Below are 56871 nucleotides of genomic sequence, written 5' to 3' on the forward strand. Positions count from 1 at the left end.
CGTGCTGGATCGCCCGGATGGCTGTAACGACCAGAGCAAGCAGGTACTTCGTGAGCAGTTTGGGCTGTCGCTGCGCGGGTCGAACTCGGCCTGTCGGCGGCGCGCGATCTTCGCGTTCTGCGGCTACGACGAGGCAGCACAAGCCGAGTGGGAGGTAACGAAGGACGCCGCCCATGCGCAGCGTCGCGCCGAAGAGGCCGCCAACGATGCAAAGGCGCAGGCTGGGCGCGCCCTGTATCGCACGCACGACAACGTGGTGATCACGGGCGTGGAGCACGTGGATCGCGCGATTGCCGATGGTTACTCGGAGATTCGCAGCTATCGGCATGGCGCGGCAAAGCGGTACGCGTTGAGCAAGCCCGGTTCGACCGAGGTGCGGTTGGTTCACGCGAAGAACGGGACGTTGGACTATGCCCGATCGCGTCTCACGGCACTCGCCGCTTGATCGAGGTGTGGAACATGCGCTTCGATCGAACTGTGCGTTACGAGGACTACATCTGGACGCGTCGTAAGGAACTGGCTTTCCTCAATCGGCACAAGCGCGTTGCGAAGAAGCTTGAGCGTGACTGCCCGCTCTTCGCGGACCAGCTCGCGCCGGCGCCCGAAACGGACGTCGACGCCGAGAAGGCGTTGCGTATCGAGAGGGCCAGGAAGAGCGAGCAGCGGATGCGCGACCACGACGCGAGTGTATGGCGATCGGGTCGTGCGGCGTACTTCGCGTGCGACCCGGAGATGCGCGCTCGCATCATGGCGGAATGGCGATTTTGGCCGGGGCCAGCGAAGCCGCTGTACTTCGTCTACGTGGTCGAGAAGCACAATGGCGTTGGCGCGGAGCGAACGCGACGGATGCGTGAGCGGGACGCCGAGATCCGCGAGAAGGTCCTTCCGATGTTGAATGTCCAAGGTGATCTGCTTGGGACGTGAGGGGTGGTTCGCCATTCGATATTGAACAACCGGCGCCATGTGCGCCGGTTTTTTTTCGTCGATTCGGAACCGGATCGATTCAAAGCGCGGTGATTTTCTCGATCTTTCCGGCCGACCCGCTGCTTGGCGACACCTACACTGGCTTTACACACCGCGTCACCGACGCATCGAATCCGCCGCAATGCGGCCTTTTCCAGCCCCAGGGGATCACGTCCTGCCGGGCGTTGTTCACGGGGCGACACTTTCGAGGTCACCCGTGAATCAATCTGAAACTTCCACTCCTTTGCCACCTGATGCCGTTTCGATCGTCGAGATCGAGGGGGCCATCAACGTGTGGCGCAATCGCTCGCCGGCGCCGAAAGGCACTGACGAGTTGCTCGTTCTTTGCGCCGAGGCGCGGGTTCTCGCGGACGTCTATGGCGTCATGATCGTGAGCCGCGCAACCAGCGTCCCGCGATCGTCGCTGACGGCGAAGCAGGCCGTGGCGCTGCTCGGTGCACGGGCGTAAGCATCAACTGGCGTTCTAGGACGCATCGACTCGCCGCATCGCGGCATCTTCAATCGCCCCGCAGGGTCACGTCCCTGCCGGGCGCGATCACGCGGGGCTCTTTCATTTCAGGACCCCATGAAACTCTCCCCCGCGCGCCTCACGTCGCTTCTCAGCGTCTATATTCCCCAGCGCCTTCCCGTGCTAATCAGTGGTCGGCCTGGCATTGGCAAGTCCGACATCGTCGAAGCAGCCGCTGCGGCAGCTGAGCACGACCTGCTCATCAGCCACCCGGTTGTTGAAGACCCGACCGATTCGAAGGGACTGCCGTTTCCGTCGCCGGACGGCGCGCATGCGCGATTTCTGCCTTTCGGCGATCTCGAGCGAGCGCTGTCGGCAAGGCGGCCACTGGTCTGGTTCTTCGACGACCTCGGACAGGCTTCGCCTGCGGTGCAGGCGGCCAAGATGCAGCTGTTGCTCGCACGCCGCATTGGTGAGCACAAGCTGCCGGACTGCGTCACGTTCGTCGCGGCTACCAATCGCCGCAGCGACAACGCCGGGGTCACCGGGATCCTCGATCCGCTGATCTCACGCTTTGCAGCCGTCGTCGAACTGGAAGCAAACGTGAACGACTGGACGACCTGGGCTGTTCAGCAGAACGTTCCACCCGAACTGATCGCATTCCTTCGCTTCCGACCGGACTTGCTCTGGGAGGCGCGCAGCAGTCGCGACATTGTTGCGTCGGCAAGCCCCCGGAAATGGGGATTTCTCGCCAAGACGATGTCGGCAGTTCCGGCGGATTTGCTGCCTGACGCGATCAATGCAACGGTCGGTGAAGGCGCCGGTGCCGAGCTGAGCAGCTTCCTCACCATCTACCGCGCGCTGCCGTCGGTCGACGCCATCCTGTTGGACCCGAGTCGGGGCGAAATATCGGACGAGCCGAGCATCCTGTACGCAGTCACGGCTGCGCTCGCATATCAGGCAAGCGATGGCAATTTCGAGCGGGTTCTGCAGTATGCAGAGCGCCTAGTCGACGCCGGGCGTCGCGAGTTCACCGCGTTGCTGGTACGCGATGCAATCGCGCGGCGGCCGGAGCTGCAAGACAACCACGCATTCATTCGTGCGCAAGGTGGAGAGATCGGAAAGATCATCCGCGGCGAGTAATCGCCTTCAAACCCCGTAGTGCCTTTCCTGTTGCCACGGCCGATTCCGGACCGTGGCTTTTTTTCGTCTCGACATTTTCTGTCTATCTGGAGCCATTCATGAACATCACCGATCTGCAGTCCAAGGTCATGCTGTCGTCCGTCACGATTTCCACGTGGGTTGCCCGTCGCTACGACGGGAAGGTCACCGAGGAGGTCGAGAAAAGCCATAGCGCGCGCGGCATCGGGCGCTTCAACAAGCGGCTGCTGCCCGAGCATGCGCCGAGCTATGCCGAAGTGCTGTCGATCGGTAACCGGATCCGCTCGCACTACTACAGCCGGACCCTGAAGTACGACCAGCTGGGGGTGCGTCTGCTGCCGACCATGGTCTACATGGAGCTGGCCGAGCGGCTGCGCGCGATGAAGGACGAGTTCGACCTCGCCGTCTCGATTTTCCTGACGAACTACCTCGACCTGAAGGAGCAGGCGAGGACGGAGATGAACTCCCTGTACAACGAGGCGGACTACCCGAGTCTGGCCGAGCTGAAGGGCAAGTTCGGCGTCAAGCTCTCGGTGCTGCCGTTCCCGGACGCCAGCCAGTTCGGCGTCGATCTGCCGAACGATGTCCTGGCCACGTTGCGCACGGAGATCGACGAGCATGCGATGGCGTCGATCCAGACCGCGAACCACGACCTGGTCGGCCGGCTGTACGAGGCGGTCTCGACGATGGCCTCGCGCCTGTACGCGGACGGCAACGTCCGTCTCGACGTCGCGAACCACGTCCGCGAGTTGTGCGACTTGCTGCCGAAGCTGAATTTCAGCAACGACCCGAAGCTCGCGCACATCCTCACGGAGGCGAAGCAGCACCTCGCCGCGCACAACGGCGCGGATTTGAAAGAGTCGCGTGTGCTCCGGTCCCAGGTTGCCACCAAGGCGACCGAGATCGAGGGGTTGATGGCGGCCTTCATGGGCGGCGCGCCGGCGGTGCCGCTGACTGATCAGATTCCGGATCAGTCGGCGACGCGCTTGTCGTTCCTCGCTGCTGCGTGAGGTCGGAATGGACCCACGTATCGCGAAACAGCGCACGGCGCTGGTACTGGATCACCCGTTCATCGGCGCGTTGGCGCTTCGGCTCAAAGCCCGTGAGGACCCGAGCTGCAAGACGTTCTGGACGGACGGCGAGTCGCTGGGCTACAACCCGGTGTATGCGGCCGGCCTGACGGACCTGCAGATTCGCGGTGTGCTCGCCCACGAGGTGTGGCACGTTGCGAACGGGCATTGTTGGCGGCAAGGTTATCGCGATTCTGACGGCTGGAACGAGGCGTGTGACTACGCCATCAACCCGGTGGTGCTGGATGCCGGTATGCAGCTTCCGCCTGGCGGACTCATCGACGCGCGTTTCAAGGGGATGTCCGCGGAGGAAATCTACGGGACACGCCTGAACGAGCAACGGCAAAAGGCGCCTGTCGATCCGCAAGCGGGAGGCAAGCCGGGCAAGTCGCCGGGCTCGCCCGGCTCGCAGCCGGCGGTTTCAGCGGTTGACCAGGCGGCCGAGCCCGCGCCATCGTGTGGGGAAGTCCGGCAATACGCCGGGCCCGACAAGGCGGCAAAGGAGGCTGAATGGAAGGTGGCGGTGCTGCAGGCGGCCAAGGCGGCACAGGCCTGCGGCAAGCTCGGCGGTGGGCTGCAAGCCGCCGTCGAGCAATCCGTCGCCGCGGTGGTCGACTGGCGGTCGCTCCTGCATCGCTTTGCGCAGGACGCGGCGCCGACCGACTATACGTGGGCGCAGCCGAATCGCCGCTACCTGCACCTCGGAATGTATCTGCCGTCGTTGAACGAGCCGGCGGTGGGTGACGCGGTGTTTGTCCGCGACGCCAGCGGCTCGGTCTGGGATGAAACGCAGGCGCAGTTCGCGGCTGAGATCCTGGCCGTTGCCGAGGCGGTTCGCCCACGACGCTTGATCGTGGTCGATTGCGACGAGCGCGTGACGCAGGTGCAGGTGTTCGAGCGCGGCGAACCGGTCGAACTGGCTCCGCTGAAAGGCGGTGGCGGCACCTCGTTCATCGATCCGTTTCGACGGATCAAGGGCGAGGACATCGACCCGGCGTTTCTCGTGTACCTGACCGACATGGAGGGGACATTTCCGTCCGAAGAGCCGGCTTACCCGGTGCTTTGGGCGTCGACGACACCGCTCAAGCGCGCCCGGCGTGCACCGTTCGGTGAGACGATCGAAGTCGTGTGCTGAACTACCGCAGTGGTAAGTCATTTCCTGAAACACGCCCGGTCTTGTGACCGGGCTTTTTTTTCGTCCCTCGAGAATGCATGCCATTAGGCCGACGGTTTGAAGCGGGAGAAAGCTATACGTTTTTCTGGAGCATTTCGGGTTTGCCCCCTCAACCGGTTGCGCGCGGTTTGGCACACCGACCGCGTCGACGCGCGCTTAACCGGCCGCGCGAAAGCTGTTCAATTTAGCCATTCTTTCGGGCGATTGACGGATGTGCCAGCTTGAACAATAGCTGCATGTCTGAATTTGCCGAAAGTCCCTTCCTGCAGGTCGCGCGACTCGAAGAGAACGCTGAGAAGCTGTTCTTCGAGTCGTTGAAGCTCATCGAGCGCCCGCTGCACGATCCGAATGTCGCCGAAGTCATGATCAACACAGCCGGCAACATCTGGGTCGAGGAGCGGGGCGTAATGCATCGACTAGATGTCGCCTTCAATCCTGCAACGCTGACGGGAGCGATTCACTCGCTCGCCGCCTCGGTGGAGAAATCAGCGCTGCGGGGCACCGCTCAGGGGATCATCAACGCGGGTCGGGCGAACCTGCGGATTGCTGCGGTTATGAAGCCGACGGCGATTGATGGGGACGCGCTCGCTATTCGTCGGCATCGCGAGACCAATTTGTCGATTAGCGACTACACGCGCATGGGCGCGTTCTCACGCGTTCACGCGCGCCGTGAAATGGACCGCCCGATCTTTCCGCCTGACGCAGAAAACGAGGTGCTTGAGAACGCTCTCGTCGCGATGGTGAAGCAGCGAGCCAACGTCCTCGTGGCGGGCGGTACGTCGACCGGCAAGACGACCTTTCTCAACGCGCTCAATGCGCTGATCCCGCCGGACGAACGTGTCATCACCATCGAAGACACGAAGGAATTGCGGCTCACCGTGCCGAATATCGTTCGGCTGCTCTCCAACCCGGACAAGGGCGTGACAACGCAAGTGCTCGTTGCACTCTGCCTGCGCTTTCGCCCCGATCGAATCATCGTGGGCGAAGTGCGCGGTGGGGAGGCATACGACTTCATTCAGGCGCTCAGTACCGGCCACGACGGCGGCATGGGATCGATCCACGCGAACGATGCGCGCATCGCGCTGAGCCGCCTCGAAAGCCTCGCCATGCTCGGCATCCCGCCCGGCAGTCGCTGGGAACTGACCGACATGCGCAAGGCGATCGCCGATTGCTTTCACTACGTCATTCACCTTCGCCGCACGGGCGAACTGCGGCACGTCTCTGAGGTGCTCGCGATCAAGGGTTTCAAAGACTGGGACTACGTCCTCGAACGCGTTTTCTAACCACACGGGGGTTTTTTGTGAAGAAGTTCATCCACGCACTCTGCAATCAGGCACGCGACAAGTTCGTCGAGGCCGGCCGCTATTTGTTCGGCAATGGTCAGCGACGCTCCACCGCAATCGCGTTGGCCCTCACTCTCGCGGCACCGGCCGCGAAGGCAGTTGATCTTTCCGACCTGGGGAACGCGGCCAACTTCATCTGCTTGATCCAGGCGTACGTGAGCGGACCGGTTTTGTTCGGCCTTGGCATCGTGTTGATCATCGTGGGCGCGGTCGCAATCGCAAACTCGGAAAGCAATATCGGGAAGTTGATTTCCTCCGTGATCGTCGGCCTCGGTATCGCCTCGTGTGCGCTGCCGATCGTGAAGAACCAGCTGAAGATCGGCTACACCTGTGCGTAAAGCCAAAAAGGTCAGCCGGTCGCTTTCACTGCCGCGCCAGATGGGCGGCGCGGACCGCGGCCTCGCCATTGCGAACGGGACCCTGACGGCATTGCTCTGCTACAGCAGCATGACGCCGATTTATCTCGTCATCGGCATCGTAGTCCATTGGGTGTTGCGCTGGCTGTCCTCGAACGATCCGTGGTGGAAAGACGTGCTGGTGGTCTACAACCGGTACCCGGATGTGCACGAACCTATGCCGACGTCCCATGTCGCGGCGCGGTTCAAACGGCCTTACGGCTTTGATCAGGAGCTACCGCTGTGAGCGCGAACCCCAAGCGTCGGGCGATTCAGGAAGTCGCGCCGTGGGCGACGATGGTTACCCCCGAAGTCATTCTTGACAAGGACGGGTCGCTATTGACGCTCTACACGTTCGAAGGTGTGGACGCAGATAGTCCGAACGCGGACGAGATTTCGGCGGCCCGCGACAATCTCGATCACGCCTGCAAGAACTTCGACCATCGGATCACCGCCTGGTGGCGCTTGTCGCATCGCCGGGTTCGGGGAGAGATCGGCGGCCGCTTCGCGGCGCCGATGGATCAACGGCTCGATGCGATCAACCAGAAAAGCGTGGGGAGTGGGAAGTACTTCCGGAATACCCACTCGCTTGCACTCGCCTATACGCCCGAGACCGGGATCAACAAGCTGTTCGAGAAGATTGCCTATCACATCACGGTGGGAGGGAAGTCGGTACCGATCGCGTTGCTCGAGACGGTCAAGGATATGGTGCTGGCGCGTAGCGCGTTTGTGTTCGACATGGAGCGGATCACGTCGGACATCAAGCGGTTCGAATCGATCTTGGACGCCTTCAAGGGCGGGGTCGCGCGGCTCAAGTTGAAGCGGCTTCAGTTGCAGAATGCACTGGCGTTCCTGCATCAGACGGCTAACCCCTCCGTTCCGCCGCGGCGCGTGCGCTATCCGGTGACGATGCTCGACACGCATCTGACGGAAAGCTTTGTGACCTATGGCGCTGAGCACATCATGTTCGAGTCCGCCTATGGTACGCGGTACGCGAAGATTATTGCCGTCAAGGAGTGGATGGGGTTTCAGGAGGCGGCGCTCGACGTGCTCGCGGACGTCGATGCCGAATTCGATGTCTGCGTGATGTTTCGCTTTTTGTCGACCAGCAAGGCGCAGGCGTACATCGAGAAGATGCGCAAGTTTTACAAGGTCGCGGCGTTCAGCCCGATGAAGATCTTGAAGAGCTTCTTTTCGAAGGACGAGAAGAAGGAGAACAACGAAAACGAGAAGGGGCGCGAGATCCTTGCCGAAGAGGCCGAAAGTGCGCTCGCGCGATTGATCGCGGACGGCCAGCAGTACGGGTTCGCGAATATTTCGGTAGTCGTTTATGGGGAAACGATCGACGAGTGCGACGACAATGCGCGCGAGATTGTCGGGCGCATTGGTAACGCCGGCTTTGGTGTGCTCATCGAGAAGCGGAATCTGGCCGCGGCGTGGGCCACGACGCTCCCTGGCCGCTGGGACCAACAGAAGCGCCTGCAGTTCGTCGAAACCCCCGTCGTTTCCGACATTGCACCGCTGCGGGGTGTCGCCGAAGGCAGTCAGGTGAATGAATGGCTCACGCAGCAGCTCGGCGAGAAGATTGGCCCGCTCACCCTCTTGCCGACTCGCCATCGAACATTGCAGCGTGTCTCGCTGCACCACCCAGGCGGGAAGTCGCACACGCTGATCATCGGACCGATCGGTGCTGGCAAGACGATCTTCCTCAACTTTCTCGTTTCGCAGACCGGGCGCTTCCTGCCGCGTCGGATCAAGTTCGACAAGAACCGTTCGACCCGCATTCCGACGGTGTTTGCGGACGGCAAGTTTGTCGACGCGACGGGTAAATTCGCCGCCGCAACGCAGGTCAATCCACTTTCTCTCCTCGCCGACAGCCGGCACTACACCTATGTGTCCGACTGGGTTCAGATGGCGATCGAGGGCGAGGACTTTACCTGCAATCCCACCCAACAGCGCACGCTCTATGAGCGCGTCGTCACGCTCGCGCAAGGGTATGGGCCCGAGTACTGGACCCTTTCGTTTTTGACGACGTTGCTGCCGGCCGATCTGCGTGAGCGGCTGCAGATCTGGACCAAGGGCGAGAAAAACGGTCGCTTCTTCGATCACGTCGAAGACGCGTTCTCGCTTTCCGACGACCTGGCGATCGAAATGGGCGAGTTGTTCGAGAGCTATCCGGTCGCGGCGGCACTGTTCATGGATTACGCGTTCTATCGCATCTCGCAGTGGCTGGATGGCAGGCGAGTCACGGTCATCGAGGTCGAAGAATGCGGCTTCTTCTTCCAGTACCCGCGCTTCTATGCGCGGCTTGAGATGTGGGCCGTGACGATCCGCGGTCTGAACGGGACGTTGGTGATGGCGACGCAGTCGCTGGGCCAGCTCGAGCGCATCCCGAACTTCGAGATTCTGAAAGAGAACATCCCGAATTTCTTCTTCCTGCCGAACCGCGATGCGCGTAACAACAAGCGCCTCTATCGAGATGTGTTCGGGCTCACGGACGACCAGATCGACATGATCACCAACGGCGTTCCCAACCGCGACTACCTATGGGTCACGCCTGACCATTCAAGGATGTTGCAGGCCCAGTTCCCGAAGGAAGCGCTCGCAATGTTGCGCGCCGACGGTGCCGCGCAGCGCACGCTCGACAAGCACCTCGCGACCGGCTCGCCGACCTGGCGCGAAGACTATCTGCAGGAAATGGCAACCCTCGACTGAAAGGCCCACGATGAAACTCTTGACGACCCTTCGCGCCGCGGCCTTCGCGGTCTCCCTGTTCGTCGCGCAGCACGCGTCTGCAATGATCGTTTTCGATCCGACAAACTTCGCCCAAAACGTCATCACCGCTGCCAAGGCGGTTCAGGGCGAGATTTACCAGAACACGAACATCATCTACCAATATCAGATGATGGCGAACCAGCTTTTGCAGGCGTCGAACCTCAACCCAACTGCGTGGAAAGCAGCGTACGACCAAATCACTGGTGACATCGGCAAGGTAAAGAATCTGGTAGGGACACTCAACGGCCTTTACGGCGACCTGAAGAAGGGCGGGGAGTGGGTGAACCAGGTGCAGGGGCTGATCAGCCGTTCGGGGAAATCTAACGCGCAGTGGTTCTCGGATATGAACACGCTGTTCGATCAGAACGACAAGGTTGCGCGGAACCTGTTCCAGATGGGCTCGAACATCATGCAGCACACGAACGATCTGGCGCAGCGGCGGCAGGAATTGCAATCGCAGCTGTCGATGTCGCCGACGCAGCAGGCGACGGCTGAGATCACGACCCACTACCTGGACATCGTGACGAGCCAGAACTCCGACATCCTCCAACTGAATGCGGCCAAAGCACAGAAGGACGCCCAGAAGGACGCGCAACAGGCGGAGGAAGACAAGGAAAAGTCCGCCGATGCGGAGAAGTTCATCTCCAAGCAGCAGGCGGAGCGCGCTGCCTACGGGATCACGCCGCAATGAAGAACGGTGTGATACGCGCGTGGTTGCTGTCCGGCGCCGTTCTTTTGGCGCTCACGCTGCCGACGGTAGCGCGAGCGGCCGTGATGGACGGCTTGTCGCAAATGATGTCATCGGGTTGGAGCACGAGCTATGTGAATGGCGAGGTCTCCAAGGGCGCGATGGCGGCTATCGATGAGATCACAAAGATCCTTAAGGATTTGATCGATCTCGCGGTGGAGCTCAGTAAAACGCTCGACAAGGATTCGGACAAGATGGCTGGCGGCCTCGCCGGAATCACGGTGGTCCTCGCCGCCGCCCGATATGCGTCGACCCGCGACTCCGTGACGGCGTGGCAGAGCCTGATCGAAGATCTGGCCATCCTCGGGATATTCGCTTCCGTGTACCTCGCCTACGGACGTTGGGCGCCCGGCTTCTATAAGTGGTTCAACGATATGGCGATCGCCGTTTCGGGGACCAATGCGGATTCGCTGCCGACGGCCATGGTGAAGTCAGCCGGCGCAATCTATGACGCGGTGATTGAAGCGCTGAAGGCCGAGCATTGGTGGAACTACATTGCCGTGTTGATCAATCTTGCACCGCTTCTGTTTTCGTGGCTGTTCCTGATGATCGCAGCGCTCGTCTTTCTCTTCTACGTCTCGCTCGGCACGATCCAGATGGCTGTGGCGATCGTGATGGGAAAGATCGCGTTTGCCCTCGGCATGTCGGAGTTCACTCGAGGGTGGTTCAAGAGCTGGCTTGACTTCACGATCGGCGCCGGCATGTACATGGTTGTCGCGGCGATTCTCCAGCGCTTGATGACGACGACGCTAGCGAAGTCGTTTGGCGACACGATCTCGAAGGGCTTGACCACGCCTTACTCGGGTTCGCTCACGCTGGATATGTCGATCTTCGTGCTGATCCTCGCATTCGAAATTCCGAAGTTCGCGTCGATGTTCGGCGGCGGCGCGAATGCGAGCGGGGCGGCGTTCAAGAGCCTGACGAAGCTTGCAACGAAGGGGATGGCGTGATGGCGGCCGCAAGTCTTTTCGAGGCGGCCGACGCCGGGGAACTGGTGGCGCGTAATGAACGAAGGATCGATCTCATTGCGCAGTGCGCGAATGAGGTGTCACGGGCCGATTTCGATCGGAAATGGATGTCGTTGATCCGCCGCTGTGCGAACTGGTTCTCGTCCGTTCCGTTCAACCCGGAGTTGTATCGCGAGCCGGCCGGTGCTTTCCGCTGGACCGTCGAAACGGCCTTCTACGCGATGCGACTCTCGGGCGGTTTGAAGTTCGGTACGAACCTGCCATCCGAGCGGAGACGTCGCATCGAGCCGCAATACAACTACGGCGTGTTCCTTGCGGCGATCTGCTCAGGCCTGGACGAACCGTATCGGCATTTCGACGTTGAGCGTGCGACGGACCGTCAGGTCTGGAACCCGGCCGTTCACGGTGCAGTTGGGACGTGGCTTGCGGGCTCGAGCTATCGGATGACGCGGCGTGCGACGCCGCTACCGGTCGAACGCATGCGTACGGGCATGTTGGCGCACGCGCTGGTCGGCGCGGAGCTACTCTCCGGGCTCGACTCGGAGGTACAGGCGGAGATATTCGGCGCGATCAACCCGACGCAGAGCCCAATGGGTGTGGAGTCGCTGACGCACAAGGTCGTCCGACAGGCTGTCGCGACGGCAGCCGAATTCGATCGGAAGGCCCAGCGAGCAGTTTTCGAACCTGTGTCGTTTTCGGTGCCCTCTACGATCCACGTAGCCGCCGAGCTTGAGCCAAAGCTCAGCCCGACGGCGGCCGCGCCCACGACCGAGCCGACAACTGAACCCGCACCGGTACCGGAGCAACCGGCGGCTGGTGTCTCAGTGCCGGCGACTGGCGCCGTGGTTGGCGACTCGCAGCTGCCGTCGACAGCGGTTGTTGACGGCGCGGCGCCGCCGGTGCGGGCTGCGGCTGCTCCTGACGGGCCGAACCGTCCGGATGGGAGGCAGATGGCGCTTGAGCTTCCGACGCCGGCCCCGGCGGTCAACCCCGTTGAAATTCGCCGCGAGCCGGCGAGTGCCGCGCCGGCCGCGGATCGATTTGAGGATGTGCTGAAGGGCGCGCCGAGAATGATCTTGGACTTCTTCGCGGCGCTGCAACAGGACGCCGCCGGCGGCAAGGCCAAGGTGCGCTGGACCGACAAGGGTCTTGCGGTGTCGAAGCGCACGATAGGCGGCTACGGGGTTGCGAGCGAAACCCTTATCGAGCACATGCGGCGGCGTAACCTCCTGCTCGCCAACGATCCTACCGAGGTAACGCTGGCACCGCGCATAGGTGAGTTGATTCAGGAGCGCGGGGCGTGAGGGGCTATATCAACCACTTTCGCCCGGTCTACGAGGTCCGGGCCGCGTTTGGCTGGCTGATCGCGATACTGGTTCTGCCGTTCTCGGGCATGCCTTACGGTTGGGCCTTCGCGCTATTCGCGTTGAGTCTATGCGCCTTCCGCGCGGGACAGGTGTGGCGCGCGCTCAAGTTCCGGATGGGCTTGTCGACCAAATGGCTGACGACGCTCGCGGTGCCCGCTTTGCTCGCGATTCAGGCCCGCATGCGTGTTGAGGCCAATGCGATGTACCTCGGCACCGGGTTCGAGTGGACGCAGAAGCATTGTCAGATGGCCCACGACATCCTGCGGATGCCGACCACGGAGATTCCGGGGCTGCCCAAGTGGTTGCCGAAGACGAAGCCCGGGCGCGCGTTCGAGGCGATGATCGAGAATCTCTTTGCGCCGAAGGACAGCATCCGGGACCGAACGCCGCAAGGCGCGTCATGGATTCACGGTCTGGAGGCCAACAAGGGGTATGTGCCGTTCCACTATAAGGCGATGGGCGGCCACACGGCGGTGGGCGGTACCACCGGGTCTGGCAAGACGCGTACGTACGAAGTCATCTCGACGCAGGTCATCCACTGCGGCGACGTACTGATCGACATCGACCCGAAGAACGACAAGGAATGGAAGGCGCGCTCGGAGCGCGAGGCGAAGCGTACCGGGCGCAAGTTCCTCTACTTCAACCAGGCAAAGCCGTCCGAGTCGATTCGCCTTGAGCCGCTCGACAGCTGGTCGCAACCGTCAGAAATCCCGAGCCGCATCGCGCAGCTGATGGAGGAGGGCCCGTTCCGGGATTTCGCCTACCTGTTCATCAGTCGATCGGTGAACGGCGAGCTGTACATCGGCGACAAGCCGAACCTGCGCTCGATCCTGAAGTACGCCCAGCTCGGCATTGACCCGCTCTTGGAGAAGGCGCTCAAGCGCTTTTTCGTCGAAAGCGGGTTGGCCGATTGGGATGAGCTGGTCACGCGGGATACCGTCAAGATCGCGAACAAGCCCGGCTCGACCATGGTCGATGCAATGATCGCGCTCTATCAAGCCCGCTTTGGCGCGAATGATCGTGGGCACGAAGCGATCGACGGCCTGATCGCGACGCACGTCCACGATCGCGAGCACTACATGCGGATCATCGCGTCGGCACTGCCGCTGCTGCAGATGCTCGCGACCGGCGAGACCGGCTTAATGCTCGCGCCGAAGGTCGACGACTTCGAGGATGAACGCGAGATCTGGACGATCGAGAAGGTCATTCGCCAGAAGGCGGTCCTCCACATCGGCCTCGACTCGCTGTCCAACAGCATCGTCGCGAAGGCGATCGCGTCGATGATCTTGGCCGATGTGTCGGCGGTGTGCGGCTCGATCTACAACTTCTACGACGAGCCGCCTGAGGTCGTGCTGATCATCGACGAGATCGCCGAGGCGATCAACGAACAGGTGATCCAGATTCTGAACAAAGGCCGTGGCGCCGGCTTCAAGGCATTTGTGGCGTTCCAGACGCGCGCTGACCTCGAGGCGAAGCTGGGGAATGCCGCAAAAATGCTGCAGGTTTTGGGGAACTTGAACAACCAGATCATCTTACGCTTGGAAGATACCGACACGGCTGAGTGGTTTTCGAAAAAGGTGGGGGATACCGCGATTCGAAACCTGATCATCTCGAGCAGCACGAGCAAGGCGAGCGAGGGCCATGTCGGCGAGTTCACCGGCTCGGTGACGCGCTCGCAGCAGCTGGAAGCGGTGCCGCTGATTCCGACTCGACTGATACAGAGCTTGCCGAACCTGCAGTATTTCATGCGGATTTCGGGCGGCGCGGTGTACCAGGGACGTATTCCAATTCTTACAGGCTAAACAACCAAGCATGTCTGCCGTTTTCAAAAAAATCATTCGCGAGTACAAACTGTCCGCCCACCTGACACCGGTCTTCACCTTTGCCCCAGAGCTGGAGCTCGTATGTGCGCGTGTGGCGGACTTCGTCGGTGAGCACTTCATCGGGAAGGCAGAGCCGCTCGTCAAGGAGATGTTCGTTGACGGTCTCACCGCGTTCAAGCGCGTGCGCAAGACAGGTGACCCGCACATTGCGTTCATGCAGGGTCTGTTTGCGTCGGCGCACATGCTCTATGCCCGACGCTTCGTCGTGCGCGATGGTGAGCGTTACCACGTGTGGTCACCGATGTTCGAACCGGTGACGGCCTTCGAGGCGCGCTACAACCTTCCGGGTGAGATGGTTGACGAGCGGTGCCCGGAGAAGATCACTCAACGATCGGCAGCGTTCCAGCTCGCGTCGCGAGCGCTCACGGGTGAAACCTTCCGACTCTACTTCGAGGAATACGATGTCGCTCACGCCTTTTCTGATTCGGATGCTAACGCGGCTTGATGACCAGACCGTGCGCCGTGCGATGTCGACCGCAGCGGCTCAGGATGACCAGGACGCACGGCCGCCGGCGGAGTTCGGGAAGGGGCGGTATGCGATGGCGTACGCGCTCGCGATGTTCGCTCAACGCCGTCCTGTGCACTTCTATGTCGGCCTATTCGGGTTGATAGCCCTGCCGATCTCCGTGATCGGGGGGCTTATAGGAGACCTGTATGGCCGGTAGTCGATTCGTCGGGCACATCAAGATGTGGTTCTTCTTTGTGCCGCTGTTGTCCGTGGCCTTGATGCCGGCCTTACCGAACGCGTCACTGTTCGCAATCCCGGACGCTGAAGCCGATTCAGTGCTGGCGAACCTCGGTGAGGTACGTGCCGCAGAGGCGATCGAGACGACCAATCGGGCCTTCAGACGCTACTTCGTCGAGACTGGCCTGGTGCAGGCATCGATGGAGTCGACCCGCGAATCGACCATCGAAGACGGGGGTGTTGCGGACTTCGCCAGTCGATGGGTCCACAATTTCTGGCGGCTCGTGTACCGAATGGTCTATCGCCTCACCGTCATGAAGTACTGGTTGCTCGGGACGCTGGTGTTCGGCGCTGCGATGTTCATTGACGGCACGGTGCGCCGCAAAGTGCGGGCGGCCGCGGCAGGCTACGTCAGTCCGCTCTCGTTCCATCTGGCCGGCCACGGAATCTTGCTTGTATTCGGGGTGGCGTTCACCGTCCTGATTGCCCCCGTACCGCTCCTGGCACCGTATTGGCTGGCGATCGCGGGATGCCTTGGCGCGCTGCTCTGGAAAGCGGCATCTTCCTACCAGTAGCACCGGAAAGCTCCAGTTTTCCGTATAGCTTTCCGCCAAGAGGCCCACAACCGGTTGCGTGCAGCGCTGAGCGAAGGCCCGGGAAAGCGTTGCGAAATCGCTGACGTTTCGGCCGTATGGCACGGCCCGGCGAAGTCACAATGAATCATGGTCTACGGTCCTCAGAAAGCTCAACTCCCCGTAGAGCTTTCAGCCTTGCCCCCACTCTCCCCGGGTGGGGGCTTTTTTTGTCTGGCGCGGCGCGGCCGGTCCGAAAGCCGCGCGAAATCGTTCATGTTTTGGGCAGGTCGAGAAGCCGAGCGCCGCAAGAATAGACGCAAGCCGCACGTGCGGTTAGTCAACCAGAAAGGATCCATATGAGCACGATCAACGAAGAAGCGCACGTCGGCAACGGTACCGCGGACGTGGCCCCTGACCACGCGACCGGATACGGACCGGCTGGTGATGGTGGCCTCGCAGTGACGGGCAGCCCGGCAGTGAGCGACGCCCGGCAGACGACGGACGGTGCGGACGACGGTGAGGTCGAGCGGGAACTCGATGAGATGGCGCGATCGGCCGGCGTACTGCAGCGCGAAGGGCTGATCAGCGCCGCCGAGGCGGAGCAGAAGCTGGAGGAAGTGGCGCGCACCCGGACGCTGTTCCGCGATCTGCCGCCCGAACATCGCGTTCGCATCATCCAGCGGCGGCGCGAGATTGGCCGCGAACTGATGAACAAGCAGTTGTCCGGCGCTGCTGTCGTGACCGCGCGGGTTACGATGAAGCACACGCGCCTGAAGCCGCTGTTCGAGCAGTGGTGGCCGTACCTGAACCGGATGACGATCAACATGCAACGCTTTGGTCGCTCGACCTATAGCGCGAACGAACAGGGGCTCGTCAGCACGTGGTTTGAGAAGCAACTCGACCAGCTCGAAGCCTACGTGAACGAGCAGCTTGATGTCGCGCAGGGGTTCCGGGAAAAGACCGAAGCCGAAATGCGCGAGCGCGGCGAGACTGTATTCGAGCCGACGGTGACGAAACCCTCGCTCGACATCGAGGTCGAGGCGTACTCGCGGTTCTCGATGCGCCTGCTGGCCGTGATCCTGAAGTTCGACCAGGTGATGGACCATTTCGACTTCCTCGTCTGGAACGGGATTCGTGACCAGTCGGACGTTGACGACGAAACCGCGCGTTTCCTGCGCAAATTCCACCCGGTCGGCCTGCGTGGGTACACCACCCACCTGAAGCTGATGAATACGGTTCGCGGTAACTGATCGGGACATCTGGTGCCATGCTCGACGAGCTGAATCCCCAACAGCGCGAGGTGGCACTTCTGCGCCGCCATTGCCTCGCGATCGCGTGCCCGGGCGCGGGCAAGACCAAGATGAGCGCGGCGAAGGCCGCATGGCTACTGCAGGATCCGACGGCCGTGGTCGGTGCAGTCACCTTCAGCAAGGACGCGGCCGTCGAGCTGCGCGAGCGCATCCTCGCGCTGGCGCCGCCCGACGCGAAACGCCGGTTGATCGCCGGGACCTTTCACTCGCTCGCATTCAAGCAGCTTCAACGCCCCGGGCGCGGTCGGCCAGACATTGCGTCGGAAGGGGACCGCCTCGGGATGCTTGGGCGGGTTCTCGCCGAGCTCGGCTACGACTGGAAAGTCGAAGAGGCCGTACCGATCGTGGAGCGTATCAAGACGAACTTCGGCCGAGCAGATGAAGGGTCGGCCGAGGCGACCCTCTATGCTGCCTATCAGGAGGCGCTCGAGCGCAACGGCAAGATCGATTTCCAGGACATGTTGCGCCTTGCCGTCGAAGGGATGCAGAGCGAGGATATCAAGCCCTACCGGCTGACGGATCTGCTGGTCGACGAGTTCCAGGATACCGACCCGTTGCAGTTCCGGTGGGTTGAGCTGCACGCGCGCGCCGGCACGCACGTGACGGTAGTCGGCGACGATGACCAGAGCATCTACGGGTTCCGGGCCGCGCTCGGCTTTCGCGGAATGGAGACCTTCGCCAGCACGTTCCAGGCCCAGCGCGTTGTGCTCGGCAGCAACTATCGCTGTCATGCGGAGATCCTTACGGCGGCCGATCGGGTGATCCAGAACAACGTCGACCGGATGCCGAAAGTCCTCCATGCTGCGCGTGGCGCGGGCGGCGCGGTCGCGGCTCGGCGGTTCGACGACGAGTACGGTGACGCGGTGGCCGCCGTTGAGGCGCTCCAGCCGAAGCTTACTGCGGGCGCGACATGCGCAATTCTCGCGCGCACGAACCGGATCCTCGACCCGATCGAGTCCGTGTGCCGATCGCACGGCGTGCCGTACTACCGTGCATCCGGTGGCTCGGTGCTCAACAAGCCGCAGGCGGCGCTGATGTGCAATCTCCTGCAGGTCGTCGAAGGGCACAAGCAGAACGGGATCGACGCCGTCCTCGGTTACATGGGCATGAGCTCCTACGACCTCGGCGCGCTGCACAAGCGCATGGGCGCGGCCTTCGTTCAGATGCAAAAGCAGGATCTGGTTGGTCTTGGGCTGCGCGACGAAACGGCGACCGCATACCGGGCCTTCATGAAGCGGCTCGGCGAGTGGCAGGCGCTTTGCCAGCGCTCGTTCCATTCACTCGCGCTCGAGGGCGTCTACGAGTGGATGATGACCTATGCCAAGGGCGACGTCGCGATTCGGGCGATCCAGTGTACGTACGACGTGATCGGCCGGCTAAACGGCTCGTTCACCGAGCGCATCGAGTTCCTGAAACGGGACAACAACAAGCCGGGCGACGGCGTGCTGGTACTCACCACGATGCACAGCTCGAAGGGCCTCGAGTACGACCACGTCTGGATCAGCCGATCGGAGGAGGGCGTGGTGCCGGACGACAAGAGCCCTGAGTCGGAAGAACGGCGTCTTTTCTACGTCGCGATGACGCGTGCTCGCGACAGCCTGACCATCTCGTCGATCAAGAAGAACGCCGTGTCGCGGTTTGTGATCGAATCCGGGATCGAGCCAAATTCGGCCGTATGATGCGGCCGAATTTGGGCAGGGTGCAGTACCGTCAGTCTCCCTTGTTTACCCATGCGAAGGCGCACGCCAGGGCACCAGCGAATGCAATGACGGCCCCGGTATAGAAAACGCCGGGAGGCAGCAGGATCGATGAAACGTGCGAATCATCATTGCTGATCATGAGCCCGATGAGTCCGAGACCCAGGGCGGAGGCCAATAGTAGGAGTGCGACGGGAAGCGATGGTTTCATTTCGAATCCCTCTCGACCGTCAACGTCAAGGCGTAATGCCCGTCCGGGAAGGAAACGGTAATCGCGCCCTGTTCGGGCAGTTCCACCGACAAGGTGGTGAGGGGGAGCCCGCCGGTTACCGGGGACATGGAGGTGCAAGGACCGTGGTCAGCAGAATTGACGGTTCGTACCTCGGTGTCTTCAGCCTGAACTTCCAGGTGGATCGTTCCCCGCGACGTTCGCTGTGGCTTCAGGAACAGCGCGCGTCCGATGGGCAACTGCTTGGCCTGGTATCTCGGAGTGTTGCCGTCGAGCGTGCACGTCGAGTAGGGGAACTGCTGCTGGGTCGTTGCTGCGAAAGGTATGAGCGCTCCGGTGGGGGCGACGAAGCGATGCGTGCCGCGAACGAGGATCTGTCCTTCCTTCGACCAGTTGATATCGACAACAGGAGGGGTGTTGCTGCCGGCGTTTGCAACAGCTGCGGTCAGCAATACTGCGATCGTTACGAGCGTCTTTTTCAAGAGGTTTTCCTCGAGCAGTGGCGTTGTGAAATATCTCGGCCGAAGCCTTACGGTGTCGTGCTTGTGCTTGTGCCGTTCGTTCGGGGCTTTTCCTGGCGAAGCATCCACACGTCAATAGCTAAACACCCGATGGCCAGTGGAACCGTGTTGATCAGGAGGTAGGTAATGAGCGCTATCGGAGCCTGAAGTAGCCCGATGTTCGCAACGTCTTCGTTGCCCGAGGCAATGAAGTACGCAACGAAATGGACAACGCTCCAGATCGCATCTGTAGTGATATTTCCGGGCGATCCCCACAACGGTGCCACGCCGCTGAACGCGAGACTGGCGGATGCAGCCAACGAGGAGATCGTGATCGCCAGCGGTACGCATTGCTGGACAATCATGCCGAGGCTTCTTCGCGTATTTTGTTTCATGACGTCGTGAGTGCCCCGGCGTTGGTGTTGTCGGTGAGCGGCGCGCTGGTCGTTGGCGCTTCAATGACCAGCTCTCGCGGGACGCGCTTGAGCTGACCGTTGAGCGCGGCTTGCGGGCCGAGCCGGATCGTGCCGCAATACATCACGTTCCCGTTCACGCGGCCGTTGATCTCGAGCGTATCGCGTGCGTGGACGTCACCTTCCACGACGCCGTCGATTCGTACGAGCTCACCCTGCACTTGCCCCTTCACGATGCCGCCGGCTCCGACATGTAGCAGGCCGGCGGTTGAGATGATGTCGCCGTTGGCAATGGCAAAGACGCTCAAGCCGTGGTCGAGAATCATCGTGCCCTCGACGACCAGGCCGGCAGCCAGGATCGTCACGTTGATTGGTTGCGTTTTCATGGTGATCTCTCAAAACAGGGAGACGTCGCCGACCTTGGCAGGCGTCGCGGGTTTCGGGGCCTGTTCGACCTTTGCCGGGTCGGCATGCGTTGCCGGCGCGGGTGCCTCGGCGCTTGCCACGTCCTGGCGCTGACGAGCGGCAGCGCGGTGAATGTGGTGCGGTGGGGCCTTCGGCTGCGCGGCTGACTGGACAGCCGGCGCGGCTCCTGCGGTTGATACTGCGGCCGAGGACGCAGGCGAGGCCGGAGTCGGCGCGCTCGCAGCGGGTTGCTGGCCCGCAGTCGTCGCTGCAGCTGTGCGAGAAGCGCGAACTGGCGATGCAGCGGCCTTTTCCAGATCGGACGGCGCTGCGTGCGTTGATGGTTTCGGAGGGGCCGGCGTGCCGGGCGGCTCAGACGCCACCAGCGCTTCTGCGTTGACATGGGGTAGGCTGGCCGCGGTACGCTCGGCTGATTCGGCAAAGTCTGCGCCCGTAAGGGGGCGCTTCAACCCGGACGGTGCGGAGGCAGCGGTGGCATGTGTCGGTGCCGCAGCCGTGCTCTGCGTCGAGGTGGGCTCAACGAGCGCCGCAGCTTGCGGCGTATGCAGGACGTGCCAAAGCTTTGCGGCACACATGCCCGTGACACCGGCGCCCAACGCCAATGCGACGGCGATCGCGGTCGGCCGGCCGTACCGGCGACACGCTGACGTGAGTCGTGCGGCCACACGATCGCGCGTCGATTCTTGGCTGACCGGTGCGGGGAGCGCACGCACGTGGCAGTTGATGTCGATGACGACTGGTTGCGACGAGTATCGGGCGTGCAGCGCCTGAATCTCACGAATGTCCACGTTTTACTCCGTAGGTGACGTGTTGTTGGCGACGATCGGCTCGGTCGAGGCAGCACTGTCTCGACCGGGTGCGGCGTGATCTACAGACGTCGTCCGACCGTTTGCGTGTGCGTCGACCAATTCGCGTGCCAGTAGATCGCGCTCGTCTCGCAACCGGGCGAGCTCCACGCCCAAACTGGCAATCCAATCGGCCGCGTCCATCCCTTCGGGACAACCGGCGTCGGCGGCCGCGTCGAGCATGCGTTCGTTCGCTTGATTGCAACGTCCGACATACTCCAGAAGCCGATCACCGGCGCGTTCGAGCAACTGCTCGTCAAACCCCGTTAATAGCGCGGCGTGCTCGTTGGCATTACGGGCGTAGGGATGTGATTGCGTCGCCGTGGACGGCATCCAGTACGCGAGTGCGCGTTGGAGTTCGCGGATACGCGTGTCCCGGTCGTCGGCGGGCCCGGGAGCGGACGGGTCCGGCACGTTGAAATCCGGGTCGAGAAACGATGCCCCCTCCTCGGGGTGATCTTCAATCCACGCATAGACACCGGCGCCCCGGTGCCCGACCGAGCTCAATGACAGCACGACGGTGCCCTCGAGGCCGCCATAGCAGTTGAGCAACTGGCGGGCCTGAGCCAGGTTCAGCGGGATCGATGTCCGGCGGTTGATATTGGACGTCGGTTGATCAGCGGGTGCTGGGTGACTCACGAGATGGGTCTCCGGAGAAGGTGATCGGTACGTCGCGACACGGCGTGTGCGCGACAGGCTCAAGACGAGCTTATGCGCCGGATGACAAAGTCAAGATCCGGCCCGGCAATGTGGCAGAAGCGGTTGCGTCAGTCGCGAGCGGTGCCGTCAGCGTCGTACCGGTCGTTATCCGGAATGCACACGGTTCTGACGTGCAGGATGCGACCTTCGGCATTCTTGAGAATGTTGGCGCGCTCTTGCGGCGTGATTTTGTCGGCGAGCTGCGCTTCCATCGTCGCGGTGAACAGACGATCGTACTGAGTCAGGCATCGGACCAGCAGGCCAGCCAGTGGGCGTGTGACCTTCAGTTCGATCTGCTCACTCGGAAACGTCAGCGAGCGTGCGTTGTGCTTCTCGACCCAAGCAGTGGCCTTGCGCATCCAGTCGGCCGTTTCGCGTAGTACCATTTCGATCGCGCGGACCTTGCCGCCGCGCGCAACGGCGATCTTGGCCGCGCAGAAGTTGTAGTCGCTACGGATGAATGTGCGGGCAAAGACCGAGCTGTAGTGCAGGATCGTGACGGCATCGGAGTCCGGCACGATCTTGTCGATGCGGCTGTCGCTCGTCAGGCGCTGGATGGGCTTCAATCCAGTCGACGTGGCGAGGCGCACCGCTGGCTCGGCGGTGGGTGTGGTGGTTTGCGTGGGCGTGTCGGATTGCCCGCGCCCTTCGTGCGGTGGTTCGAGAACGGCAGACATGATTTTTTCGGGTGGTCTCTCTCATTGACGATTCTGAGCGAGCTGCCCGTCGTGCGTACCGGCAAAAGCGTGGCTGATTTCGTGAGCTTTTCGGGGATTGCGGGCCGCGATATTCGCGATACTGACTCTACTTCTCGCGTCACTGACGCATCGACCTTGACTTCGCTGGCCGAAGTCCATCTTTTGTACAAGCCGTGCCAATGGGCATGCTCCGACTGGTTGGCAACCAGTGTGGAATTCCTTTCTGATGAGCGCCTCGCCCGCGCTCCCCATTTCAGTCATGAAACTCGTTGCTGGCCGCATTCATTTGCGCCGCGACGTCGTTCGAACCCGGACAACGGGTGTCTCTCTCCAGGCCTCTGTCTGGGTAGAACGACTGTAGTCGACTGAGCCGTGAACCTGCGTCGGAATGGCACTTCCGAAAATGGGCTGTAGCGCAGCGTGACCATGCTGTGCGAGGACGACCTAACGTCCTCTCTATGAGCCGTCCGGCTCCCTGAGCACCACGTCCCCGGAAGGGACGTGGTGCTTGGGTCATTTATCCGAATCCACGAAGCGCGTTCCTCTGCCGAGGAGCGCGCTTTTTTTTTCGTCCTTTTCTTCTGTCTCGGAGGTACGTGTGCTTCCCAATCGTCTCGATTCCCGGATTGCCGACGTGATCAGTCAAACGATCGCCGAGGAAAGGTCGGCCACCGACACGACGTCACCCACCTGGCGGGCGCGTTGCGAGGTGGCGCAAGTCGCGATGTTCACCGACTCCGACCGCCGGATTTTTCTGTCCAGTATCGCCCAGCGTCGCGGAGACGCGGCCGCTAACGCGCTCGAGCAATCGGCGGACGCGTTGCGCACACAGGCGATCTTCAAACTTGCGAGGAAACCCTCATGAATGCAGTTGTCAGTATGGTCGGCGGCCCCGTGCGGAGCGTCGTTGAAGAGCGGGCAATGCGCCCGCCGGTGATCGGGAAGATCCGACCGGGCATCAAGGTGCTGACGTCGAGCGCACGTAGCAACCTGGACGCGGTCGCGCTGTATGAATCGATGGTCGCCGCCGGTGACTCGTTCGAGACGATCGGCAAGGCGATCGAGTCACGCTGCCGAATCAGGCACGCGTTGGCGCCGCGCAATACCGATTACTTCACCTGCCGCCGCTCGGACTTCAACAACCCGGACGTCGCTGACGAGATCCTCCGGCTCTACGGTGAGGATCGCGGGCAGGGCGTCAGGCTCTACCGCTTCCCGGTGTTGTTCGCCTTCAACGACTGGATGCAGAACATCCCCAACGAGATGGCGGCGTGGGGCGCGAGCAGTCGCAAGTACTTCTCGCAGTATGGGCTCGATGGCCTTCGGTACTGCAAGACGTACGCGAAGGTCGAGCGTGATCCGCGCGCGCAACGCGCGGTTCGCCACTTCGGCGGCCGCGACGTGATCTTCCGTCAGGATGACTCGATTCCCGATGGCATTTGCAATCCCGAGCAATGCCCACAGTACCAGAGTCGGCAGTGCAACCTCGGCGCGCACTTCATCTTCGCCATTCCGGACATCAAGGGTCTGGGCCTGATCGAGCTTCCGACGAACTCGATCTACGTGCTGCAGAAAGCCTATGCGGCGATGCAGACGGTCCAGCTGGCCCGCGGCAAGCTGACGGGTACCCGGTTCTGGATCTCGAAGCGCGAATTCGACATCACGCGGATCAACGACGCGGGCGAAGCGGTGCGTCAACCGCAGATGCTCACCGTGCTCGATGCGGATATCGACATTGGCGCTCTGCTTGACGGTGCGGAGGAGGCGCCGTTGGCGATCGAATCCGCAGGGCAGGCAGCACTGCCAGATGCTGGCGGCACCGTGGTTCAGCTTCACCCGGCAGAAGGCGAAAGCGCCGCTGGGCGCACTGACCAGGTGGAAGCCGGTGACGGCCCGCCCGAGTCGATGGAAGAGGCGCGTCATCGCATGCAGGACCTGCTGCAGCGTCTTCGCTTCGTTGACGACGAGCAACGCCAGGCGTTTCGCATCTACGGTCACTTCCGATTCGGTCGTGGCTGGATCGAGCGACCCGCGGACGTCGACAAGATGATCGAGCGGCTGACGACAGCGCTCGAGGATCCGGATTCACTTCAACGTGAAATCGGTTCGGCAGTCGAATCGTTCCGCAATACGTAACTGACACCCCTTTCGCCGGCCCTTCGGGGTCGGTGCCTTTTTCCTCGACGACGCGAACCGGAGAGTTCTTCAGCAAAGCAATTTGCTCAAGTGCTTTCGACCGCGTGTCTCACGCATCGAAATCGTCCGCGCAAGCGGCCATCTCTTGAATCATCCCCTGGAGGATCCTATGCGCCGGATCGGCAATATCACGGCGTTCTTCGGCGCCGCCGATGTGTTCAGCAATTGGCACCCGTGCAGCTTCACCTATCACGAAGTGACATTCAACTGTGTCGAGCAGTTCGTGATGTACGCCAAGGCGTTGCTGTTCGATGACCATGCGACAGCTGCAGAAATCCTTGCGTCGAGGTCGCCACGCGAGCAGAAGCGGCTTGGCCGATCGGTTCGCGGCTTCGATGAGGCCGGTTGGCTGCATGTGCGCGAATCGATCATGTTCGTTGGCTGTCGCGAGAAGTTTCGGCAGAACGAGGCCTTCGCCGCCGCACTGCGCGAGACTGGGTCGACGATCCTGGTTGAGGCCAGCCCGTTCGACCGCGTCTGGGGCATCGGGCTTGCCGAGCGTGACCGCCGTATCGCCGATCCGTCTGCCTGGCAGGGATTGAACCTGCTCGGCAACGCGCTCATGCGTGTGCGGGACGTGCTGTCGAAGTCGTAATTTCTCTTCATGCGTCGCGTGGTGGCGCGAATCTATCTCTGGCTGCCCTTGGGCGGCCGTTTCTTTTTCTGGAGGCGTCGATGAAGATCGCGCATTTTTCTGACCTGCACTACTCGCCTGGGAACCTCGACGAGGCCGATCGCTGTTTCACGTACGCGGTTGAGGAAGCCATTGCGGGCCGAGCCGACGTGGCCGTGATAAGCGGCGATTCGACCGACCATCGGCTCGATGCGCACTCGCCTGCGCTTCACGCGCTCGCGACGCAAGTTCACCGGCTCGCGCAGGCAATGCCGGTGATCATGTTGCAGGGCACGTTCTCTCACGAGCCGCCCGGCACGCTCAAAAACTTCTCCTTAATGGGCGCACGGTTCCCGGTTGTCGTAGTCGACCGAGTCTGCCAACTCGCTTTCTACAGGGATGGCGAGGCCTGGGCGTCGAGTGGACCGGTGTTCAACGAAGGCGAGATGCTCGACCACAAGGGGCTCAATCCGCAGGCGGTGTTCACCTGCCTTCCGACGGTCAATAAGGCGGATCTCGTGCTGAGTGTTGGCGCGGTGGCGGCATCCACCGATTTGGCTGATGTTCTCGGCACCTATCTCACCGCGGCCGGCCGGAATAACGTTCGGCTGCGGGCCATGGGGGTACCGACGATTGGAATATCGCACGGGACGGTGAACGGTTGCGAAACCGAGCACGGAGTCACGATGGCAGGGTTCGATCACGAGTTCAGCCTCGGCGTGCTGTTTGCGGCGGAATGCTCGGCGTTCATGCTCGGACATATCCATAAGCATCAGACGTGGGAGCGCGAGGGGCGCTTGGTGGGTTATCCGGGCTCAATCGGGCGATTCCACTACGGCGAGCTCGGCGACAAAGGCTATCTGTCATGGGAGGTCTCGGCATCCGGTGCCCAGGCGGTGCTGATGCCGACACCGTCTCGTGAAATGATTTCGGTCGCCTTCGACGGGCCGCCTGACATGAACGAGCTGGCAGCACTCGCAACGGCATCTGCCGGGAAGTTCGTACGCATCCGCTGGCAGATCGACGAAGAGCATAAGCAGCTGGTCGACCGCAAGGCGATCGGAGCGATGTTCTCGACGGCCGCCGGGGTGAAGCTGGAGCCGCGCGTGCTTCCTGTCATGCGCAGCCGGGCGGAAGGGATCAGCACTGCGCCGACGGTCGACGCAAAGTTGGCCAAGTGGTGCGAGTTGGCCGACGTCGATGCTGTCCCGCTGGTTGATCGGCTGCAGCTGCTCGAGACCGGTGAAGCTGACGCGATCGCGAAATCGATCTTGGAACGTTTGGCCGGTGCCGGCGAGCCTGCCAGTGATCAGTCCGGCCCGGCCGTTACCGCATCCGTTCTGTCGCTGGCCACATCGGCCGCTGCCCCCTCCGATGTGCCACCGAGCGCTGGTGAGCCGTCCTGGCTCTCTGACGATCTGTTTGCGGCGTAATGCCGCCCACTGACGGTCCGCCGTCATTTCGAACACAGCCGTGTTCCGATAGCCCGCGTGGCTATCGAAACGAGGTTCACCCCGCGCCTGTTGGCGCATCGACGGCAGCAGCGCTGCATCCATTTTCTTTCTACCCTGACGGGGCGTGTTCCCCGTCAGGGGCGCACTCCGTCTTAAATCCGGAGTGTGCTCATGTTTGGTTTCTATCCTGCTGGTGCCCGTTGGGCCCAGACCTTTACCGCGTCCACCGACGCCAAATCGCTGCAGAAGCGTCTCGTCGACCACGGCGGATGCACGGCCGCACTTTTCCACCAACCGTTCGGCGTCCAGCGTGGCGCCGTTATCGCGCAACGCGATGGCCTGTTCGTGCTGACCCATGTGATCGAAGCCGACGAGGCCGAGATCGTGGTCACGCCGGGCGTCGAACTGCAGAACCTGCTCTGGTCGTTCGACTCGGGGTACTCGGGGCAGTGGTCCGGCCGCGAGCTGAAGATTCTCACGGGTTGTCCCGACTGGGACTCGATGCTCAAGCAGACGTCGGACGCGTTCCGCCGCCTCTGTGGAACGGTGCAGGCCGCCGTCGAGGGCACATTGGGCAAGCCGGCTTCCCGGCCTGAGCCGACGCTCCCTGTCGATGACGACGAGATCCCGTTTTTCCTGCCGGATGACTATCTGCAGCCCATCTCGCTCGCGGAGATCCAGTCATGCGACCACTGAGACTGTTACTCGAAGGGTTCACTGGCGTCCAGGACGGGATGAAGCGCGACAGCGTTGAACTCGACCTGGAGTCGTTGCCCAACGGGTTGATCGCATTGACGGGGCCGAATGGCGCCGGCAAGACGACGATCATGGACAACCTGCACCCGTACCGGATCATGCCGTCACGCGCGTCGAAGCTCTCGGTCGATGCGTTCTCGTACTGGGATCACATCTGCGGGGCGCAGGCGCGCAAGGAATTCGAGTGGGAGCACGATGCTTTGCGCTATCGGTCGACCTTCGCGTTCCGCAAGCCTGGCAAGACCGGCAAGGCGGACTACTTCCTGTTCTATCGCTCGACGGATGGCGAGTGGCGGCCCGTGTCGTTGCCGGACGGCACCGTGTCGGACGGCAAGGGTGAAACCTACGATCGATGCGTTGACGCGATCTGCGGTTCCCTCGAATCGTTCTTCACGAGCGTGTTCTCTGCGCAGAACCGTCGACCTCTTGCGTCCTACGGCGCGACCGAGATCAAGGGGCTGCTCGCGGAGCTGCTGAAGATCGATCACCTCCGCGCGCTGTCGACGAAGGCTGTTGATGTCGCGAAAGTGCTCGCTCGGCAACTCGGTGTGGTGCAACAGGAGCTCACCGCATTCTCGGGAAAGCGTCAGCGTGTTGACGAGACGCGCCAGGCTGTCGCGACCGCGGCGGCTGATATCACTGCTGCCCGCGAAAAGCGTACGGCCGCGCAATCGGAGATCGCCACGTTGACGCAGCAGCACGCCGTGCTCGTTGCCAAGCAGGGTGAGAACTCGGGGACGGCGGCGCGCTTGGGTGAACTCGGTGTACGTCGCAATGAGCTGCAGGTGTCGCTTCAGACGTTGGAGCGAGACAAGCAGGCCGACGACAAGCGCTTCACGCAACGTGGGGCGGCGCTTCGCGAGGCGATTGCAGGGCACGCAGCTGTTGTCCGGCAGACCGAGCAGATCCGTGGTGCCGCGGCCGCGCGAGACGAAGCTCAGCTTCGCATCGGGAAGGCCGAGGCACAGGTCGAACCGTTGCAGCGTGCTATCGAGCAGCTTGATGCGAAGCGATTGCGGGCGGCGACGGTCGAGTCGACGCTCTCCGGGTTGCAATCGGAGGGCACCACGAAAGCCGACCTGATCCGAACCCTGACCGAGCAATCGTCGGTGATCGGGTCGGTGCCGTGTGCAGGGATGGAAATCCACGCAACGTGCCCATTGCTCGCGCAAGCGAGGAGCGCGGCGCAACAAGTGAACGTCCAGACCGTGTCGCTGAAGGATCTGCGAACGCGCTATCGACAACATCAGACGGAGTTGAAGGAACTCACGCCATCCGTCGACGCGCTGTCGGTTAAGCGAGCCGAGTTGCAGCAGGTGAACGCGGAGCTCAAGGACGCGCGTCAGGCCCTTCAACGTGCAACCGATCTTGCTGCTCGAAAGCCCTTGCTCGACGCGGCGGAAGCCGGGCTGACGAAGGCTCATGAAGAACTGGAATCGCTCGACGTTGAGCGGGACGAGGCCGCGAAGCGTCGGGAGACGGAATCGTCGCGCCTCAATGGCATTTTGCGCGAGGTTGAAGCGGAGGTGTCGCGCCTGGCAGCGGTCGATGTGACGCAAGCAATTGCGGAGGTCGATCGGCAGTTGGTCACCCGTCGTGACGCTTGCACTGGCCTGGACGCCCGGATCGAAGCTTTGATCCGGAGTCAGGTCGCCAGCGAAACGACGCTTGCGGCGCTCGAGCGCGAGTTGGAGGGCTTCTCGGCGACGCAAGCACTTGCTGAGCGTATCTCGGACGAGATCGCAAAGTGGAAGCTGCTCGCGAAAGGGCTCGGTAACGACGGCGTAATCGCTTTGACGATCGACGACGCTGGTCCGGCACTGACGCAGACGGTGAATGACCTACTGCTGGCGTGCTATGGCACGCGCTTTACGGTCGAGATCCAGACGCAGCGCACGTTGGCCAATGGCGAGACGCGCGAGGGGTTTGAAATCCTCGTCCACGACGCCGAAAGCGACAGCTGCAAGGCAGTCGGCGTGATGTCCGGTGGTCAGAAGGTCTGGATCAACGAATGCCTGACTCGTGGTGTCGCGCTGTATATCGCGGGCAACGCGGGACAACCGTATGAGTCGCTGTTCAGCGACGAGTCGGATGGCCCGCTCGATCCCGATCGCAAGGTGCAGTTCATGCGCATGAAACGCGAGGTTCTGCGTCAGGGCGGGTATGCGCGGGAGTTCTTTATTTCGCAAACGCCGGACCTGATTGCCGAGGCGGATGCGGTCATTGACGTGGCCGCACTCGCGAGGTAGTGCAGCACACATTTTTTAACCCTGGCGGGGAACGTTCCCCGCAGGGGCGTTCCTCGCCTTTTTTATTTCCGAGGAACGCAATGAAACTGAAGTCCAAATCAGCTGATCTGGTTCGAAGCCTCACGGTCTCGATTCGCCCGAAACCCATTCGCACGGGTACGGAGCACGTCTACGAGCTGAACGGTTCGCGGTTGCGCGACATGCTGGTCAACGGTCGCTGGGTGACGGTGACGGCTACGGCTGTCGTCGCATCCTGAATCGTCGACGGAGGAGCGCTCGATGAACGGGATGACGAACCTGGTGATGCTGTTGATCGCGATGCACGGCGGTGCGCAACCGCCGGCGCCTCTCTATCGCTATGCGGTGGCGGCACAGGCCGCCGTGGATAAGCGGCCGCCGATGAAAACGGACGCGATCATCTGTAAGGATGGTCAAGTCCACACCTTTTCGGCAGGGCAGCGTAAGCCTTGCATTTAAATCCCTGAACGTCGGCCCCGCTCTCGAAAGAGAGTGGGGCCTTTTCTATACCTCTGGAGTTTCCTATGAAGAAGCAAATCGGCTGGGCGGTGTTAATGGCGTGGCTGTGCTGTTGTGTTGCGATCGTGCTGACTGGGCGCGCGCAGGCGGAGACTGCGCCGCAGGTTGAGGTCGCGTTCTCGCCGGATGGTGGTGCGGAAAGTCTTGTGCTCCGCACCATCGGGGAGGCGCGGCAGTCAATTCGCATGCTGGCCTACTCGTTTACAGCTCCGGCAGTGACGCGTGCGCTCATCACCGCGAAGCGCAGGGGCGTTGACGTCGCAGTTACAGTCGACGCACGCAGCAACTTCGAAGAGGACCGTAGCGGCCGCGCTCGAGCGGCGCTTGGTGCCATCGCTTACGCCGGCATTCCGGTCCGGGTCGTGAGCGTCTTTCCGGCGCTCCACTCGAAGTACCTCGTTGTCGACAGCGTGACCGTCGAGACTGGCAGCTATAACTATTCGCAACAGGCCCGGTTCAACGCTGAGAACGTCATCGTGTTGCGAGGGGACACACGCATAGCAGATGCATACCGGAAAAACTGGGAAGCGGTGTCCGCACGCGGCGAGTTGTATCGCGCGCCCTGATTGAGTCGTTTATCTCAACCCACGCGGGAACAGCTCCCGCGTGGGGCTGCTCCCGCGCTTCTGGAGCAGCACATGATTTCTGAAATTCTGGTGCAGGTGGAGACGGCAATCGACGCGCTCGTCGCGCTGATTCGACAGGGGTACACACTATCGAACGCGCTGAGCGGCGGCAAGGACTCGACCTGCACGGCGATCCTGATGCTGGAGGCAGTACGACGCGCCGGCGCCCACGTGTCGCGCGAGCACTTCGTGACCAGCGCGGACACGACGATCGAGAATCCGAGTATGCATTGGCACCTCCAGGTCATGCTCGACGAGATTCGAGATGCCTATGCGGATGCCAGTACGCCAGTATCGGTCCACGTTGCGAAGCCGTCCCTGGCATCCCAGTTTGTCGTCGCAACGATTGGCCGCGGCACGCTTCCCCGCACCCCGGAAAACGGGGTGAAGAACGGAAAGCGCATACGTGCCTGCGCCTCTGACTGGAAGGTCGAGCCGCAAAATCGCTTGCGCGTCGCGCTCGAACGTTCGGCGGCAGCCGGTGGGAGTAGCGAGGTCGTCACCGTGCTTGGCAACAGGTTCGGTGAAAGCGGCAGCCGTGCGACGGCCATGGCCGCTCGCAACGAGAACGCACTGAGACCCGTCCGGAACGCGGACGGATTTCTCACGTTTTCGCCGATCGCCGAGTGGTCGACCGACTGCGTATGGACGATGCTCGCGCTCTTCGCGGAGCATACTGGCCGTCCCTTTCCGTCGCCGGTATCCAGCGAGTCGATTCGGCGCCTGTCGGACCTGTACCGTGCTGGGAACGAGGGTACGTGCGGTGTGATCCTCGGAGAGGGCGGTGCGCGTGCGGCGTGTGGCTCCCGATTCGGGTGCGCGTTCTGTTGCGTGACCGGTGAGCGTGATCGCTCGATGGAGTCGATGGTGAAGGAGGCCGGCCACCAGCATCTGGAAGGGCTGAATCGGTTCCGGAACTATCTGGTCGCGGTGCAGTGGGATCTCGGCCGGCGCGAGCTCGTCGGTCGGAAGCTCAGCGAGGCCGGGTACCTGGCGGTCAAGCCGGACGTCCTTTCGTATCTGGAGCGGGTCCGGCTGCTGCAGTACCTGCTCACACTCGACGTGCTTGAGGTCGAGCGCGCCGAGCAGCATGAGGGTGCATTGGCTGCGGGTGCGATACCTGACACGCCTGAAAACCGGGCGCTCTGCGACGTGCAGTTCGAGATGGTCACGCCGGCGCAGCTGGTGGCGATCGATTTCTACCTCTCGATGCACCACTATGCGCCGCACGCTTTTCCGGCGCTGTCGATCTGGTTCGACGTGAATCGCCTCGGCCGACGCTACCATGTTCCGGTCCTCGACCCGTTGCCGAAGATCGACATCCCGCACCATGGGTGGTTCTTCGTAGGCGAGTACGACGCCGAGGTCCCCACTGATGGCCTTCGCGACTACGCCGCGGAACAGTGGAATCGCTATCGCCATCCGGATCGGCCCAGCCGGTATGCACGCACGAAGTCCGGCGAGCAGATTGTCTATTTCGAAGAGAGCGATCAGTTCGAGGTGGACAGCGAGGCGGCCTGCGCCTTTGTGACCTGCAGCTTCGACGCTGGCTGGTCCGTGAAGGCCCAGCAACACACCGGGATGGAGTCGGCCCGGTTCTGGCTGAACGAAGGCATCCTGCGGCTGCCGGGCGGGATGGCAGGGCGGTATCAGGAGATGGCGAAGCGTGGGCAGTACTTCGCCCATCTCGCCGAGCGACACAACCTGACGCCAGCCGAGCTCGATCGATTTCTCGTCGACAAGGCGATCTCGAACGCTGAGCACCTCACGATGCTGAACCTGGCGCCGGTCGACCTGTTCTCGCAGGCAGCCTGAAGGAGCGCGATCTTGGACAAGGCCCGGCACTCACGTGTCGGGCCGTTTTTTTTACTATCTACGATTCAGGGCTTAGATACCGGCGGAGTAGGCGAGAATGATCGCACCAATGCGACTGGCGCATGCCATAGCCACGGTCAGTCGGTGGCGTGCATCTTGTTGGGGAGCTGCTGGTTCGCGGGCAATAGATACAACCGCATCAGTCGCCGCGATTGCCACGGCCAGTATTGACATCATGCTGTTTCTCCTGAATTAGAGGATATGAGGACACGGGTGTGTCTTCAATGACCCTATACGGCACTACCTCGAAATGTTTCACCCCCTTTGCGGAAATAATTTCGGCGCCCGCCGGCCAGGTGCTGGTCGAAGTCGGCGTTTCGCGGACGGTCGACGCGGCGACACGTCCGCGGTGTCGTTGTGGCCTGCCGACGCGGCTTCTTACGACGCGCTGGTATCGCTGCTGTTCAGCAATGCTGCAAGGTCAGGGTCCGGCGGCGTCGGCGTGGAGTGCGCCGTCTGAATTCGCGCGCGGCCGATCATGAGGTTCCGAGAGTCGATCGAGATGCGCTCGATATGTCGGCCGCGCGCCGCGCGCTCCGGGATTCGCTGGTACGGGTGGCCACGATGGATGTAGTCCTCGAGGTCCGGTTCGGCGAATACGACTTGGTGCGCATTGGTCTCGCTCAGTGCGACGCAGAGCATGGCGAACGGAGTCCCTGCCAACTCGCGATCCGCGACTCGGTTGAGGATCGCGTCACGAGTCTGGTGGTTCGAAATCAGGATGCCCGGGCGGCCCTTGTGGTTATCGAGCTGAACGACGACCTGCGCCGGGTCGGACCGAATGACGAAGAACCTGTACCTGCAGGCCGCGACGTCTTCGTTCGCGAAGTAGATAAGGTCAGAATACTGAGTTCTGTAGTCCATATGAATGTTCCGGTGGTGAAGAAACCAGCAACAGTGCTGGCTTCTTCAGGCTATCGGGGCGGTCGAGAAGTCAAATCGCGTCGTTGGTTTGCGGTGAAGGCTGGAGCGTCGAGCGAATCCGGATTACCGTCCGTTGGCTGGTGAGGCCGAGCGCGTGCATGACGTCGTCGTTGCTTCGGCCGGCGAGCAGCAGACGGCGTGCGTAGGTATTGCGAAGGGTACGCGGGCTCATGTCGGGAACGCGAATGTCGACCGCGAGCAGCTCATCGCGAACGATCCTGCCGAGCATTTCGTCGGTCATCGGTCCGCCGGCGCGGGGTGACGGAAACAGCAGCGCGCTGACGACCGTTGGCGTGTGATTCCACCACCGCTCCAGACCCGGCCGGGCAAACTCCTCGAGATTGATTCGACGTGCCTCGCGCGGGCCTCGTTTGGGGATCAGGATGTGTGGCCGTGCCGGTGACAGGTCGAGGTCTACAGCCGCCGCCTGTCGGATTTCCTGGGCGGTGATGCCGGTCGAGAGTAAAAGGCCGACGATGGCTCGATTACGCAATGCCCGGTCGTCGAGCCCGTCGATCGCCTGAATCGAAGCCTGCAGTCGACGATCGTCGGCCTCGAGCAGGTATGTCGGGACGGGCTCGTCCTCCGGCCACGTCTGAGTCAGGGTATAGGCTGCAGCGGGATTGGTTTTCCGTACACCGACGTCGACAAGGTGCCTGCCGAGCCGGTCAAGGAGCTTCTCGTAGCGCAGACGTGTCGTGGTGCCGGGTTTGCATCGGCGGTCGAGATCAGTAAAGAACGATTCGAGGTGGTCCGGCCCGAAGGTGGCCAGCGATCTCTGCGAGGCCGCGAGGTGGCGCATGAAGCGCTCGAACATCGCCTCGTGTTGGACGATCGATCGCGGCGAGAACGCGCGCCGATCGGCGCCGGCAGCTTCGGTGCGTTGCCATTGCTGATAGGCCTCGGTCGGTGCCGACAGCCAGAGAGTCGGTTCGTCCATTCGATCTTATATACTGAATATTACCCGTCACAAGCATAACGCGAATCTACGATTCGCGTCACTAGTCAGCAGAAGTGAGGGGTGTTGCTTCACCTACGGTTCCGCTTTTGGAGCGCCCCCGGCACGCAGCCGACGCGCTTCCCAACACGAATCGGATTTTGCCCGAGGCGAGCCACTTGCAGGGCACGCCGAGCGGTCGCGGCACCTGAAGCTCAAGCCGCTTCCTTACTCGCCTCGGACGCGGAAGCCGCCAACAAAAACTCTCGGACGCAGCGATAGACAATCGGCAGCGATGGGGCCGCGCGGTGCCAGTCGATCAACCCGCTCAGATCGAGACCTGGCATGGACTGCGGCCCGATGCGTGGAAGCGCGTCGATGATCGCCAGGTCATTGCGGCTCTGAAACGCAAGATCCGAGAAGGCCTGTTCTTCGATCTCGAGCAATACGGCCCAGCTCAGGGCGTGTGCGAGGTCGGCACTGAGATAGCGCTCTGCGAGTGACGTCACGATGCGTCGCAAATCGTCCACCGCACGTTCGAGCGCGTGCTCGTGCCGGACTGGATCGAAGTCAGGATCGTCGCATTCGACTGTTGGGGCGAGATTCATAGCGGACAACGTTGTGAGAGAACAGCAGTCCGCCACTCGGAATTCCAGAGGTGGCAGGCATGCAGAATACACGGCAAATGTATCCAGTGTTCCGCAGAAGTTCAAGGCCGAACGCCGGCTTGCTGGATTTCAAAGAGCGTGCGGTCCTTACCATCAATCCACGCTGGTGGGCGGCTGCGACCGCTCCAGGGTGCGTAGGTTTCGGGATCGCGATACCTGTCTGCCGGACTCCGATTTGATTTCTGCGCGCCGTGAAGCTTCCGCGCGCCAATGTCGTCCTCCTGGACGAGCCGGCGGACCTCGTTCAGGGTGCCATCGCTCGCCTGAGTTTTGGCGGCGCGAATTGCCGTTTCGAGCACGTCACGCTGCGCGAGCAATGTTTGGTAGGTCGACATATTTTCTCTGGCCGGGGTAAGGACGCTGATACGGACTACCCGCACGCGGTCCAATCCGAAGTCAAGTGCTGTCAGTTGAATACAACACCGCACGATGCAATGTTGGATTTGTAAGGGTTCTATATATTCGGATGCTATTCAATTTTTGACAATTATTGACGGCGTCTGTCTTGCATCGAATAAGCCAAATCTTCTTCACATCGAGTCGCCGGTGGCTGATTAGGCAGGGTTCGGCGGCGCTCCTGGCGAGCCCATCTCTATTTCCGAGATCTCTTTTATTCAGATTGATAATATATGTAAATATACTATAAATAGTAAATTTAACAATATCAATTATATTAATAAATGGATATTGGTGATATATATTGCGAGATTGGGTGGGTATGACAATTTTTGACCATCTTTCGTGATTTGCTGTGGGAGTATCAGGGAAAATTTCGAGAGAGACCTACCATGCGCCGCTTCATGCGCGATATCGAGAAACGGCGCGTTCAACGAGAATCGGCCAAACAAGCGATTATTTTCGACTGCGCTTCAGTGAGTGGCGATGGGTGTGCACTTTAGGTCAAAGTCACGGCGTGGGTGATGTACCTCAGTCCAGTCGTGTTTCTCTCCGAACAAACAGCGCAGGCGGCGCCGATCGTCGATCTACGTGCGCCGATTTCATTCCAGCCGACGACCACCGCGACCAGCAGGGGAACCCCAACCGTCAATATCGCAGCGCCGAACTCAAACGGGATCAGTCTTAACCAGTACCAGACGTCCGGGGTGTGCCCCGAAGGGCTCGCGCTCAATAACAGCACTGTGCCTGGGACTCCGTTGCTGGGCGGAGCGCTCGGTGCGAATTCGAACCTGAGCGGGCGTCCGGCGTCGACCATTATCAACCGGGTCACGTCGAACAACGCCGCGGTGATGAATAGGCCGTTGGAGACTTTCGGCGTTCCGGCAACCGTCATCGTAAGTGCACCCGGCGATGTCTCGGTGAACGGAATAGCCCCGACGAATATTCCGGGGCTGACGTCGTCGTCGGCGGCTTTACTTCGAACGGTAGCGTGACGCTGACCGGCGACGGCGTGATCGACGGCGGCTCGTTCAGCGGCGGGAAGGGTGTCACGGCGGCCGGCGGCATCACGACGGTACGCGCCCCTTCGTGCACACCTGTCAAGATCGATCAGCATCTAGGCCTTACTACGTGGTGGTGGCGATAGAAATGAACTACAGAACAAAAGAACAACTCGGCTTGGGTGTGGTGGTTTTTGTGGCGGTGGTCGTCATCATCGCTGCCTTGGCCACCGGTCCTTCTGGCACGGTCGCATCAATTGACGGGCGTTCTCACGTACAAAAGCAATGAAAGTAACTGCCTTCACCCGATCGAAGCTGCCGCTTCTCGTCGCGAGTCTTGCTGCACTTCATGCGCCAGTGCAGGCGGAATCAATGCCCCCAGTGCCTCGCCCTGTACAAGACCCGGCGCAGTTGATCATTGATCAGCAACGTGGACAGGCGAGGCAACGCCAGCTAGAGCAGCCGCCAGCATCGATCACGATTGTGCCGACATCGGAAACCACGCTCGACATTCCGGTCGGTACGCCGATCGATGAGATTATCGAATCCGGGCCTACATTTCCGGTGCAGCGAATCGCGCTCCAGGGGGAGGATGGCAAGCCGTTCGTTCCGCCCGGCGGCATCTCGCGCAAGAGGCTCAATGAGGTGATCGGACCGTTCGTCAACCATGATCTAGGCTCGCACCGCATCAATGTGCTGCTGAAGCGGCTCACCGGCGTCTTCGTCGAAGGCGGCTTTGTAACGACGCGCGCCTTGCTTGGTTCGCAAAACCTGGCTACCGGAACAATCAACGTCACGGTTCAGGTCGGCCGTATTGCGAGCTTCATGGCCGATGGCAAGCCAAAGGCGGGTGAGTCCTCGGTAGGTGGTGGATGGCTGACCGATGCGGGTTACGAGAATGCGTTTCCCGCTGCGTCTGGTGGCGGCGTGACACCGGAGTCGATTTCACTCAGCAACGACGGCAATGGGCCGCGGGCGATCGTCAAGGTTGACGCGAAACGTCCGATGCAGGTTTTGACGTTCGAGACCGCAAAGCCGGTAATCCAGCAGCAGTTGCAGGTGCTGGCTCTCGAAAAAGCCAGTGCGGATTTTGTAGGTCGCCTGATGAAGGGCGCTGCGATCCAGCAATGAGCGATGTGGAGTGAGAGCGGCAACATCTGAATTGCTGAAGATCGATTGCACCCACTTCATCAGTACCCAATGTCCTTAAGAAAAAATGAAGACAATTTCAGTTGCCACAGCTGTCGCCCTTGTTATGTCGATTGTCCTGAATTCCGCATGAGACGGACAGGCCGGAACCGGCCGATATCAGTGACATGGAGACAACCGCAATGAACGAAAGCCAACCTGTTCCTCAAGCCCCGCCGCGGATCCGGCGCGGGCAGCGCATCGCGCTCGCGCTGCTGATGGCGAGCGGCATCGTCAACTACCTCGATCGCGGCACGCTGGCCGTCGCAAGCTCGGCGATCCGCGGCGATCTCGGCCTGTCGCTCGCGCAGATGGGGCTGCTGCTGTCGGCCTTCTCGTGGAGCTATGCGCTGTGCCAGTTCCCGGTCGGCGGGCTGGTCGACCGCATCGGGCCGCGCCGGCTGCTCGGGATCGGCCTGATCGTCTGGTCGTTCGCGCAGGCGTCGGGCGGCATCGTGTCGACCTTCGGCTGGTTCATCGTCGCGCGCATCGTGCTCGGCATCGGCGAGGCGCCGCAGTTCCCGTCGGCCGCGCGGGTGGTGAGCAACTGGTTTCCGCTGCGGGCGCGCGGCACGCCGACCGGCATCTTCAACGCCGCGTCGCCGCTCGGCACCGCGCTCGCGCCGTTGCTGCTGTCGATCCTCGTCGCGTCGTTCGACTGGCGCTGGGCGTTCATCGCGACGGGCGCGGCCGGCCTCGTCGTCGCCGTCGTCTGGTTCGCGCTGTATCGCGATCCGGTGCGCGCGCAACTGTCCGCGGCCGAGCGCAGCTATCTCGATGCCGACGCGCAAAGCGTGGTTGCCGCACCGAAACTGACGTTCGCCGAATGGCGCAGCCTGTTCTCGCACGGCACGACCTGGGGGATGCTGATCGGCTTCTTCGGATCCGTGTACCTGAACTGGGTCTACCTGACCTGGCTGCCGGGCTACCTGACGATGGAACGGCACATGAGCCTGATCCGTACCGGCTTCGCCGCGTCGGTGCCGTTCCTGTGCGGGTTCGTCGGCTCGCTGCTGGCCGGCTGGCTGTCGGACCTGGTCACGCGCCGCAGCCGTTCGCCGGTCGTGAGCCGGCGCAATGCGGTGGTGGTCGCGATGCTCGGGATGGTCGCGTTCACGATTCCCGCCGCGCTCGTGCAGAGCAACACGGTGGCGCTCGCGTGCATTTCCGTCGTGATTTTTCTCGCGAACGCCGCATCGGCCTGCTCGTGGGCGCTCGCGACGGCGGCCGCGCCGCCGAGCCGCATCGCGTCGCTCGGCGCGATCCAGAATTTCGGCGGCTTCATCGGCGGCGCGCTTGCGCCGATCCTGACAGGCATCATTGCGCAGAAGTGGTCGTTCGTGCCGGCGCTGCTGACGGCCGCGGCGATCGCGTTCGCGGGTGCAATGGCCTACCTGCTGCTGGTGCGCAAGCCGATTCCCGAGCAGGCCGCGAGCGCCGCGTCCGGGCCGTTGCCGGCCTGAGCACGCGGCATGCGCCCCGCATTCACTGAAGCAAGGAGAAACAGATGCAACACCCGCAGCAATCGAACGTGACCATCGAGGGCATCGTCCCGGTGATGCTGACGCCGTTCGACGATGCCGGCGCGATCGACTACGCCGGGCTCGAGCGGCTCATCGAGTGGTATCTGGCGCACGGCGCCGATGCGTTGTTCGCGGTCGCGCAGTCGAGCGAGATGCAGTTCCTGAGTCTGGCCGAACGCGCGGAACTCGCGCGCTTCGTGGTCGAACGAGTGGCCGGGCGCGTGCCCGTCGTCGCGTCCGGGCATATCAGCGACGATCTCGACGCGCAGGTCGAGGAGCTATGCGCGGCGGCCGAATCGGGCGCGCAGGGCGTCGTGCTCGTGACCAATCGCCTCGATCCGCAGCGCAAGGGCAGCGGCGCGCTGCTCGACCATCTTCAGCGGCTGCTCGCGCGCTTGCCGGCGGACCTGCCGCTCGGCCTGTACGAGTGTCCGGCGCCTTACCGGCGGCTGCTGTCGGATGACGAACTGCGCGCGTGCATCGACACGGGCCGCTTCGTGATGCTCAAGGACGTGAGCTGCGACCTGGAGACGGTGAAGCGGCGGGTCGCGCTCGCCGAGGGCTCGCCGCTGAAGATCCTCAACGCGAACGCGGCGATTGCGTGGGATGCGATGAAGGCGGGTTCCGCCGGCTTCAACGGCGTGTTCACCAACTTCCATCCGGACCTGTACCGGTGGTTGCGTACGCAAGCACATACGAATCCGGCGCTGGCCGACGAGCTTTCGACGTTCCTCGTCGTGTCGGCTGTGTCGGAGGCGCTGGGGTATCCGGCGCTCGCGAAGCTGTATCACCAGCGGATCGGCACGTTCGCGTCGATCAAGTGCCGCGCGATCGACTACGACGTGCGTGAACGGTTCTGGGCGCTCGATGCGGTGCTCGACAAGATCGTGGCCGGCACCGAGCATTTCCGCCGGCGGATCGCTGCGTAATAGGGCACGCGGTGTGCTGGTCGAGGCTTGCGGTGCGCGACCGTATGGCGTGCCGCTCCGGCGGCCGCCTTCGCTCGCATGAGTGCCTCGGGAAGCGCGCGGTAGCGGCGCGCGTTGGTCGCAGGCATGGTCGGCTTGTCGCGAAGCGTCGCGCACGCGTTGCGACAAGCGACGTCGGTGGCGCACCTGCCACGTCCCGGATGCGGTGAGGCCGGCGCCGCGTTCTGGCCGAACGCGTAACGTGCGAACCCATCGGGATTTTCAATGCGGTCGAAGGCGGTGAATCCGCCATTCACAACCGGGCCGCCGCACTGGCCGGGCGGTCACAGGGGGCTGGTTGTCACGAACGACGGCGTGCCGTCGACACGACGCCGACGCACGGCCCCACCTTCATCCATCCCGTCGCACCATCGAGCCCCAAGCCCCAAGCCCCAAGCCCCAAGCGCAATGCCGCCGCTCGTCCATCCAACCCGTTGCGCCCCGCGATCTTCCGCCGCCGCCACCGGCTGACCGGCGCATGTTCACGTCGGACGACAAAAGCACACAAATCTGATCAATCCTTCCCGGCGTTTCTTGTAACGATTCGTAATATCGCGCCGACGAGCGCTTTTTACCGACGAACCGTTGAATCCGCATCCGCTTCCCATGCAACACGCCACGACGACAGGCCAGCCACCGATTCTGGCGGCACCTGTAGATGCCATGCTGCACGCCGTGATCGACGAGGTCATCCACCGGAGCGTGTCGGAAGCGACGACGCGCAGCGGCTACATGCGATGTGCCGACTACGCGATCGTCGGCGCGCAGGTATTGACGTTGCTGACCGGCAAGCCCTACCGGCCGTTCGCGGGCGGGGAGGTGCTGGATTTCGGCGGCGGCAACCTGTATGCGCTATGCACGACGCGCGAGCGGCGCCGCACTGCGCGGCATCTGTCGCAACTGGCGAGATATCACTGCTGGATCGAGGCGCGTCACGACGACGTCGGCGGCCGTGCACGCAAGGAGATCGTCGATTTCACGCTGCGTCACGACGAGACCGTGGCGAGCAATCTGGGGATGTCGTTCGCACGCGCATACCAGGCGTATTTCTGGGGCTGGGACGACGAGCATACGGTGCCGGTCGAACTGCACGATCATCCGGTCTTCGCGAAACAGGGCCCCGTGTGGCGCTGGGCCGAGCGTGAATGCACGTCGCTGCTGCGCGCGTACGAGCGCGAGCGGCCGGGCTATTTCGGGCGTCAGGTGTCGCGTGCGATCGACCTGTTCGCCGATCGCGTCGAAGGTCTCGGCTGACGGCACGCCGTTTCTGGCGAACCGAGGGCAGGCTGCCTGCCGCCAGGGCGCGAACCGGGGAAGAGAGCCCGGCGCTTGCTTGCGCACTGCCGGGCGTGAGCGATGTTTCCAGGCGGGACATCGTGTGCGGCGGCCACCGGTCGATGAACCGACCGGTGGCCGCCGCACACGATCATCGGGCGGCGCTGGCGTTCATCACTTGTTCGCCAGCGTGCCGGCGCTGTTGGCGCCGCCGAACAGCTGCGTCAGGTACTTCGTGTTCGAGTTCATCTTGGCCATCAGCGAGTTGAGCGCCGTGAACTGCGCCTGGTACTGCTTGGTCAGCTGGTCGGCGTAGTCCGTCAGGTCCGACTGCTGCTTGGTGACGCGCTTCAGATCGGCGCTCAGCGCGTTCGTGCGCACGTCGATCATCCCGTCTTTCTTCGTGAACGGTGCGATCTGCTCGGCCAGGCGCGCGCCGATCCCGTTCTTCGAGTTGAACAGACGCGCGACTCCCGCCTGGTTGGTCGACAGCGCACTGTCGAGCTTCGCGTTGTCGATCTTCAGCGTGCCGTCCTTCTCCAGCGTGATGCCGAGCGTCATCAGGTTCGTGTGCCCGTTGCCGTTCTCGTTGGGGACGCCGAGCGCGATGCTCGACGCGAGCGAGTTGCGGATCGTGTTCAGCGTCGAATCGCCGATCAACGCGCCCTGCGAGTTCGCGCCCGGCGTGAAGCTCGTCAGCGTGCCCATCGTCTTGACGACGGTGTTGTACAGGTTCACGAAATTTGTGATCGTCGCCGCCTGCGCCTTCGTATCGGTGCTGATCGTCAGCGTCTGCGATCCGGTCGCGTTGATCGCGTCCGCCGACAGGTTCAGCGTGACGCCGGTCAGCACGCCCGACACCGCGTTGCTCGCGCTGGTCGATGCGATGCCGTTGAGCGTGAACTTCGCGTCCTGCGCGGCGGTGCTCTGCTGCCACGCGGCCGCGCTGTTCGCCGATTCGATCTTCGATGCGCCGCCGGACGTGTCGGCCGTCGACTTGACGCCGAGGCTCGACAGCCCGTTGTCGCCGGACACGTCGCCGACCGCGACGCTGATCGCGTTCGCCGAGCCGGTCTTCGTCGATGAGAGCACGAGGTGCGCGCCGTCGGTGCCCTTGATGACGGTTGCGCTGATCCCCGGGTTGTCGGACGCGGAGTTGATCGCGGCCGCAATGCCCGACAGCGTGTTGTTCGTGCTGCCGACCGGGACCTTGAACGACTGGCTGCCGAGCGACAGCGTCAACGTGCCGGTGCCGAGCGCCTTGCTCCCGTCGAAGCCCGACGACGCGAGCGCCTGCGCGGTTGCGATCTGCGTGACGCCGACCGTGTAGGTGCCGGCGACCGCACCGACGCCCGCGGTTGCGGTCAGGCCCTTGCCGCTCGCGACTGCGTTGAACGTCGACTGCAGGGCGCCGTTCTTCAGCGACGCGAGGCCCGCCTCGAGCGCGCCCAGCGCCGACGACAGCGCGCCGAATGCGGAAATCTGCGTCGTGCTGGTGGCTTGCGTCGACGTCAGCGCGGCCGCGCGGCCGGCCGTCTTCGCGTTCACAAGCACCTTGACGAGCGCGTTGATATCCGACGTATTGCCGGTCGAGCCGCTGATGATCGATTGCACCGCCTGTTGCATCACGCTGTTCGTATTCGCGCTGCTGTTCACGGGCGTGTTAATTGCCATGGGTGGTCTCCGGTTGGAAAGCGATCCCGTGACGAGCGGCTGCCGGGACGGCCTGCGGCGATTCGAATGCAGGCCGTCTCCGGCGAGACGCGTTCCGGGGTTCACGGGAATGTCGGGAAAACGTAAGGACGTGCGCTATCGTATATTTAAATCGGCATTAATTGGTAATTTTTTGTAATGGTTATTGAGAAAAGTGTGGGCGGGAGCGGGGTGATTAAGCGAGGGCTAAAGATCGGCGATTTTTTGCCGTTAACACATCGTTTTGATTAAATTCATTCGATGATTTTTGCCGGCATTGAAAACTTGCCGGGAACGTGAATGTTTTAAGTTTTTTCGCTTTCTCCACTAAACACCGAGTTGATTGACGGTGCGCGGAAGGCGATCTGCCTGCCCGGAATCAAGCTGGAATCCGCGTCGACTGGACGATTCCCGGCGTGCTGCATCATTCGGCATGCCCGTGAAGCGTTTTCCTTTGGCAATGCGTATTTTCGGGTCATGTGTCTTTTTCTGAAACAAAGTGCACATCCATTGGCAATGTCGATGGAATTTCGGAAATCAAACCGGTCTGCGCGAGCCGTGTATCCGGTTGTCGATGAATGACAGCAGGAATGCGTGTTGTGGCCGATCCGCGTCAATTGAATTCGGAAATGTCGACTGAATCAGGTGGCCTGAAACAAGAAGGGCATTTTTCATTCTCGTGAAACATCGAACAGGGTGATCGGCACAGCTCGCAGGCCGTTGTCTAATGGCGTCGCTGTCTCGAATTGTCCACTTGTATGTGACAGCGAATCTTGTTTTAGCGGATTGATGATTTCCCGCGAGACAGTAGACTGCATCCGTGCTTCGCCAGAACCGATCCGGAGCGCGCCAGGAACGGCGCGACCCGACGGATTCTTCGGCGGCGGGCCAGCCGGCTTGCTGTCCGATCGTGCGAGGAGTGGTTCGTTGCCGAACTGGCGCGCCGATTCGGCGCATATCGGCACCGGACGCATCAAACCGTCAATTCAAGGGTGATTGCTATGCGTTACGTTTCGCTGGAGTCGAAGAAGGACGAGCTGCTGCTGGCGGCTCGCGTGCTGTTGATGATCCTGTTCGTGCTGTTCGGCTGGCAGAAGCTGAGCGGCTTCTCGGGCACGGTCGCATACATGGCGTCGACGGGGAACCCGGCGCCCGAGCTGGCGGCCGCGATCGCGGTGGGGATCGAGCTGGCCGGCGGCCTGCTGATCGCGATTGGCTTCTATACGCGCCCGCTCGCACTGGTGTTCGCCGCCTACACGCTCGCGACCGCGTTGATCGGCCATCGCTACTGGGCGCTGCAGGGGATGGAGCAGTACATGGCGATGATCAACTTCTACAAGAACGTGAGCATCATCGGCGGGCTGTTGTTGCTCGCGCTGACTGGCCCGGGGCGGTATTCGCTCGACCGGAAGTAAGGCAGCACGACGTTTCCCGCAGGTGTGACGGCCCGGTGCGCGAAAGCGCACCGGGCTTTGCTTTTTGGCGATGATCGCGATGTGGCGGTTCCGCGGATCCCACGTGCGCAAGGGCGGCCACGCGGCGCGTCGACGTCGCCGGCAGCACGGGTGTCGTCCGTGCGGACGATATGCCGTGCCGGGCGACGGCCGCCGGCCGCGGCGAAAGACGCACGGCCGTCGCAGGGTGGCCGATCTGCCATCACGATGAAGCGGCTGTCATACTCGGCTATTCTTCCCACGACCAAGGCGTGAACGTCGAACGCGACCTCGCACGCTCCCCAGTCACCCGAATTGCCGCTCATGCCAAATCCGACCTCGTCGACCGACCTCCCGACCGTCCTCCTCATCGGCGCCGCCGGCCTCCTCGGCCGCGCGGTTGCCGCATCCCTGGCCCGCGAATCGTCGCTGAACCTCGTCGCGACCATCCGGAACCCGCAAAGCGCAGGCGCCAGACGTCTCGCACTGCCCCCGGAAAACCTCGCCGAACTCGACGTCCTCGACGAGCCGGCCCTTGAACACCTGTTCGCCACCCGCCACCCGGCCGCCGTGATCATCTGCGCGGCCGAGCGCCGTCCGGACGTCTGCGAACGCGACCCTGCCGGCGCACGCGCGATCAACGTCACCGCGCCGGCCCGCATCGGCGCGCTCGCCGCGCGCCACGGCGCATGGACGCTCGGCATCTCCACCGACTACGTGTTCGACGGCAAGGCCGCCCCGTACCGTGAGGACGCCGCGCCGAATCCGCTGAACATCTACGGCCGCACGAAGCTGGAAGGTGAGGCGGCACTCCTCGCCGCGTCGCCGCTGTCGTGCGTGCTGCGCCTGCCGCTGCTCTACGGCCCGATCGTCGACTGGAGCGAATCGGCCGTCACGAGCCTCGTGCCGGCGATCGTCGCCTCCGCGCGGCCGGGCGCCGACGTGGTCGGCATGGACGCATGGGCGATCCGCTACCCGACGTATACGCCGGACGTCGCGGACGTGATCCGCGACCTGACGCTGCGCCATCTCGCGGGGGCATCGATCACGGGCCTCCGTCACTGGTCGGGCGAGGAGCCGATGACGAAGTACGACATCGCGCAGCGGATCGCGGCCGCGCTCGGCATCGAAGCCGCGCTCACGCGGATCGACCAGCCGACCGACGCGACGCCGCGCCCGTACGATTGCCATCTGGACGCATCGCACGTGCGCGCCGCCGGGATCGACCACGCGACGCCGTTCGATACCGCGCTGCGCGCCGTGCTGCGCGATGCGCCGCCGGTGCTGTAGGATCGGGCGCCACGCGCGGCCCGCGCCACGAATGACGTTCGCAAGCGAGCACCGGCCCGCACCTCACCGCCCACCCAGGAGCCCAGCCATGCAACTGAAATGGCTCGAAGACTTCGTCGAGCTCGCGCGCACGCGCAGCTTCACGCGCGCAGCGGAGAACCGGTTCGTCACGCATCCGGCGTTCGGCCGTCGCATCCGGTCGCTCGAGGAATGGGTCGGCACGCGGCTGATCGCGCGCACGAAGCCGCTCGAACTGACGGCGGCCGGCACCGTGTTCCTCGATGCCGCGTCGAACGCGCTCGACATCCTGCACGGCGCCCGCACGCAGCTTCAGGAAGCGGCGCCGGTGCTGGAGAACAATCTCCGGATCGCGACCGGCCGCACGCTCTCGGCCACCTTCTTCCCCGATTGGTACGACGAGGCGGTGGCGCGCGCAGGCTTCTTCACGGCGACCGTATCGACCGGCAGCGCGGAGGAGGCGATCCTGCAGCTCACGGCCGGCGACGCCGACATGCTGATCGTCTATTCGAGCCCGCATACGCGGCTCTTGATCGATCGCGACCGCTTCGACTGGCTGTCCGTCGCGCGCGAGGTGCTGGTGCCGGTCAGCGCGCTGGATGCGCGCGGCAGCGCGCGCTACCAGTTGCCGGCCGGGCAGGCGCCGGTGCCGTGGCTCGCGTTCGCGCGCACGCTGACGCTGCGCGCGGTGCTCGCGCGCCATCTTGCCGAAATGCCGAACCGCCCGACGCTGCGACCCGTGTACCAGGCCGATTCGTATGAAGCGATTCTCGCGATGGCGCGTCGCGGGCTCGGCCTCGCGTGGCTGCCGCAGCGGCTCGTCGCCGACGACGTGCGGCGCGGCGAGCTCGCGATCGTCGGCGGCGCCGACTGGCAGATCGGCTTCGACATCGCGCTGTACCGGCGCCGGAACGACCCGCATCCGGTGCTGGATGCGATCTGGCGCACCGCGCCGTCACGCGACGACGGCGCTGCATAGCCGCTCCGGGCCGCGGCGCCGGGGCCCGCGCGCCGATCGGCACGATTGCGTGCCGAAACGGCACGAACGCCCGCCCCGCGTTGCCTACACTCCGCGCTTGACTGGCCCGAACGGCCGCCGGCAACGCCGCGCGCCGTCTTTCAAAATCCTGACGGCCAGCATTACCGGAGGAGCACTGGGATGACCCGCAACACGCACGCCGCGACGCCGGCCCCGCACAACCCGTGGCGCGAGATCTGCGCCGCGAGCATCGGCAACGCGCTGGAGTTCTACGATCTGCTGATCTACGGCTATTTCGCGATCGTGATCGGCCAGCTGTTCTTCCCCACGCACGACGCAGCGACCTCGCTGCTGCTGTCGGTGGGCACGTTCGGCATTTCGTTCATCACGCGCCCGCTCGGCTCGATCGTGCTCGGCAGCTACGCGGATCGCGCAGGCCGCAAGGCATCGCTGACGATGTCGATCGGCCTGATGATGCTCGGCACCGCGATGATCGCGTTCGCGCCGACGTATGCGCAGATCGGCATCGCGTCGCCACTCGTGATCATCGTCGCGCGGATGCTGCAGGGTTTCTCGACCGGCGGCGAATTCGGCGCGGCCACCGCGTTCATGGTCGAGCAGGCCGATGCGAAGCGCCGCGGCTTCTTCGCGAGCTGGCAGATGTCGACGCAGGGGCTCGCGACGGTGCTCGCGGCCGGCGTGTCCGCGCTGCTGAGCCTGCTGCTGACGACCGACCAGCTGCATGCGTGGGGCTGGCGCGTCGCGTTCTCGGTCGGGCTGCTGATCGGCCCGGTCGGGCTCTACATCCGCCGCAACATCGACGAACCGGCCGATTTCCGCCGGCTCGGCGAAAAGGGGCGCGCGAAGTCGCCGCTGCGCGACGTGTTCGCTCGCGATCGCGCGAACCTGCTGCTCGGCGCGGGCGTCGTCGCGACGGCCACGGCGTTCAACTACGTGCACAAGCTGTACATGCCGACGTACGCGGTCAAGCAGCTGCATATCCCGGCCACGTCGTCGTATCTCGGCGCGGTCGTCACGGGCGCGATGCTGATGGTCGCCGCGCCGGTCGTCGGGCACCTGTCGGATCGTTTCGGCCGCATCCGCGTGATGCTGATCGCGGTGAGCCTCGCGCCGCTGCCGGCGCTGCTCGCCGACATCTTCCCGACGAGTACGCGGGGCACGGGCCTCGCGCTGTCGTACAACTTCTCGGTGACGCTGTTCGGCGGCTTCGCGCCGCTGATCGTGACCTGGCTGATCGACGCGACGCACAACAAGCTGGCGCCGAGTTTCTACGTGATGGCCACGGCCGTGCTCGGGATCACGTCGGTGATTTCGCTCGGCCGCCGGATGCGCGGCGCGGCGGCCGCCGCCACGCCGTCGACGCGCGCGACCGAGGCGTGACGCGCCGGCCCCGAACCCGATTCCGGCGCAACCGGCACACGCCGGCTGCGCTTTTCCCGAACCCTGTTGAGCCTTTCCGACATGACCACGCTTGAAGCCATCCGTGCCGCGTTGCCGGCCTATCCGATCGAAGTGGCCTTCCCCGACATCTCGCGCTGGCGCGCGGGCAATACGGGCATCGACTATCTGCATACGTTCGACAGCGGCCGGCCCGGCAAGCATGTGATGATTCTCGCGCTGACGCACGGCAACGAAGTCAGCGGCGCGATCGCGGTGGACACGTTGCTGGCCGCGGGCCTGCGCCCGGTTGCGGGCCGGCTGTCGCTCGGTTTCGGCAACGTCGGCGCGTACGAGCATTTCAGCGCGGCGAACGCCGATGCGACGCGCTACCTCGACGAGGACATGAATCGCGTGTGGACGCCGGCCGCGCTCGACGGCACGCGCGACAGCCGCGAACGCGTGCGTGCGCGCGCGATGCGCCCGCTGCTCGATACGGTCGACCTGCTGCTCGACATTCATTCGATGCACGAAGCGTCCGCGCCGCTGATGATGACCGGCCCGCTTGAAAAGGCGATCGCGCTGGCGGCCGCGATCGGCACGCCGGAGCACGTGATCATCGATCGCGGCCATGCGAACGGCACGCGGCTGCGCGATTACGGCGGCTTCGGCGATCCGGCGAGCGCGAAGAACGCGCTGCTGATCGAGACGGGGCAGCACTTCGCCGCGAGCGCGCGCGATGTCGCGCTCGACAGCGCGGCGCGCTTCCTGCTGCATGCGGGTGTGGTCGCGCGCGACGACGTCGCGGCATTCCTCACGCAAGCCGCGCCGGTGCGGCAGAAGTTCGTCGAGATCACGGAGCCGGTCGTCGCGCGTTCGATGGACTTCCGGTTCTCGCAACCGTTCACTGGGCTCGAGGTGATCGAGCAGGCCGGCACCGAGATCGCGCGCGACGGCGACGACGTGATCGTCACGCCATACGACCACTGCGTGATCGTGCAACCGTCGATGCGCCATCTCGGCGTGAACGTCACGATGATGCGGCTCGGGCGATTGCTGGATCGCTGACGTCGTCTGCGGCGAGCCGCCGGTATCTGGCGCGCGCGGCCTTGCTCAGCCGGTGCGTTGCCCGCTACACCGCATACGATTCACGCACCGGTGCGGAGCCCTTCCCGAACGCGGTCGCGGCAGGCGGGCGTGCATCGAGCGCTTCCTGTCGCGGCGGCGCGCCGTCATCGTCGCGGACGGTGAACGTTGAAATCATCGCGACGAGCTGCTTGCTCTGGTCGTCCAGCGACTGCGCAGCGGCGGCCACTTCCTCGACGTACGCGGCGTTGTGCTGCGTCGCCCGGTCCATCTCCGACACGGCCTGATTGACCTGGTCGATGCCGTGGCCCTGCTCGGTCGACGCGGCCGCGATTTCCTCCATCAGGTCGGTCACGCGCGAGATCGCGTGCATGATTTCGGCCATCGACGTGCCCGCCGCGTTCACGAGCGCCACGCCGCCCCGCACGCGATCCACGGATTCGTGAATCAGGCCGCGGATCTCCTTCGACGCCGCCGACGAACGCTGCGCGAGCGAACGCACCTCCGACGCGACGACCGCGAAACCGCGCCCCTGTTCGCCGGCCCGCGCCGCTTCCACGGCCGCATTGAGCGCGAGGATGTTGGTCTGGAAGGCGATGCTTTCGATGATGCCGACGATTTCGGCGATCCGTCCGGAGCTGGCGTCGATGCTGCCCATTGCATCGACCACCTGCGAGACGACACCGTTGCAGCGTTCGGCGACCTGCACGGCCTGCACCGCGACCTGGCTCGCCTGGCGCACGTTGTCGGCGTTCTGGCTCACCCGCGACGAGAGTTCCGCCATGCTCGCTGCGGTTTCCTCGAGCGATGCCGCCTGTAGCTCGGTGCGTCGCGACAGGTCGAGGTCACCCGCCGAAATCTGCGCGGCCGCCGACGCGATCGAATCGGCGCTCGTCTTGATGCCGTTGATCGCACCTGACAGGTTCGCCTGCATCCGCTTCATCGAATAGAGCACGCTGCCGCGATCGTGCGGCGCGGTCACGATGGCGGCCGTCAGGTCGTTCGCCGCGATGCGCCCGGCAATCTCGACCGCATAGCCAGGCTCGCCGCCCATGGTACGGACGATGCCGCGATTGATCGCCACGACGATGCTGCCCATCACCAGTGCGATCGCCGCGCAAATGCCGAGACTTTTCGCCAGGCTCGCGTAGAACGCGGAATCGATGTCGTCGACGAACAGGCTGGTGTTGATGATCCAGTCCCATGGCCGATAGGTGTCGACGTACGCGACCCGCACGGCGTCCGTCGTGACCCCGGACGTTTCCTTCGGATAGTCGAAGCGCTGGAACCCGCTGCCGGTCTGTCGCGTCACGTCGATCTGCGCCCGGATGATCGCGGCGACCTTCGGGCTCAGTTCGTTCAGCGACTTGTTCTGCAGCGACGCGTCGAACGGATACATCAGCACCACGCCCTTCGAATTCACGATCGAGAAATAGCCCGATTCACCGTAGCGCATGCCCCGGATGATGTCCATCGCCTGCCGTTGCGCTTCGTCGACGCTCAGCGCGCCCGAGGCGGCCCGTTTCGCGTACGTGTCGACCGTCGCGAGCGCGATCTCCGTGGCGTGAACGAGATCGAGCTTGCGTTCATCGACGCGCATCTCGCGGCTCCGGTACGCGTCGGTGACGGACAGCAGGACCAGGCAAAGCAGGCTCAGCACCAGCGGCAACCCGAGCCGCTGCTTGAATGACAGCTTCATTGTCGTGAGATCTCCTCGTTGTTGTCGATGTACCGGTCGCGGCGGGCCCCGACCCGTCCGGCCGCATGCGATGCGCGTGCAGCGCGCTTGCCCGGTTCGTGTCGTTGCGGCGGCGACGGAAGGGGGCGCGCCGCACTCCGAATACGGCGATACGCAGCGCGGCCGATGCTACTGAGCGCCACGTCGAGCGGTCAATCGTGAGCGGTTGCGCGTTCCGTACATTGGCGCCGACGACGTGACGATGCGTTGGCATCGGAACACGGCATGCTCGTTCGGACTGCAAAGGTGATGTCCGTGGCGTACCACGTGCCACGTACGGAAAAGGGCAGCGGGTTGCCACACGGCGGATCGTCATCCGCATGAACGTGCTGCCGATGGTTGGCCGAGACGGCATCGCCCGGTGTGCCGGTCGTCGGGATTTCCCCTGATTGTCCAGATCGTTTCGCGTCCTTCGCTTTCGATGTACGGAACCGTTCCGGCGTGCGCGTTGTTCTTCCTTCGGAGGGCGAATCTAATGCTTTCCACAAACAGCCCCATTCACGGAGGAGACCGCCATGTTGCATCCGACCATTCGCCGCCTGCTGCGCACCTCGATCGCCATCGCCTGTTGCGCGCATGTTCCATTGTCGACGGCGAGCGAGACTATCAAGCTCGGGCTGTCGGTGCCGCTGTCCGGCTCCGGTGCGCCGTGGGGCGTCGGCGCGGACTGGCTGTGCCGCAAGGCGTCCGCCGAGATCGCCGCGTCGGGCGGCGTGCGGGTCAAGGGCCAGACGGTCAACTTCGAGTGCGTGACCTACGACAACAAGTACAACGCGGCGGACGGCGCCAAGGTCGCGCAGGCGCTGGTCAACAAGGACGACGTGAAGTTCGTCGCCGGCAGCATCGGCACGGCGCCGGTGCGCGCGCTCCAGTCGCTGACCGAGCGCAAGGGCGTGTTGTTGTTCACGACCGCGTGGGGCGCGAGCATCAAGGGGCCGAACTATCCGCTGACGTTTACGCAGATGAACACCACGCTCGAGATCGCGCGGCCGCTGACCGGCTTCATCGCGAAGACGCACCCGATCAAGACCGTCGCGTTGCTGAATCCGAATGACGCGACGGGGCAGGAAACCGAGAAGATCGCGCGCAAGGCGTGGGAGGCGGTGGGCGTCAAGGTGGTGTCGAGCGACTGGTACGAGCGCGGCAGCAGCGAGTTCCAGCCGGTCGCGGCGAAGCTGAGCGCGCTCAAGCCGGACGGCATCGATCTGTGCTCGACGCCGCCGGTCGATGCGGGAATCGTGTTCAAGGAGCTGGGCGGCCTCGGCTGGAACGGCGTGAAGATCGTCGAGGTGGGCACCGGCGCGAGCGGGCTGATCGCGACGGGCGGCAGCGCGGTGCAAGGCGTGTACCTCGGCGCGGCGGTGAGCCTCGACGGGGCGTCCGCGACCGCGCACCAGCGCGCGCTCGACGACGGCGTGCGCAAGGCGACCGGCGATTCGATCAATGCGGTGCAGATCGGCATCTACGACGCGGTCTATGCGCTGAAGGCGGCGATGGAGAAGGCGCAGAGCACTGCGCCGGCCGACGTCGCGAAGGCGATGAACGGCGTGACGTTCACGTCGTTCTACGGCGGCAGGTCGGGATTCGGCGGCAAGGCGGTGTACGGCTCGCCGCAGCAGATGCTGTTGCCGGTGATCGTCACGCAGCTCAAGGACGGCAAGCTCGTGGAAGTCACGCGCATCGCGTCCGGCGAGCTGCGCTGAGCGTGGCCGCACCCAACCTTTCGATGCGGGCGGATTCATGCAGACGCTTCTCCAGTTGATCTTCACCGCGCTGCAGATCGGCGCGGTCTACATTCTGTTCGCGCTCGGGCTGACGCTGATCTTCGGCGTGCTGCGCATCGTCAATTTCGCGCACGGCCAGTTCTTCACGCTGTCGGCGCTGGTCGTGTCGGTGACGGTGCCGTGGTTCGCAAACGGCGGCCTGCCCGTGTGGCTCGCATACGCGTTCGCGTGCGTGCTCGGCGTGATCGCCGCGTCGGCATTCGGCGCGCTCGTCTACGAGGTCGGCTTCAAGCGCGTCGAGCGCGACATGACGGGCTCGTTCATCCTGTCGGCCGGGCTCGTGCTGATGGTCGAGGGCGGTTTCATGAAGCTGTTCGGCGGCGGCGTGCGCCCGGTGCCGCCACTGATCGACGGCAACGTCGACGTGCTCGGCGTCAGCATCGCCGCGCAACGCCTCGTGCTGTGCGGCGTGGCCGCGGCGCTCACGCTGCTGGTGACGCTCGCGCTCGGTGGCACGCGTTTCGGCAAGGCATTGCGCGCGGTGTCGATCGACCACGAGGCCGCGATGCTGCAAGGCATTCCGTACCGGCGCATCGCGTTTCGCGGCTTCGTCGCGGCCACCGCGATCGGCGCGGTCGCGGGCGCGTTGATCGCGCCGGTGGCCGCGGTCACGCCGACGCTTGGCGATGCGTATCTGGTCAAGGGCTTCATTGCCGTCGTCATCGGCGGGATGGGCAGCGTACCCGGCGCGATCCTCGGCAGCCTGTTCATCGCGCTCGTCGAGAGTTTCGTCGGCTTTTATTTCGATCCGTCGGTCGCGAGCCTCGCGATCTTCGTCCTCGTGATGGCGGTGCTGCTGGTTCGACCGAAGGGGCTGCTCGGCCATGAATGATCGTTGCTTTCGTTACGGGTTGCCGGCCGTCGTGCTGGCCGCATTGCTGAGCGTCGCCGCGGGTTCCGGCTACGCGGGGAACCTCGTGATCTGGATCGCGATTGCGGCGATGATGGCGAGCAGCCTGCGCTTCGTGCTGCTGATCGGCGAGCTCAATTTCGCGGTCGCCGCGTTCTTCGGCCTCGGCGCGTATGCGAGCGGCGCCGCGACGACGCTGTGGCAACTGCCGTTCGCGATTTCGCTGCTCGCGAGCGGAGTCGTTGCGCTGCTGGTCAGCGCCGTGTTCGGCTACGTGACGCTGCGCGTCAAGGGCCCGTACTTCCTGCTGATCGGGTTCGCGTTCACCGAGGCGCTGCGCATCCTGTATACGCGTTCCGAATGGCTGGGCGGCAACTCGGGGATGGTGGGCATCTTTCCGCCGGCGCTGCTCGGCGACTGTTTCCCGACCTTCGTGGTGGCGGTGGCCGGCGTGCTGATCCTGCTGCTCGCATGGATCGAGCACTCGCACGTCGGGCGCGTGTTCGTCGCGATTCGTGACAACGACAACGTCGTGCGTTCGGTCGGCATTCCGGTGCATGCGATGAAGGTGCTGTGCTTCTGCATCGCGTCGTTCGTCACCGGCATCGCGGGCGCGCTGCAGGCGTTTTCGAACAACGTGATCAGCCCGCTCGACTTCGGCTTCATGCTGTCGACGTTCGCGCTCGCGTACCTGAAGGTCGGCGGCGAGCGGCACGCGCTCGGCCCGGTGGTCGGCGCGGTGCTGCTCGTGCTGCTCGCGAGCGTCGCGCAGCGCTTCGGTGGCGGCGAGCAGATTTTCTACGGCGCGGCGATCGTGTTCGGCGTGCTGTTCATGCCCGATGGCGTGACGGGATGGCTGGCGCGCCGCCGCACCGTGCGCGTGAAGACGGCGCTGCCGTCAGTGACGGGAGACGTGCGATGACCACGATGAACACGCCGTCGGTCCGGCTGCGCGCGGAGGGCCTGTCACGACGCTTCGGCGGGCTGCTGGCCGTGTCGGACCTGAGCCTCGAAATCCGCGAGCGCGAGATCCTCGGGCTGATCGGCCCGAACGGCGCGGGCAAGAGCACGACGTTCAACCTGCTCAGCGGCTTTCTCGCGCCGAGCTGCGGCCGGCTGGAAATCGGCGGCCACGACATGACCGGCCGCTCTCCGGAGACGATCAGCCGGCACGGGCTCGTGCGGACCTTCCAGCACGGCAGCCTGATGCGCACGATGACGGTCGAGGACAACATCCTGATCGGCGCGATCGGCGGCATGCGCGGTACGAGCAACCGCGAACGCGCGCGGCGCGTGCGGGAAACGGCCGAGCTGGTGGGGCTGCAGCAGGTGCTCGGCGATACCGCCGGCGACTTGCCGCACGGGCTGCAGCGGTTGGTGAGCATCGCGATCGCATTCGCGCCGCGGCCGCGGCTGTTGTGCCTCGACGAACCGCTGACGGGCCTGAACCAGACCGAGGTGGGCGCGGTGCTCGAGACGTTCCGCACGATTCGCGATCGCTTCGACACGTCGATCCTGCTCGTCGAACACAACATGAAGGCCGTGATGCGCACCTGCGACCGGCTCTACGTCCTGCATCACGGTCAGTTGCTGGCCACCGGCACGCCGGCCGAGATCCGCGAGGATCCACAGGTGCTGGCCGCCTATCTGGGGAACGTGAATGTCGACTGACGCGCCCACCCTCGAGGTGACCCACCTGAAAGCGGCGTACGGCGTCGTGCCCGCGTTGCATGGCGTGAGCCTGCGCGTGATGCGGGGGCAGGTCGTCACGCTGATCGGCGCGAACGGTGCCGGTAAATCCACGCTGTTGAAATGCGTGAGCGGGTTGCTGCCCGCGGCGCACGACGCGGTCCGGCTGTTCGGTCGCCCGGTGGGCGGGCTGCCGCCGAACGCGCTCGTCGGGCACGGCCTGGCGATGGTGCCCGAAGGGCGCCGGCTGTTCGGTCCGATGACTGTGCGCGAGAACCTCGAACTCGGCGCGTACAGCCGTCGCGATTCCACGGGTATCGCGCGCAGCATGGAGCGCTGCCTGTCGTTGCTGCCGGACCTGACGGCGAAGCTCGACAAGCCGGCCGGTTCGCTGAGCGGCGGCCAGCAGCAGATGGTGGCGGTGGCGCGCGCGCTGATGGTCGAACCGAAGCTGCTGCTGCTGGACGAGCCGACGATCGGGCTCGCGCCGGCCGTCGTCGACCACATCGCACGGGTGGTGCGCGAAGTCAGCCGCGACGGTGTCGACGTGCTGCTGGTCGAACAGAATGCGGAGATCGCGCTCGGCATCGCGGACTACGGCTATGTGCTCGAAGGCGGCATGGTGGTGGCGCATGGGCCGGCGCGGGATCTCGCGGCGAATGACGACGTGCGACGGGCGTACATGGGGATGTAGCCGGCGATGCGCGTCGCTCGTGGCGGTGCGGCCGGTGGAATGGATCGGGTTCGGGGCTGCTCGTGCGGCAGCTGGACCGGCCGTCATGCGACGGCGATCATGCTGCCCGTCAACGCCGGCAGCATGAATCCCGGCTGTTCACGCAGGTTTGTGGAACGCGCAAAGCTTGTTGCCGTCCGGATCGCGCACGTAGGCGAGGTAAAACGAACCGAACGGCGTGTTTCGCTCGCCCGGTGGATCTTCGCAGGTGCTGCCGCCATGCGCCAGGGCGGTGGCGTGAAAGGCCTCGACCTGCTCGATGCTGCCGATCGCAAATCTGATGGTTCCACCATTGACGATCGTGGCCGGCTTGCCGTCGAGCGGCGACGTGATGACCAGCAGGCAATTGTCGTGCTGGTACACGATGCGCGGCGAATTGAAATCGATAGCATGGGTACCTGAACGGCCGCGACAGGGGGGCGGGCAGCGGGCATGAAGGTGTCATGTTGCGCAGTGTCGACACCGCAGCCCGCGGCGGCGCTGGATTCAGCATGTCAATCCAGCCCCGGGCTCCACGTATTGATAATCGTCGAGCGTTTCAGGGTTGATTAGCGAATGGCAAAGCGAGTTGCCGGCGAGCCGTTCGCGCAATTATTTCCATA

Annotated in this window: 58 protein-coding genes (2 of these 58 cut by a window edge); 44 read left to right on the forward strand and 14 right to left on the reverse strand. The window is 63.4% G+C overall.

Annotated features, from left to right (window positions below; genetic code table 11):
• The 18 genes from G3O06_RS03375 to G3O06_RS03460 all read left to right on the forward strand — a co-directional run.
• Positions 1-445, forward strand: the final stretch of a protein-coding gene (locus G3O06_RS03375) for a hypothetical protein (protein ID WP_205814986.1). The gene continues 1076 nt to the left of window position 1, outside the view; 445 of the gene's 1521 nt are visible here — the last part of the coding sequence; its start codon lies off the left edge, out of view; it ends in the stop codon at positions 443-445.
• A 14-nt stretch (positions 446-459) separates the two neighbouring features.
• Positions 460-924 carry a hypothetical protein gene (locus G3O06_RS03380; RefSeq protein WP_205814987.1) on the forward strand — a complete coding sequence of 155 codons (465 nt, stop codon included), beginning with the start codon at positions 460-462 and terminating at the stop codon, positions 922-924.
• 256 nt (positions 925-1180) lie between these two features.
• Positions 1181-1432: a DUF3717 domain-containing protein gene (locus G3O06_RS03385; protein WP_205814988.1), complete on the forward strand. Its 252-nt coding sequence runs from the start codon at positions 1181-1183 to the stop codon at positions 1430-1432.
• Positions 1433-1549: 117 nt separating this feature from the next.
• Positions 1550-2575: an ATP-binding protein gene (locus tag G3O06_RS03390; RefSeq protein WP_205814989.1), complete on the forward strand. Its 1026-nt coding sequence runs from the start codon at positions 1550-1552 to the stop codon at positions 2573-2575.
• 98 nt (positions 2576-2673) lie between these two features.
• Complete coding sequence (locus tag G3O06_RS03395) at positions 2674-3603, forward strand: hypothetical protein (protein ID WP_205814990.1); 930 nt, start codon at positions 2674-2676, stop codon at positions 3601-3603.
• Between the two features lie 7 nt (positions 3604-3610).
• Positions 3611-4798 (forward strand): VWA-like domain-containing protein, encoded by a 1188-nt coding sequence (locus tag G3O06_RS03400; protein WP_205814991.1) that lies wholly within the window; start codon positions 3611-3613, stop codon positions 4796-4798.
• Positions 4799-5073: 275 nt separating this feature from the next.
• Positions 5074-6120, forward strand: coding sequence for an ATPase, T2SS/T4P/T4SS family (locus G3O06_RS03405; protein WP_205814992.1), 1047 nt, complete (start codon positions 5074-5076; stop codon positions 6118-6120).
• 17 nt (positions 6121-6137) lie between these two features.
• The gene (locus G3O06_RS03410; protein ID WP_205814993.1) at positions 6138-6518 is read left to right on the forward strand and encodes a conjugal transfer protein TrbC; all 381 of its coding nucleotides are present in this window, start codon (positions 6138-6140) and stop codon (positions 6516-6518) included.
• Entirely contained in the window at positions 6511-6822 is a 312-nt protein-coding gene (locus tag G3O06_RS03415) for a VirB3 family type IV secretion system protein (protein WP_205814994.1), read from the forward strand. The genes G3O06_RS03410 and G3O06_RS03415 overlap by 8 nt, the downstream gene beginning before the upstream one ends.
• Positions 6819-9290: a type IV secretion system protein VirB4 gene (locus tag G3O06_RS03420; protein ID WP_205814995.1), complete on the forward strand. Its 2472-nt coding sequence runs from the start codon at positions 6819-6821 to the stop codon at positions 9288-9290. Before G3O06_RS03415 ends, G3O06_RS03420 begins: the two co-directional genes overlap by 4 nt.
• A 10-nt stretch (positions 9291-9300) precedes the next feature.
• Positions 9301-10041, forward strand: coding sequence for a type VI secretion protein (locus G3O06_RS03425; RefSeq protein ID WP_205814996.1), 741 nt, complete (start codon positions 9301-9303; stop codon positions 10039-10041).
• Positions 10038-11048 carry a type IV secretion system protein gene (locus tag G3O06_RS03430; protein WP_205814997.1) on the forward strand — a complete coding sequence of 337 codons (1011 nt, stop codon included), beginning with the start codon at positions 10038-10040 and terminating at the stop codon, positions 11046-11048. Before G3O06_RS03425 ends, G3O06_RS03430 begins: the two co-directional genes overlap by 4 nt.
• Positions 11048-12370 carry a TraI domain-containing protein gene (locus tag G3O06_RS03435; protein WP_205815080.1) on the forward strand — a complete coding sequence of 441 codons (1323 nt, stop codon included), beginning with the start codon at positions 11048-11050 and terminating at the stop codon, positions 12368-12370. Before G3O06_RS03430 ends, G3O06_RS03435 begins: the two co-directional genes overlap by 1 nt.
• The gene (traD, locus tag G3O06_RS03440; RefSeq protein WP_205814998.1) at positions 12367-14235 is read left to right on the forward strand and encodes a conjugative transfer system coupling protein TraD; all 1869 of its coding nucleotides are present in this window, start codon (positions 12367-12369) and stop codon (positions 14233-14235) included. Before G3O06_RS03435 ends, traD begins: the two co-directional genes overlap by 4 nt.
• Before the next feature lie 10 nt (positions 14236-14245).
• Positions 14246-14761, forward strand: a complete 516-nt coding sequence (locus G3O06_RS03445; RefSeq protein ID WP_205814999.1) for a hypothetical protein — start codon at positions 14246-14248, stop codon at positions 14759-14761.
• A gap of 209 nt (positions 14762-14970) precedes the next feature.
• Entirely contained in the window at positions 14971-15576 is a 606-nt protein-coding gene (locus G3O06_RS03450; protein ID WP_205815000.1) for a DUF4400 domain-containing protein, read from the forward strand.
• 356 nt (positions 15577-15932) lie between these two features.
• Complete coding sequence (locus G3O06_RS03455) at positions 15933-16826, forward strand: ATPase (protein WP_205815001.1); 894 nt, start codon at positions 15933-15935, stop codon at positions 16824-16826.
• A gap of 17 nt (positions 16827-16843) precedes the next feature.
• Entirely contained in the window at positions 16844-18565 is a 1722-nt protein-coding gene (locus G3O06_RS03460) for an ATP-dependent helicase (RefSeq protein WP_205815002.1), read from the forward strand.
• A gap of 225 nt (positions 18566-18790) precedes the next feature.
• On the opposite strand, the gene G3O06_RS03465 is transcribed toward G3O06_RS03460, so the two are convergent.
• The 5 genes from G3O06_RS03465 to G3O06_RS03485 all read right to left on the reverse strand — a co-directional run bounded on the left by G3O06_RS03465 (position 18791) and on the right by G3O06_RS03485 (position 22372).
• On the reverse strand, positions 18791-19294 hold the full coding sequence (locus G3O06_RS03465) for a hypothetical protein (protein WP_205815003.1): 504 nt from the start codon (positions 19292-19294) through the stop codon (positions 18791-18793).
• Positions 19295-19341: 47 nt separating this feature from the next.
• A complete protein-coding gene (locus G3O06_RS03470; RefSeq protein WP_205815004.1) occupies positions 19342-19677 on the reverse strand; it encodes a hypothetical protein in 336 nt (111 codons plus the stop codon).
• A gap of 26 nt (positions 19678-19703) precedes the next feature.
• Positions 19704-20111, reverse strand: a complete 408-nt coding sequence (locus G3O06_RS03475; protein WP_205815005.1) for a polymer-forming cytoskeletal protein — start codon at positions 20109-20111, stop codon at positions 19704-19706.
• Between the two features lie 831 nt (positions 20112-20942).
• Entirely contained in the window at positions 20943-21635 is a 693-nt protein-coding gene (locus G3O06_RS03480) for a hypothetical protein (protein ID WP_205815006.1), read from the reverse strand.
• 128 nt (positions 21636-21763) lie between these two features.
• Positions 21764-22372, reverse strand: coding sequence for an AcaB family transcriptional regulator (locus G3O06_RS03485; protein WP_205815007.1), 609 nt, complete (start codon positions 22370-22372; stop codon positions 21764-21766).
• A 619-nt stretch (positions 22373-22991) separates the two neighbouring features.
• Here G3O06_RS03485 and G3O06_RS03490 point away from each other — a divergent pair.
• The 10 genes from G3O06_RS03490 to G3O06_RS03535 all read left to right on the forward strand — a co-directional run bounded on the left by G3O06_RS03490 (position 22992) and on the right by G3O06_RS03535 (position 32639).
• Entirely contained in the window at positions 22992-23258 is a 267-nt protein-coding gene (locus G3O06_RS03490) for a hypothetical protein (RefSeq protein ID WP_205815008.1), read from the forward strand.
• On the forward strand, positions 23255-24529 hold the full coding sequence (locus tag G3O06_RS03495; protein ID WP_205815009.1) for a hypothetical protein: 1275 nt from the start codon (positions 23255-23257) through the stop codon (positions 24527-24529). Before G3O06_RS03490 ends, G3O06_RS03495 begins: the two co-directional genes overlap by 4 nt.
• Positions 24530-24698: 169 nt before the next feature.
• A complete protein-coding gene (locus G3O06_RS03500; RefSeq protein ID WP_205815010.1) occupies positions 24699-25184 on the forward strand; it encodes an NADAR family protein in 486 nt (161 codons plus the stop codon).
• An 80-nt stretch (positions 25185-25264) separates the two neighbouring features.
• On the forward strand, positions 25265-26635 hold the full coding sequence (locus tag G3O06_RS03505) for a metallophosphoesterase (RefSeq protein ID WP_205815011.1): 1371 nt from the start codon (positions 25265-25267) through the stop codon (positions 26633-26635).
• 192 nt (positions 26636-26827) lie between these two features.
• Positions 26828-27352, forward strand: coding sequence for a hypothetical protein (locus tag G3O06_RS03510; protein WP_205815012.1), 525 nt, complete (start codon positions 26828-26830; stop codon positions 27350-27352).
• On the forward strand, positions 27340-29661 hold the full coding sequence (locus G3O06_RS03515) for an SMC family ATPase (protein WP_205815013.1): 2322 nt from the start codon (positions 27340-27342) through the stop codon (positions 29659-29661). Before G3O06_RS03510 ends, G3O06_RS03515 begins: the two co-directional genes overlap by 13 nt.
• 80 nt (positions 29662-29741) lie before the next feature.
• Positions 29742-29918 carry a hypothetical protein gene (locus G3O06_RS03520; protein WP_205815014.1) on the forward strand — a complete coding sequence of 59 codons (177 nt, stop codon included), beginning with the start codon at positions 29742-29744 and terminating at the stop codon, positions 29916-29918.
• A gap of 22 nt (positions 29919-29940) precedes the next feature.
• Entirely contained in the window at positions 29941-30138 is a 198-nt protein-coding gene (locus G3O06_RS03525) for a hypothetical protein (protein WP_205815015.1), read from the forward strand.
• A gap of 65 nt (positions 30139-30203) precedes the next feature.
• A complete protein-coding gene (locus G3O06_RS03530) occupies positions 30204-30764 on the forward strand; it encodes a phospholipase D family protein (protein ID WP_205815016.1) in 561 nt (186 codons plus the stop codon).
• 72 nt (positions 30765-30836) lie between these two features.
• Positions 30837-32639: a phosphoadenosine phosphosulfate reductase family protein gene (locus tag G3O06_RS03535; RefSeq protein WP_205815017.1), complete on the forward strand. Its 1803-nt coding sequence runs from the start codon at positions 30837-30839 to the stop codon at positions 32637-32639.
• A gap of 72 nt (positions 32640-32711) precedes the next feature.
• On the opposite strand, the gene G3O06_RS03540 is transcribed toward G3O06_RS03535, so the two are convergent.
• The 5 genes from G3O06_RS03540 to G3O06_RS03560 all read right to left on the reverse strand — a co-directional run bounded on the left by G3O06_RS03540 (position 32712) and on the right by G3O06_RS03560 (position 35563).
• Positions 32712-32876, reverse strand: a complete 165-nt coding sequence (locus G3O06_RS03540) for a hypothetical protein (RefSeq protein WP_205815018.1) — start codon at positions 32874-32876, stop codon at positions 32712-32714.
• 201 nt (positions 32877-33077) lie between these two features.
• Complete coding sequence (locus G3O06_RS03545; RefSeq protein WP_205815019.1) at positions 33078-33563, reverse strand: hypothetical protein; 486 nt, start codon at positions 33561-33563, stop codon at positions 33078-33080.
• A gap of 70 nt (positions 33564-33633) precedes the next feature.
• Positions 33634-34563, reverse strand: a complete 930-nt coding sequence (locus G3O06_RS03550) for a site-specific integrase (protein WP_205815020.1) — start codon at positions 34561-34563, stop codon at positions 33634-33636.
• Positions 34564-34775: 212 nt separating this feature from the next.
• Positions 34776-35168, reverse strand: coding sequence for a DUF2471 family protein (locus G3O06_RS03555; protein ID WP_205815021.1), 393 nt, complete (start codon positions 35166-35168; stop codon positions 34776-34778).
• Positions 35169-35269: 101 nt separating this feature from the next.
• Positions 35270-35563, reverse strand: coding sequence for an H-NS histone family protein (locus G3O06_RS03560; protein WP_205815022.1), 294 nt, complete (start codon positions 35561-35563; stop codon positions 35270-35272).
• A 585-nt stretch (positions 35564-36148) separates the two neighbouring features.
• Here G3O06_RS03560 and G3O06_RS03565 point away from each other — a divergent pair.
• From G3O06_RS03565 to G3O06_RS03590, 6 genes are all read left to right on the forward strand, one after another.
• A complete protein-coding gene (locus G3O06_RS03565) occupies positions 36149-36619 on the forward strand; it encodes a hypothetical protein (protein ID WP_205815023.1) in 471 nt (156 codons plus the stop codon).
• A 154-nt stretch (positions 36620-36773) separates the two neighbouring features.
• On the forward strand, positions 36774-36914 hold the full coding sequence (locus tag G3O06_RS03570) for a hypothetical protein (RefSeq protein WP_205815024.1): 141 nt from the start codon (positions 36774-36776) through the stop codon (positions 36912-36914).
• A complete protein-coding gene (locus tag G3O06_RS03575; RefSeq protein WP_205815025.1) occupies positions 36911-37756 on the forward strand; it encodes a POTRA domain-containing protein in 846 nt (281 codons plus the stop codon). Before G3O06_RS03570 ends, G3O06_RS03575 begins: the two co-directional genes overlap by 4 nt.
• 200 nt (positions 37757-37956) lie before the next feature.
• Positions 37957-39276: an MFS transporter gene (locus tag G3O06_RS03580; RefSeq protein WP_174972745.1), complete on the forward strand. Its 1320-nt coding sequence runs from the start codon at positions 37957-37959 to the stop codon at positions 39274-39276.
• 44 nt (positions 39277-39320) lie between these two features.
• Entirely contained in the window at positions 39321-40265 is a 945-nt protein-coding gene (locus tag G3O06_RS03585) for a dihydrodipicolinate synthase family protein (RefSeq protein WP_205815026.1), read from the forward strand.
• Positions 40266-40910: 645 nt separating this feature from the next.
• Positions 40911-41558 (forward strand): hypothetical protein, encoded by a 648-nt coding sequence (locus G3O06_RS03590; protein WP_205815027.1) that lies wholly within the window; start codon positions 40911-40913, stop codon positions 41556-41558.
• Positions 41559-41753: 195 nt separating this feature from the next.
• On the opposite strand, the gene fliD is transcribed toward G3O06_RS03590, so the two are convergent.
• Positions 41754-43253, reverse strand: a complete 1500-nt coding sequence (fliD, locus tag G3O06_RS03595; protein ID WP_174972469.1) for a flagellar filament capping protein FliD — start codon at positions 43251-43253, stop codon at positions 41754-41756.
• A gap of 1019 nt (positions 43254-44272) precedes the next feature.
• Here fliD and G3O06_RS03600 point away from each other — a divergent pair.
• From G3O06_RS03600 to G3O06_RS03620, 5 genes are all read left to right on the forward strand, one after another.
• On the forward strand, positions 44273-44686 hold the full coding sequence (locus tag G3O06_RS03600; RefSeq protein ID WP_174972468.1) for a DoxX family protein: 414 nt from the start codon (positions 44273-44275) through the stop codon (positions 44684-44686).
• 342 nt (positions 44687-45028) lie between these two features.
• Positions 45029-45994, forward strand: coding sequence for an SDR family oxidoreductase (locus tag G3O06_RS03605; RefSeq protein WP_205815028.1), 966 nt, complete (start codon positions 45029-45031; stop codon positions 45992-45994).
• 88 nt (positions 45995-46082) lie between these two features.
• Positions 46083-46991 (forward strand): LysR substrate-binding domain-containing protein, encoded by a 909-nt coding sequence (locus G3O06_RS03610; protein WP_174972464.1) that lies wholly within the window; start codon positions 46083-46085, stop codon positions 46989-46991.
• A gap of 180 nt (positions 46992-47171) precedes the next feature.
• Entirely contained in the window at positions 47172-48392 is a 1221-nt protein-coding gene (locus G3O06_RS03615) for an MFS transporter (protein WP_205815029.1), read from the forward strand.
• A gap of 81 nt (positions 48393-48473) precedes the next feature.
• Positions 48474-49457 (forward strand): succinylglutamate desuccinylase/aspartoacylase family protein, encoded by a 984-nt coding sequence (locus G3O06_RS03620; protein ID WP_174981961.1) that lies wholly within the window; start codon positions 48474-48476, stop codon positions 49455-49457.
• A gap of 64 nt (positions 49458-49521) precedes the next feature.
• Here the strand turns inward: G3O06_RS03620 and G3O06_RS03625 are convergent, their stop codons facing one another.
• A complete protein-coding gene (locus G3O06_RS03625; protein ID WP_205815030.1) occupies positions 49522-51174 on the reverse strand; it encodes a methyl-accepting chemotaxis protein in 1653 nt (550 codons plus the stop codon).
• A 554-nt stretch (positions 51175-51728) separates the two neighbouring features.
• On the opposite strand from G3O06_RS03625, the gene G3O06_RS03630 reads away from it, so the two are divergent.
• From G3O06_RS03630 to G3O06_RS03650, 5 genes are read left to right on the forward strand one after another with little or no spacing between them, the layout of a single operon-like run.
• Positions 51729-52916, forward strand: coding sequence for an ABC transporter substrate-binding protein (locus G3O06_RS03630; RefSeq protein WP_205815031.1), 1188 nt, complete (start codon positions 51729-51731; stop codon positions 52914-52916).
• Positions 52917-52953: 37 nt separating this feature from the next.
• A complete protein-coding gene (locus tag G3O06_RS03635; RefSeq protein WP_205815032.1) occupies positions 52954-53829 on the forward strand; it encodes a branched-chain amino acid ABC transporter permease in 876 nt (291 codons plus the stop codon).
• The gene (locus G3O06_RS03640; RefSeq protein ID WP_205815033.1) at positions 53822-54769 is read left to right on the forward strand and encodes a branched-chain amino acid ABC transporter permease; all 948 of its coding nucleotides are present in this window, start codon (positions 53822-53824) and stop codon (positions 54767-54769) included. The genes G3O06_RS03635 and G3O06_RS03640 overlap by 8 nt, the downstream gene beginning before the upstream one ends.
• The gene (locus G3O06_RS03645; RefSeq protein WP_241019488.1) at positions 54766-55518 is read left to right on the forward strand and encodes an ABC transporter ATP-binding protein; all 753 of its coding nucleotides are present in this window, start codon (positions 54766-54768) and stop codon (positions 55516-55518) included. The genes G3O06_RS03640 and G3O06_RS03645 overlap by 4 nt, the downstream gene beginning before the upstream one ends.
• Positions 55508-56230, forward strand: coding sequence for an ABC transporter ATP-binding protein (locus tag G3O06_RS03650; RefSeq protein ID WP_205815034.1), 723 nt, complete (start codon positions 55508-55510; stop codon positions 56228-56230). Before G3O06_RS03645 ends, G3O06_RS03650 begins: the two co-directional genes overlap by 11 nt.
• A gap of 138 nt (positions 56231-56368) precedes the next feature.
• Here G3O06_RS03650 and G3O06_RS03655 read toward each other — a convergent pair whose 3' ends face one another.
• Positions 56369-56632 carry a hypothetical protein gene (locus G3O06_RS03655; protein ID WP_205815035.1) on the reverse strand — a complete coding sequence of 88 codons (264 nt, stop codon included), beginning with the start codon at positions 56630-56632 and terminating at the stop codon, positions 56369-56371.
• A 185-nt stretch (positions 56633-56817) separates the two neighbouring features.
• Positions 56818-56871, reverse strand: partial view of a hypothetical protein gene (locus G3O06_RS03660; protein WP_174972446.1) — the 3' end only. The gene runs 219 nt beyond the window's last position; only the last 54 of its 273 coding nucleotides appear in the window; the start codon falls outside the window, past its right edge; its stop codon occupies positions 56818-56820.

The sequence above is a fragment of the Burkholderia sp. Ac-20345 genome (assembly GCF_017104825.1).
In the GTDB taxonomy this organism is placed as follows: Bacteria; Pseudomonadota; Gammaproteobacteria; order Burkholderiales; family Burkholderiaceae; genus Burkholderia; species Burkholderia lata_B.

Bases quoted from the DNA above. Each gene is read 5' to 3' on its own strand.
- G3O06_RS03380 (WP_205814987.1), top strand. From the start codon at position 460: ATGCGCTTCGATCGAACTGTGCGTTACGAGGACTACATCTGGACGCGT.
- G3O06_RS03390 (WP_205814989.1), top strand. From the start codon at position 1,550: ATGAAACTCTCCCCCGCGCGCCTCACGTCGCTTCTCAGCGTCTATATT.
- G3O06_RS03395 (WP_205814990.1), top strand. From the start codon at position 2,674: ATGAACATCACCGATCTGCAGTCCAAGGTCATGCTGTCGTCCGTCACG.
- G3O06_RS03400 (WP_205814991.1), top strand. From the start codon at position 3,611: ATGGACCCACGTATCGCGAAACAGCGCACGGCGCTGGTACTGGATCAC.
- G3O06_RS03405 (WP_205814992.1), top strand. From the start codon at position 5,074: ATGTCTGAATTTGCCGAAAGTCCCTTCCTGCAGGTCGCGCGACTCGAA.
- G3O06_RS03425 (WP_205814996.1), top strand. From the start codon at position 9,301: ATGAAACTCTTGACGACCCTTCGCGCCGCGGCCTTCGCGGTCTCCCTG.
- G3O06_RS03430 (WP_205814997.1), top strand. From the start codon at position 10,038: ATGAAGAACGGTGTGATACGCGCGTGGTTGCTGTCCGGCGCCGTTCTT.
- G3O06_RS03435 (WP_205815080.1), top strand. From the start codon at position 11,048: ATGGCGGCCGCAAGTCTTTTCGAGGCGGCCGACGCCGGGGAACTGGTG.
- G3O06_RS03445 (WP_205814999.1), top strand. From the start codon at position 14,246: ATGTCTGCCGTTTTCAAAAAAATCATTCGCGAGTACAAACTGTCCGCC.
- G3O06_RS03450 (WP_205815000.1), top strand. From the start codon at position 14,971: ATGGCCGGTAGTCGATTCGTCGGGCACATCAAGATGTGGTTCTTCTTT.
- G3O06_RS03455 (WP_205815001.1), top strand. From the start codon at position 15,933: ATGAGCACGATCAACGAAGAAGCGCACGTCGGCAACGGTACCGCGGAC.
- G3O06_RS03460 (WP_205815002.1), top strand. From the start codon at position 16,844: ATGCTCGACGAGCTGAATCCCCAACAGCGCGAGGTGGCACTTCTGCGC.
- G3O06_RS03470 (WP_205815004.1), bottom strand. From the start codon at position 19,677: ATGATTGTCCAGCAATGCGTACCGCTGGCGATCACGATCTCCTCGTTG.
- G3O06_RS03475 (WP_205815005.1), bottom strand. From the start codon at position 20,111: ATGAAAACGCAACCAATCAACGTGACGATCCTGGCTGCCGGCCTGGTC.
- G3O06_RS03485 (WP_205815007.1), bottom strand. From the start codon at position 22,372: ATGTCTGCCGTTCTCGAACCACCGCACGAAGGGCGCGGGCAATCCGAC.
- G3O06_RS03495 (WP_205815009.1), top strand. From the start codon at position 23,255: ATGAATGCAGTTGTCAGTATGGTCGGCGGCCCCGTGCGGAGCGTCGTT.
- G3O06_RS03500 (WP_205815010.1), top strand. From the start codon at position 24,699: ATGCGCCGGATCGGCAATATCACGGCGTTCTTCGGCGCCGCCGATGTG.
- G3O06_RS03505 (WP_205815011.1), top strand. From the start codon at position 25,265: ATGAAGATCGCGCATTTTTCTGACCTGCACTACTCGCCTGGGAACCTC.
- G3O06_RS03510 (WP_205815012.1), top strand. From the start codon at position 26,828: ATGTTTGGTTTCTATCCTGCTGGTGCCCGTTGGGCCCAGACCTTTACC.
- G3O06_RS03515 (WP_205815013.1), top strand. From the start codon at position 27,340: ATGCGACCACTGAGACTGTTACTCGAAGGGTTCACTGGCGTCCAGGAC.
- G3O06_RS03520 (WP_205815014.1), top strand. From the start codon at position 29,742: ATGAAACTGAAGTCCAAATCAGCTGATCTGGTTCGAAGCCTCACGGTC.
- G3O06_RS03525 (WP_205815015.1), top strand. From the start codon at position 29,941: ATGAACGGGATGACGAACCTGGTGATGCTGTTGATCGCGATGCACGGC.
- G3O06_RS03530 (WP_205815016.1), top strand. From the start codon at position 30,204: ATGAAGAAGCAAATCGGCTGGGCGGTGTTAATGGCGTGGCTGTGCTGT.
- G3O06_RS03535 (WP_205815017.1), top strand. From the start codon at position 30,837: ATGATTTCTGAAATTCTGGTGCAGGTGGAGACGGCAATCGACGCGCTC.
- G3O06_RS03540 (WP_205815018.1), bottom strand. From the start codon at position 32,876: ATGATGTCAATACTGGCCGTGGCAATCGCGGCGACTGATGCGGTTGTA.
- G3O06_RS03545 (WP_205815019.1), bottom strand. From the start codon at position 33,563: ATGGACTACAGAACTCAGTATTCTGACCTTATCTACTTCGCGAACGAA.
- G3O06_RS03550 (WP_205815020.1), bottom strand. From the start codon at position 34,563: ATGGACGAACCGACTCTCTGGCTGTCGGCACCGACCGAGGCCTATCAG.
- G3O06_RS03555 (WP_205815021.1), bottom strand. From the start codon at position 35,168: ATGAATCTCGCCCCAACAGTCGAATGCGACGATCCTGACTTCGATCCA.
- G3O06_RS03560 (WP_205815022.1), bottom strand. From the start codon at position 35,563: ATGTCGACCTACCAAACATTGCTCGCGCAGCGTGACGTGCTCGAAACG.
- G3O06_RS03565 (WP_205815023.1), top strand. From the start codon at position 36,149: ATGTACCTCAGTCCAGTCGTGTTTCTCTCCGAACAAACAGCGCAGGCG.
- G3O06_RS03570 (WP_205815024.1), top strand. From the start codon at position 36,774: ATGAACTACAGAACAAAAGAACAACTCGGCTTGGGTGTGGTGGTTTTT.
- G3O06_RS03575 (WP_205815025.1), top strand. From the start codon at position 36,911: ATGAAAGTAACTGCCTTCACCCGATCGAAGCTGCCGCTTCTCGTCGCG.
- G3O06_RS03580 (WP_174972745.1), top strand. From the start codon at position 37,957: ATGAACGAAAGCCAACCTGTTCCTCAAGCCCCGCCGCGGATCCGGCGC.
- G3O06_RS03585 (WP_205815026.1), top strand. From the start codon at position 39,321: ATGCAACACCCGCAGCAATCGAACGTGACCATCGAGGGCATCGTCCCG.
- G3O06_RS03590 (WP_205815027.1), top strand. From the start codon at position 40,911: ATGCAACACGCCACGACGACAGGCCAGCCACCGATTCTGGCGGCACCT.
- fliD (WP_174972469.1), bottom strand. From the start codon at position 43,253: ATGGCAATTAACACGCCCGTGAACAGCAGCGCGAATACGAACAGCGTG.
- G3O06_RS03600 (WP_174972468.1), top strand. From the start codon at position 44,273: ATGCGTTACGTTTCGCTGGAGTCGAAGAAGGACGAGCTGCTGCTGGCG.
- G3O06_RS03605 (WP_205815028.1), top strand. From the start codon at position 45,029: ATGCCAAATCCGACCTCGTCGACCGACCTCCCGACCGTCCTCCTCATC.
- G3O06_RS03610 (WP_174972464.1), top strand. From the start codon at position 46,083: ATGCAACTGAAATGGCTCGAAGACTTCGTCGAGCTCGCGCGCACGCGC.
- G3O06_RS03615 (WP_205815029.1), top strand. From the start codon at position 47,172: ATGACCCGCAACACGCACGCCGCGACGCCGGCCCCGCACAACCCGTGG.
- G3O06_RS03620 (WP_174981961.1), top strand. From the start codon at position 48,474: ATGACCACGCTTGAAGCCATCCGTGCCGCGTTGCCGGCCTATCCGATC.
- G3O06_RS03625 (WP_205815030.1), bottom strand. From the start codon at position 51,174: ATGAAGCTGTCATTCAAGCAGCGGCTCGGGTTGCCGCTGGTGCTGAGC.
- G3O06_RS03630 (WP_205815031.1), top strand. From the start codon at position 51,729: ATGTTGCATCCGACCATTCGCCGCCTGCTGCGCACCTCGATCGCCATC.
- G3O06_RS03635 (WP_205815032.1), top strand. From the start codon at position 52,954: ATGCAGACGCTTCTCCAGTTGATCTTCACCGCGCTGCAGATCGGCGCG.
- G3O06_RS03640 (WP_205815033.1), top strand. From the start codon at position 53,822: ATGAATGATCGTTGCTTTCGTTACGGGTTGCCGGCCGTCGTGCTGGCC.
- G3O06_RS03645 (WP_241019488.1), top strand. From the start codon at position 54,766: ATGACCACGATGAACACGCCGTCGGTCCGGCTGCGCGCGGAGGGCCTG.
- G3O06_RS03650 (WP_205815034.1), top strand. From the start codon at position 55,508: ATGTCGACTGACGCGCCCACCCTCGAGGTGACCCACCTGAAAGCGGCG.